Source organism: Streptomyces sp. NPDC030799 (assembly GCF_055572255.1).
Genome location: NZ_JBVIDS010000002.1, coordinates 1 through 41258, shown reverse-complemented (window position 1 = coordinate 41258; position 41258 = coordinate 1). Strand labels below are relative to the sequence as shown.

Below are 41258 nucleotides of genomic sequence, written 5' to 3'. Positions count from 1 at the left end.
ACAAACCCACCCCCCGAAAAAAAAAAACCACCCCCTCTTCCCCTTTTTTTTTTTTCCCCCCCCCCCCCCCCCCCCCCCCCCCCCCCCCCCCCCCCCCCCCCCCCCCCCCCCCCCCACCCCCTAGGGCCGCCGCCCACGCGGCCGTTGGAGGCAGCCGAGCACCTCGTCGGTGGTCGAGATCGTGGCGATCAGCGCGAGGGTGTGCCGGATCATCGCGGGCGTGTAGTCGGCGGGCACCCCCGCGATGGCGTCGGCCGGGACGACGGCGGTGTAGCCGAGGTTGACCGCGTCGAACACCGCGTTGGGTATCGCCACGTTGGCGGAGACGCCGGTGACGATCAGCGTGCGGCAGCCGAGATTGCGCAGCAGGGCGTCGACGTCGGTGCCGTGGATCGGGGACAGGCCGTGCAGCCGGCGTACGACGAGGTCCTCCTCACCGACCTCGATCGGGGGTGCGACGCGCACCGCGGTGGTGCCGGACAGCTGTTGGACGGGGAGCCGTTCCGCGGCCCGGAAGAGCCGGGCGTTGCGGCTCGCCCCCCGGCCGTCCGGGCGGCGCTCGGCGATCGCGTGGATCACCTGGACCCCCGTCTCGTGGGCGGCGGCGACGAGCCGGGCGACCTGGCGCAGCGCACCGGAGGAGCGGGCCTCGCGGGCCAGGTCGGGCAGGGCGCTGTCCGGTCCGACGACGCCCTGCTGGCACTCCACGGTGAGCAGGACGGTGTGCCCGGGGTCGAGGAGTTGACGGAGCTGTTCGTACGACGGCATGACGCGCCCCCTGGCCACGAACGGTTTTCTTTTCTGACGTGATGTCAGAGGATCTCCAGGACACGATAGTTCTCTGGCACGACGTGGGAGAAGAGGGGGCCGCATGACCATCACTCAGCAGCGCCGGGGCCGGAAGATCATGATGACGCCCGGCGAGCTGGACACGTTCCTCACCAGTCAGCGCACCTGCCGGGTCGCGACCGTCTCGGCGGACGGCACTCCGCATGTCAGCGCGCTCTGGTTCGCCTGGGACGGCACCTCGCTGTGGCTGTACTCGGTGGTGCGCAGCCGGCGCTGGGCCCAGCTGCGGCGCGATCCGCGGGTGGCTGTCGTGATCGACTCCGGCGAGGAGTACGACCAGTTGCGCGGGGTCGAGCTGTCCGGGCGGGTGGAGTTCGTGGGCGAGGTGCCGCGCACCGGGGAGCTGTGCGCCGAACTCGACACAGCGGAGACGCTGTTCGCGCGGAAGAACTTCGGTCTGGACGAGATGCCGCACGACGGACGGCACGCCTGGGCACGGCTGACCCCGGAGAAGATCGTGTCCTGGGACTTCCGGAAACTGGGCGGGGCGTAGAGCTCAGCCGAGTTGCTGCGCGGCGGTGCGCAGGGCGTCGACCGCGGCCCGGATCGAGGGGCGGCGGTCGGCGTCGGCCCGCCAGACCACATACACGTGCCGGCGCACCCGCTGCCTGAGCGGCACCATGACCACGCCGTCCGGGACCGGGTGGCGGCCCAGCAGCGGTGCGATGCAGACACCCAACCCGGAGGCGACCAGGCCGAGTTGGGTGTGGGTCTCGCCGGCGCGGTGGCCGACGATCGGTTCGACGCCCTTGGACCGCAGCGTGAACATCAGCCACTCGTGGCAGAACTGACCCTCGCCCCAGGTGATCCACTCGTCCTCGGCGAACTCGGTGAGGTCCACCTCGTCCCGGTCGGCGAGGCGGTGCCCGAGCGGCATGGCGACATCGGCCGGGTCGTCCATCAGGGGCGCCTTGACCAGGCCGTCGGGCACCGGCATCGGCTTGTTGTACCAGTCCAGGACCACCGCGAGATCCAGGTCGCCACGGACGACACCGGCGATGCCCGGCTCCGGCTCCAGCTCGCTGGAGCGCACGCGCAGCCCGGGGTGCTCGGCCCGCAGTGCGCCGAGCGCGGCCGGGAAGAGCCCCCGGGCGGCGGTCGGGAACGCCGACAGCCGTAGTTCGCCGACGACCTGCCCGCGGTGCGCCTCCAGGTCGGACTCGGCCAGTTCGACCTGCGAGAGGATGCGCGCCGCGTGCTCCGACAGCAGTCGGCCGGCGTCCGTGAGCCGCACGCCCCTGCCGTTCTTGGCGAGGAGCTGCTGCCCGATCTCACGCTCCAGCTTGCCCAGCTGCTGGGAGACGGCGGACGTGGTGACGTGCAGCGCGTCCGCCGCGGCGCTGACCGAGCCGTGCCGGGCGAGGGCGTCGAGGGTGCGCAGGCGCTCCAGGTTCAACATGTAAGTGATTCTAAGAGGTTTCTCGTGGAAAATCTCGATTGTGCTACGAGGTTGCCTGGAGCATCGTGGAGGCCATGAGCACGGTCACCGCAACCCGCACCCAGTCCCCCGCCCCCGCCCGTCCCCGCGCCCGCCTGGACTGGCGGCTGCGCTTCGGCGCGCTGTCCCTGATCTGGGGCTTCAGCTTCCTGTTGATCAAGGTGGGCACGGCGGGATACGCGCCCTTCCAGGTCACTCTCGGGCGTCTCGTGTTCGGTACGGCGGTACTGGCGGCGGCGATGGCGGCCAAGCGGGAGCGGCTGCCGCGCGGGGCCCGGCTGTGGGGCCATATGGCGGTCGCCGCGTTCTTCCTGAACGCCCTGCCGTTCTCCCTCTTCGCCTACTCGGAGCTGACGATTCCGTCCACGCTGGCCGGTATCTGCAACGCGACGTCGCCCCTGTGGGGGATGGCCCTGTCGCTGGTCGCCCTCTCCGAGGACCGGCCGACCCGGGTCCGCGTGGCCGGACTCGGACTGGGGTTCCTGGGCGTCCTGACGGTGCTGGGTGCCTGGCAGGGCTTCCACGGGCTGGACGCCACGGGTACGACCTTGGCCCTGCTGGCGTCGCTGAGCTACCCGGTGGGCTGGATCTACGTCCGGCGGACGCTGGCGGGGACGGGCAACTCCCATCTGTCGATGACGGGGGCGCAGCTGATGCTCGCAGCGCTTCAACTGGCCGTTGTCACACCGCTGTTCACCAGCTTCCCCGCACACTTCTCGCTGGTTCCGCTGCTCGCGATCGCCGCGCTGGGGGTGTTGGGCACGGGGCTGGCCATGCTGATCCAGTACGGGTTGGTCACTGAGGTCGGGCCCACCACCGCGCAGATGGTCACGTACTTCATTCCGGTCATCGCGACAGGTGCGGGCGTTGCCATTCTCGGGGAGTCGTTGCGGTGGACCACGCCCGTCGGAGCGGTGATCGTTCTGGCGGGGGCGGCGCTTACGCAGATGCGGCGGAAGGGTGCCTGAGGGGGCTGCGGGTTCGTGTGCGGGCGCGGGTCCGTTGTGGATACGCAGCGGCGGCGCTGGAAGGTCCACGACAGGTGGCTCTTGCTTCGACTTCCGACGTGGGCTCGCCGCAGGTGGCGCGCTTCTTGGAGGCAAGGGCTCGTCTGGTGGAGCCCACCGTGCAGCCGGCCCCCGCCGATCTGCTGCTGCCCGTCGTGGCCGCCTGGTACGGCATCCCCGCAGGGAGCGCGGCGTACTGGAACTGGCGCTCGAAGGGCTGCCCGCCCAACAGATCGCCCGCCGCCTGAGCCTGTCGCCCCACACGGTCAACGACCACTTCAAGGCCGTCTACCGCAAGACCGGAGTAACGTGCCGCGAAGAACTGATCTCAGGGCTGTGCCGCTGATGCGCGTACGGGCCGATCACCCGGCCACCTCGGGCAGCGCGGGCTTGTTCATCGACGAGTTGGTGCGCTCGCACACCCGTAGCCGTAAGCCCGCATCCAGGCTCGGAGCAGGGTGCTCGGGGTCGTGGTCGAGGTGACCGGCCGGCGTCGTGAACTCGTCGCGCAGGACAGCAGCCGCTCACCCCGCTCGTCGATCACCGGACAGTGGTGATGTCACGGGCTCTCAGACATAGACGCGGGCCGGAGACGGGCGCACCGCTGCTGACACCGCGTCCGCCAAGGGGCTGATGTCCTCCTCGGTGAGTGTCGAGATCGTGATGCGGATGCCCGGCCGGGAGGCCACGCGGAAGCGGGCGCCCGGAGCGACCGCCCAGCCCTGCTGGAGGAGACGGGCCACCGCGCCCGTCTCGTCCGGGACCGGCACCCACACGTTCATGCCGCTGCGCCCATGAGAGACGACTCCGCGCTCCGCCAGCGCCTCGACCAAGGCGTCCCGCCGGGCCGCGTACGCCTGCGCCACCGTCACCCGGTCCACCGCGCCCTCGGTCCACAGCCGGGCCACGGTCCGCTGCAGCAGCAGGCTCACCCAGCCGGGGCCCAGACGCTGGCGGCCCCGGACGCGGTCGACGGTGACCGGGTCGCCGGTGAGGACAGCTACCCGCAGGTCGGGGCCGTAGGCCTTGGAGGCGGAGCGGACGACGGCCCAGTGGCGAGTGACGCCCGCGAGGGGGTGCAGCGGGAGGTCGACGATGCCGTGGCCGTGGTCGTCCTCGATGAGCAGGGTCTGCGGGTGGTCGCGCAGGACCGCACGCAGGGCACGCGCGCGCGTGGCGGTCAGCGAGGCGCCGGTCGGGTTCTGGGCGCGGTCGGTGACGATCAGCGCGCGGGCCCCGGAATCCAGGGCGTGGCGCAGGTCTTCGGGGCTCGGTCCGTCGTCGTCCACGCCCACGGGGACGGTCCGCAGGCCCAGGGCGGGAACCAGGTCGAGGACACTGCCCCAGCCGGGGTCCTCGACGGCGACCGCGTCGCCCGGTTTGAGGTGCGCGGCGAGAACGCGCTCGATGGCGTCGAGGGAACCGGACGTCACGGTCAGCGGACCGTCGGGGACGCCGTCGGCGTCGAGTTCGGCGCGGGCGATGCGGACGAGGCCCGGGTCGACCGGGTCGTCGCCGTAGAGGACGGGCCGCCGGTCGCCCTCCTCCGCCGCCGCGACCAGGGCGGCGGTGAGGTGGGGCAGCAGAGCCGGGTCGGGGTTGCCGGTGGCCAGGTCGCGGCCTCCGGCGGGGACCTCCACCCGCAGTTCCTCACGGCCGGTGGTGGCCGGCTTGGGCCGGATACGGCTGCCCCGGCGGCCGGCCGTCTCGATCACGCCTCGTTCGCGCAGGGTGCGGTAGGCGGCCGCGACGGTGTTGGGGTTGACGCCGAGCCGGGCCGCCAACTCCCGCATGGGCGGCAGGGTCTGGCCCGGCCGCAGGTCACCGGCGCCGACCGCGCGCTCGACGCTGGCCGCGATCTCTGCTGCGCCGCGCCCTTCGATGGGATACTCTCCTAGCACAAAGAGCATTATGCACTAGTGCAATACTGATCGCCAGCTCACCATTGCTCGCCTTGGAGGGACCGTCATGCAGGGGACGACCGAGGAAAACCAGGCCGCCGCCTACACCCCGACCGACCGCACCGTGCCCACCCGCTCCGCGGACCGGGCGTCGTACGACAAGGAGCTGGTGCACTCGATACTCGACGAGGGGTACGTGTGCCACCTGGGATTCGTCCGCGACGGGGCACCGGTGGTGCTGCCGACGCTGTACGGGCGGGTCGGTGAGCGGCTCTATGTGCACGGGTCCACCGGTTCCCGCCCGCTGCGGATGACCGGCGAGACCGACCCGGGCCTGCCGGTGTGCCTGACGGTCACCCACGTGGACGGGCTGGTGCTGGCCCGCTCCGCCTTCCACCACTCCATCAACTACCGCTCCGTGGTCGTGCACGGCGTCGCGCGCCAGGTCACCGACCCCGAGGAGCGGCGGGTGGCGCTGGACGCGCTGGTGGACCACGTCGTACCGGGCCGCGCCGCCGACTCCCGGCCTGCGAACAAGAAGGAGCTGGCCGCCACCGCGGTGATCCGCCTGGACCTGGACGAGGTCTCGGCCAAGGTCCGCACCGGCGGCGCGAACGACGATCCGGAGGACCTCGCGCTGCCGCACTGGGCCGGCGTCGTCCCGCTCCGCAAGGGCTACGACGCGCCGGTGCCCAACGCCGACCTGGCGGCCGGCGTCGAGCTGCCGGACTATCTGACCGCGCTGTAGACCACGGACAGCACCTACACCCGGACCGACTCCCGGCCGCCGCCCCCGCGGGCCTCGCTCACCGCCAGGCCCGCGACCGCGCCGAGCAGGAGCAGGATGCCGGCCGTGGTGGTCACCGTGAGGCGCTCACCGAGCAGGACGACGGCGAGCGCGGCCGCGGTCACCGGTTCCAGCAGCATGATCACGGAGACGGTGGCGGACCGTACGACGGCCGCCCCGGCGAAGTAGAGCGCGTACGCGAGAGCCGTGGGCACGGCGGCGATGTACACCACCAGCCACAGCAGCCGGGCCGGGTGGGCGGTGTGCGGGAGCAGGCCCTCGTGCAGCGCGAACGGCAGCAGGCACAAGCCGGTCACTGCGAAGGCCCCCACGGTGGTGCCGGAGGCGTCGGCGCCGCCGCCCCTCCCCCACCAGCGGGTCAGCAGGGTCATGGCGCCATAGCCCGCGGCCGAGGCGAGCGCGAGGAGCACGCCTGCGGGCCGCACGGTCGCGGCCGAGCCGCCCAAGGTCAGGACGGCCAGCCCGGCGAGTGCCCCGGCGACGGCCGACGCCCCGCCGGCACCGAGCTGTTCCCCGAGCAGCAGCCGGGCACCGAGCGCGATGAGCACGGGGCCCGCGCCGAGGGTGACGACGGTGGCCACGGCCAGTCCGGTCGACTCCACGGCGGCGAAGTAGGCGGTCTGGAACACGGCCAGACCGAGGCCGGTGGCGAGGACCTTGCCGGCCCTGCGGAGCAGGGGTTCGGTGGTGGCCGGGCGGACACGCGGGCGCAGTCCTCGTCCGGCGAGCAGCAGGACGAGGCCGAGCGCGCAGCGCCAGAAGGACAGCCCGAAGGCGCCCATGTCGCTGGTCCGGTAGACCAGGGAGGCGGCGGCTCCGGCCGTGCCCCAGGCGGCACCGGTGATGATCAGGTAGAGCAGGCCACGCCCGACGGGCAGGCACGAAGCAGTGTCGGACGTCGTCGGGCGACTCGTCGACAAGGGATTCGCCGACAAAGGATTCGTCGTCAAGGGATTCTCTCCGCAGAAACGCACCCAGGGTGCGGAAGTTCGAGAGCGTCCCGCTGCAGCGGGACGCGCGGACTTCATCTGCGGGCAGCACCGTCCGGCCCGGCGCAGCTGCGCGGGGCTGGTGTCCCGGAGGCCCGCCTCAGGCGGCCGGGGGCGGAAGGACGAGCGTGGACGGCATGACCGGCACCCTATGCGGCCGTACCGTGGGGCGACAACTCGCGTTCGGCTCCGCCCGCGGCCACCGGCTCGGCGGACCCCTTGGCCGGGGCGGACGACTGGGCGATGAACGCGCCGACCAGGACGACCACACCGCCGGCCACCTGCGGCGCCGACAGATGCTCGCCGAGCAGCACCCAGGCCAGCACGGTCGCGATGACCGCCTCCAGGCAGGCGACGACACCGGCGACCTGCGGGGACAGCCGCCGTACCGACAGCACACCGGTGACGTACGCGACGACGGTGGCGATCAGCACGATCCAGCCGAGCAGGGCGAGGGCCGGTACGGCGGTGCCGTTCAGGTCGGCAGAGCCGGTGAGCACCGACCAGCGCATGCTCCAGGGGCGGGCGACGGCCGTGAGGACGAGGGCGCCGACGAGCAGGCCGTGGGCGATGACACCGAGCGGGTCCGGTGCCGCGTCGCCCGCGTCGCTGCCCTGGTCGGCCAGGACGAAGTAGCCGACCTGGCAGCAGGCGGCGCCGAGCGCGAGCAGCAGTCCGAGGGCGTCGAAGCTGAGCCCCGACCAGACCTCCACCACACAGGCGAGGCCCCCGGCGGCGAGGACGACGCCGAGCGCGGCGGCGCGGGTCACCGGCCGCCGCTGCACGAACCGCACCCAGCCCAGCACCAGCGCGGGAGCCAGGTACTCGATGAGCAGCGCCACACCCACCGGGATGCGGGAGAGCGCGGCGAAGTAGCAGGCCTGGACCCCGGCGACGGCGAGCAGTCCGAATCCGGCGAGCAGCGCGGGACGGCGGTGCAGCAGGGCGCGGTGCCGTACCGCGAGCGGCAGCATGACGAGGGCGGCGCCGGCCACCCGCAGCCAGACCACGTCGAGCGGGTCGAGCCCCGCCTCGATCAGCGGTTTGGCGGCCACTCCGGACCCGCCGAAGGCGAGCGCGGAGGCAAGTGCGAGACCGAGCCCGGCGCCCTTGCCGCGGCTGCCCTGACTGCTCTCTGACGTATGCACCGGCACATGATGACAGGCGGCGACATGAGCGTCACCCCTGTTGACACCTGTCTCAGGGGCTGGACATGCGGGGGCTCAGCGGGCAACGCCTCCGTCGCCGGCGTACTCCTCCGCCGGGCCGGCTTCGAGCCGGGTGTTCAGGTCGCGGATGCCCGCGCGGGCCAGCACCTCGACGGCCCGGGAGGCGGGATCCGCGGTGAGGGTGGCGAGGAGGTCGATGCCGTGCACGCGGGGCTCACCGCGCAGTCGGGCGCGGTCGCGGGCCCCGTCCAGTGCGGCAGCCGCGGCGGGCGACCAGCCGGCGGTGTCCCCGGGTTCCCGGGCGCCGCGAACGGCCTGTCCGGGGACGGCGGGGAGCGCACCGGAGTCCTCCACGCTGCCCTGCCAGCGCAGTCCGTAGCCGATGCTGCGCTGCACGAGGTAGCCGAGCAGCCGGGCGAGCTGCGGCGGCCCGCCGACGGCGGCACGCACCTCGGGATCGTGTTCCAGCAGGGAGTGCAGCAGATGCGCGGTGTCGATCTGCCGGTCGCCGTCCCGGACGGCCCTCCGCCGGGCACCGGCGACCACCGCTGCCAGCTCGGCGCCGAGCGCGGCATCGTCGTCCATGTGCGCAGCCGCCTCGTCATGGGCGGCCCGACGGGCTGTACGGGGTTGCACATCCTCTACCCCATCAGCATCAACGGGCCGAGTCATCCACGGGCGGAACCATCTTTGCATCCCACACAGAGTGGACATCGCCGCTCCGGATCTCCTCCTCAGGGAGGAGATCCGGCCGATCAGGGGTCGACGGCAGGCAGTACCGCACCGGATTCTGACGGTTCATCAGTATTGAATGTTCGTGCCCTTGCGGCTACGTTCCGCGACACCGTAGCCCGCTACGCCCGATCCGAAGGGGTGGTCGCATGGCCGAAGTCAGCGCGGAGGCACGCATCGAGGCACCGGCCGAGAAGGTGTGGACCCGGCTCACCGACTGGTCGTCGTACGGGGAGTGGAACGCCACCCACACCAGCTTCCCCAAGGGCGGGCCGGACACGCTGGCCGTGGGCGGGACGTTCCAGGAGAACATGAAACTGATGGGCTTCCCGGCCGAGGTCGACTGGACCATCGAGGAGCTGGAACCGGCGCGGGTGTTCGCCATCCGGGGCAAGGGCCCGATGGCGGTGACGGTCGCCACCCGCTACACCCTCACGCCCGACGGGGACGCCACGAGCGTCCGTATCGACGGCGAGTTCACGGGCGCCGCGGTGTCATTGATGGCGGGCAAACTGAAGGACTCGGCGACGGCCGCGCTGAACGAGTCGCTGCGCAAGCTGGCCGGCCTGGTCGCCTGAGCCCCGGCGGGCCGGGCACGCGAAGGCGCCCCGCGCGGACCGCCGCGCGGGGCGCCTTGCCCGACCGCGAGCTCAGTGCTCGTCGGCCAGGATCAGATACAGCTTCTTGCGGGCGTCGTTGATGACGGCCAGCGCCTTCTCGCGCTGCTCCTTGCTGCCGGTCTTCCAGACCTGCCCGAAGGCTTCCATCAGACCGAAGCCCGCCTGGCGGATCTCACCGAGCGCCTCCCAGTCGACCCCGCGCGAGGCCTCCTCCCAGGGGGCGTCCGGGCCCTCGTCGGCCACGACGCGCCCGTCCCCGGTGAGGGCGAACAGCTTCTTGCCGCCCTCGCTCTCGCTTGCGATCAGGCCCTCGTCCTCCAGCAGTTGGAGGGTGGGATAGACCGAGCCGGGGCTGGGCTTCCAGGCGCCGCCGCTGCGTTCGGCGATCTCCTGGATCATCTCGTAGCCGTGCATGGGACGGTCCTTGAGCAGGGCCAGGATCGAGGCCCGCACATCACCGCGCCGCGCCCGCCCCCTCGGGCCACCGCGCCCCCGGGGCCCCCAGGGGCCGGGCCCGAATCCGGGTCCGCCGGGGCCGAACCCCGGACCACCCGGACCGAAGGGCCCGAAGGCGGCCCGCCGCCCGTCGAATCCACCCCTGCCGCGCAGGCCGGGGCCCTCGTGCCGATGTCCACGCTCGAATCCGTGGGTACGCATCGCGATCACTCCATTCCATCGATGATCTGTCACGTCTGTATCGCGTATCGTTCGCGATGCCTCAACGATATATCGGTACCGATCGCATGACAAGACCCGTGTCAGGACGCCGGGTGTCCTGCCTCCGACGACCCGGCTCCTGTCTCAGGCGATCTGGTCCGGTTCGCCGGTTGTCTCGAGCGATCTGGTTCGGACGGTGTACGGAACGGGTGGTCGTGGTGGGGGTTCGCCGGCGCCGACGGGGTGGGACAACTGGGATCGCCGGCCCGATTTTGGGACGAGCCCTTCGAACGTGCCGCTCCGGTCCGGAAGTTCATCGCGTTCAAGGGGCAGAAGAACGTGAGCTGACGGCCGATCTGCTCTCAGCTCCGCTGAACGGCGGGACGGTCGTCAGCCCTGGCGGCGGGGAGGACATCGTGAGGCCTGCGCGTCCGGGACGGTTGCGGCTGGGTGCCCGTGCCAGGGATGTCCGCCAGGTTCTTGGGCCGGGCCGAACCTCGGGCGGTGGCAGCGATGCGCCGGGCCGTCACGGAGAGCGTCCCGGCGTCCACGTCGTTGGGGGTTCATCGGCCAGGACAAGCGCAGTGGCAGCCTCTGAGACGTCACCGGCTCCCAGCGGTCGAGGCCGCCCGCGCCAGTCGACCATTTCCATAAACTATGAATATAAAGATGTTATGCTTCGAGCATGAGTCGTCAAGACACCGCTCCTGGCGCGTCCGCCGCCATCGGGGCAGCCCTCTACGGCCTGGCCACCAGGGCCGTGAGACGCCTGCCCCGGGACATGAGCCTGACGTCCGCCGCCACCCTGGCCACCCTGGACCGGACCGGCCCGCGGCGCATCACCGATCTGGCCGCGGTCGAGGGCGTCACCCAGCCCGCGATGACCGCGCTGGTCCGGGTGATGGAGGAGTCCGGCCTGGTCGAGCGGCGGGGCGACGCGTCCGACAAGCGGGTCACGCTGGTGTGCCTGACCGAGGCCGGCGCCTCCTATGTCCGGACGCGGCGCCAGGCGGGCGTCCACGCGTTCGAGCGGTTGATCGGCGAGCTCACCGGCGACGAGGTCGAGGCCCTGGTGGCGGCCCTTCCGGCGCTGGAACATCTGGCGGAGCTCGAAAGCCAGGACCGCGAAGGGCCGAAGCAGTGACCGGGCAGCCGGTCGGCGGGGTCGCGGTGAAGGCGTTCCCGGTGGCGCGTTCCGAGGCGCGGCTGCTGGTCCCCGCCCTGATGTTCATCGCTCTGGTCGTGGCGGCGGTCGCCAGCCTCGGGACGCCGCTCATCACCAGCGTGGCGACCTCGTTCCACGTCTCGCTCGGCAGCGCGCAGTGGACGCTGACCGTCGCGCTGCTCAGCGGCGCCGTCGCCACGCCGGTCCTGGGCCGGCTCGGAGCGGGCCCGCACCGGCGGGCCACGATCCTCGCCACGCTGGCGGTCGTCGTCGCCGGCAGCGCGCTCACCGTGCTGCCGCTGCCGTTCGCGTGGCTGCTGGCCGGCAGGGCGGCCCAGGGCGTTGGGCTCGGGCTGACGGCGCTGATGATGGGCGTGGCCCGGGACCACCTCCCCGAGGAGCGCAGCGCGGCCGTGATCGCCCTGATCTCGGTGGTCTCGATCATCGGGGCCGGCGTCGGCTACCCGTTGGCCGCACTGCTCGCCGAGCTCGGCGGGGTACGGGCCGCCTACGGCCTCGGCCTGGTCGTCACCGCCGCCGCCCTCCTGACCGCGTGGCGCTCCATGCCCGAAGCCCCCGAAGGCCGCTCCGCCCACGTGGACGTGGCAGGCGGGGTCGTCCTGGCCGCTGCGCTGCTCCTGGTGCTGTTCCTCGCCGGCGAACGGAATCTGTGGAGCCGGCACCTCGCCGTGGCGGCGGGCCTCGCCGTCGTCGCGGTGGTGCTGATCTGCGTCTGGGCCGTCATCGAGTTGCGCAGCACGACGCCCCTGATAGATGTGCGGGCGGTGCGGCACCCGGCGGTCGCCGGGGCGAACCTCGCCATGTTCGTCGGCGGGATCGGCATGTACCTCCTGCTCACGCTCATCACCCGGTACGCGCAGACGCCGCACGGCGCCGGCTACGGCTTCGGGCTGACGACCTTCGTCGCCGGGCTGGTCCTCATCCCGTTCTCGGTGCTGGGGTTCGTCGCCGGCAAGCTCACGCCGCGGGTCCGGACGCGGATCGCCGACCCCCTGCTCCTGGCCGGCAGCGCCGTCGTGGTCGGCGGCGGGTTCGCCCTGTTCGCGGCGGCCCGGTCGGGCCTGGCCGAACTGTTCGCGGCGATGGGCGTGCTCGGCTTCGGCGTCGGCGGCTTCTCGGCCGCGATGCCCGGCGTCATCCTGGACGTCACCCCCAAGAGCGAGACGTCGAGCGCCATGAGCTTCAACTACGTCGTCCGCAGCGTCGGGTACTCCCTGGGCAGCGCCATCGGCGGTCTGATCCTCGCCGCGGGCACCGGCCCCGGTCACCTCTTCCCCGACGACAGCGCCTACACCACCGCGGCGCTGGTCGGCATCGGCGCCATGGCGATCACGACGCTGACAAGCCTCGCTCTCGCCCGCCGACGCTCGTCCGAGACCAACCCGTAAGTCAGATGCACTCATCCCCACACTGGAGGTTCCATGCCCAAGGGCTACTGGGTCAGCGTCTACCGCACCATTTCAGATCCTGAGAAGCTGGCTGCTTACAACAAGCTGGCCCGCCTGGCCGTCGAGGCCGGGGGCGGTCGGACCATCGTCCGCGGCGGGCGGGTCGCGGCGTACGACGCCGGAATCGCCGAGCGCACCGTCCTGGTCGAGTTCGACAGCTTCGAGCAGGCCGTCGCGGCGCGCGAGAGTGCGGCCTACCAGGAGGCGCTGGTCGCCCTCTCCGACGGCGTCGAGCGCGACTTCCGCATCGTCGAAGGCATCGACTGACCGAGGCCCAGTCGGTCGTGGGCGGCTGTCTTCGGTCTTGATCGTCTGTCAGCGGCCGAGTTCGAGGTTCGTCAGGACGAGCAGGGCGCGGAGAAGGTTGGTGGCGCGGGCGGGGTTCGTGCGGAGTTTGGTGAGGATGCGCCAGGTCTTCAGGCGCGCGAAGCGGGGGGATGCCGCCGGTGTACGGGAAACGTGCCAGGACTCGTGAATTGGCCTTGGGCCGGCGCCCGGCGCAGCCACTAGCGTCGGCGCCATGCGCATTCGAATCGTGGACGCCTTCACCGACCGCCCCTTCGCCGGCAACCCGGCCGGAGTCCTGCTCCTGGACGACGTCTTCCCGGACGACGACTGGCTCCAGAACGTCGCCATGGAGGTCAACCACGCCGAGACGGCGTTCGCCCACCGGCTGCCCGAGGGCGGCGAGGCGGACTGGGCACTGCGCTGGTTCACGCCCGTCGCCGAGGTGGCGATGTGCGGGCACGCCACGCTCGCCACGGCCCACGTCCTGCACACCACCGGCGCCCACGAGGGCCCGGTACGGTTCGCCACCCGCAGCGGCGTGCTCAGCGCCCACCCCGCCGAGGACGGCTCGATCACGCTCGACTTCCCGACGGCGCCGCTCCGTCCGGCCGAGATCCCGGCGGGGGTCGCCGAGGCGCTCGGGGCACAGCCGGTCGCGGTCTTCGACACCGGTCCGAACGTCGGCGACCTGCTGGTGGAGCTGGCCGACGAGAAGACAGTCCTCGGCCTCACGCCGGACCTCAAGTCCCTGTGCGCCTACTCCGCGCGCGGCATCATCGCGACCGCACTCGCCGACGACGCCTCCCGCGGCTACGACTTCGTCTCCCGCTGCTTCTTCCCGAACGTCGGCATCGACGAGGACCCGGTCACCGGCAGCGCCCACACCGCGCTCGCCCCGCACTGGTCCGCGCGCCTCGGCCGGGACGACCTCACCGGGCTGCAGGCCTCCCGCCGTACCGGCCTGGTCCGCACCGGCCTGCGCGGCGACCGCACCCTGCTCACCGGCCGCGCGGTCACGGTCATCGAGGGCGAACTGCGCGCCTGAACAGCCGCCGCGCCGCCGGCCGGTGGATACAGGGAGGCGGCCAGGTGCGCCACCGGCCAGTGGGGACTACGGGGCCACCCGCCTGCGCCACCGCTGCTGGAGATCACGGCAGCCGCCGGCCGCCTGCACCACCAGTCCGTGGACATCACGGCGGCCTGCCTGCGCCACCGGCCGGTGGAGACTCCTGCGCCACCGGCCGGTGGAGACGACAGGGTGGCCGCATACGCCGCGGGCCGTGGCGGATGCGGGCCGTGGTCTGTCTGCGCGACCAGCCCCGTCGGTGCTCAGGCCGTCGGCAGCCAGCCGACCTTGCCCGCGAGAAGGGCGTAGCCGACGAACGCTCCGATGTCGAGCAGGGAGTGCGCAACAACCAGGGGGCCGACCCGCCCCCAGCGGCGGTACAGGTACACGAACACCACGCCCATGACCATGTTGCCGAGGAAGCCGCCGATGCCCTGGTAGAGGTGGTACGAGCCGCGCAGCACCGCACTGGCCACCAGCGCGGTCCCCGGGGTCCAGCCCAACCGGCCCAGCCTGCGCAGCAGATAGCCGACGACGATGACCTCTTCGAGGATCGCGTTCTGCAAGGCGGACAGGATCAGCACGGGGTACTTCCACCACACGTCCGGCAGCGCCTCGGGGACGACCGTGAGGTTGAAGCCGAGGCCGCGGGCAGCCAGGTAGAAGGCGATGCCGGTGCTGCCGATCACGGCCGCGACACCAGCGCCCCGGGCCAGGTCGGGCCAGGGGCGGGTGCGGTCGAAGCCGAGGGTGCGCAGGCTGCCGCCCTCGCGCATGAGCAGGTGGGCGACCAGGGCGACGGGGACCAGTGCGGTGGCGATGCCGAACAGCTGCCAGGCGAGGTCCAGCCAGGGGCGGCCGGGCGCGGCCGAGGCGTTGAGGGTGGCCGCCTGGTCCTTCAGACCGCCCGGCTTGGTGACCGAGCCGATGAAGCTGATCAGTGCGGAGACCCCGCTCGCTCCCAGCGAGAGCCCGAGGACGAGCAGCGTCTCGTCCCGCAGGACCCGCTGCGGGTCGCGCTCCCGCGCCCCCGAATCAGCCACCGAGTCAGCCTCCACCTGCACCCCTGCCTCCAGCCGGCTCATGAGCCCCGCGGCTCACCTCTGCCCGGCAAGGATCGCAGAAGGAGATGTGAGGACAGCGTACGGGCCGCACGCAGGCGGCACCGGCACACGTCACCAGCTTCAGCCCCGCCCCACCCCGCACACCCGGCGGTCCGCACGGCGCGCGGCACTCACGCCAACTCAGGCCCCATGCCACCGGAGCCACTCACCACCCTGCCCTCAGCCCAAGGCCACCGCCTCCGGCAACCCCACCGGCCACATGTGCACCGGCTCCCCCACGTGCATGAGCTCGGCATACCTCCGCGTCGTAGCGGCCAGCGCCGCCTCACGGGTCAGCCCCTGCTCCAGTGCCCGATGGAACGTGGCCGCCTGCCAGGACGCCCCGTTCACCCGGCGCCGGCAGCGCTCCTCGATGACGCCCAGGTACAGATCACGGTCTGCCGCCTCCACACCCCACGCGTCGAGACCGGCCGCCGCCAGCGGCAGCAGTTCGTCGCGGATCAGGGTGACCGCGTCGACCTCGCCCGTGCCGCCGTAGCGCCCGCGCCGGGGCCACACGAACCGCGCGTCGATGCCGTACCGGCACGCCGCGTCGAAGTTGGCCTCGGCCGCCGCGAAGGGCAGCCTGGTCCACACCGGCCGGGACTCCTCGGCCAGGGCGCGCACCAGGCCGTAGTAGAAGGCCGCGTTGGCGATCACGTCGGTGATGGTCGGCCCGGCCGGCAGCACCCGGTTCTCCACCCTGAGGTGGGGGACGCCGTCGGCGATGCCGTACACGGGCCGGTTCCAGCGGTAGATCGTGCCGTTGTGCAGCACGAGTTCGGCGAGTCGCGGTGTGCCGCCCGCCTCGACGACGTCCAGCGGCTCCTCGTCGTCGCAGATCGGCAGCAGGGAGGGGAAGAAGCGCAGATTCTCCTCGAACAGGTCGTACGCCGAGCTGATCCAGCGCTCGCCGAACCAGGTGCGCGGCCGAACGCCCTGCGCCTGGAGTTCGGGCGGGCGGGTGTCGGTGGACTGCAGGAACAGCGGGGGCCGGGACTCGCGCCACAGTTCGTGACCGAACAGGAACGGCGAGTTGGCGCCGACGGCGATCTGAGCGGCACTCGCCGCCTGCGCCGCGTTCCACACGTCCGCGAACCGGCCGGGAGTGACCTGCAGATGCAGTTGCAGAGAGGTGCAGGCGGCCTCGGGGACGATCGACTTGGACGTACAGACGAGGTGTTCCACGCCCTCGATGTCGAGCCGGAAGTCCTCGCCGCGCGCGGCCACGATCTGCTCGTTGAGCATGGTGTAGCGGTCGACCTCGGAGAGGTTGGAGGAGACCAGGTCGTCGCGGTCGAGAGTGGGCAGAATACCGATCATGACGATACCGGCGTCCACTTCGCCGGCCTTGCGGTCGGCATAGGCGAGCGAGGTGCGCAGTTCCTCGGCGAGCCGGTCGAATACCCGACCGCCCAAGCGGTGTGGTGCGATGTTGACTTCCAGGTTGAACATGGCGAGTTCTGTTTGGAAATCGCGGCTCGCGATGCGCTCCAGTACCTGGCCGTTCAACATTTTGGGCATACCGTCGGGCCCGGCGAGATTCAATTCGATCTCGACTCCCATGAGATTCCTGGGACGGTCGAATCGCTTCTCGCACAGCAGTCGCTCCAGTCCCGTCAGGCACTTCTGGAGCTTTTCGCGGTAGCGCTGGCGATCGGACAGGTCGAACTGCCCTGCCGCGACCTTCTCCCCCATCGAAGTGTCCCTCCTCGGATGGGCGGGCCGGCGATCCGGCCGCCGGGCTCCCGGGTCAGGGTGGATGATGCCCACCGGAAGCGATCGATAACGTCCCGCGCGGGCCCGGCGCCCGCTACTCTTTCGGAATGTTCCCCGCGGCACATTCACGGGGCATGTCACAGCCTGCACCTTCGGGTGCCCGCAACGCCTCGTGAAAAACGCCGATGACATTCGGCCGACCGTTACCGGTGCGTATGGCGAGGTCAGCGGCGGAAGGCGGGCGGGAAATCGGGAGGAGTCCCACAAATCTGCGGCGCATTACCGCCTTGTGTGACTTCCGGAAATGGGATAGATGAAACAACGGCCGAACACGCGTCGTATAAACTTCGCCCACAAGGCAGAAGGGTGACGCCCCAGGTCCTGGTTCCTGCCGTGTTCAGGCCGTCCCATGACGGGCGGCAGGCCGAGCCGCACCCTTGTTCACCGACCCGGGCCTCAACCCTTCCGGCCTTGCGTGAGCAGACAGCGCCGTCCGCCCCACCCCTCCTCGCGCCGTCGCGCCTGTCGTACGAGAGAGGCGACCCACATGCCGCTGCACGTGCCCCCTGCCCCCGTGCCTGCCCTGCGTTCCGTCCTCACCGCCCTGGGTTCGCCCACCGCGGTCCGTGAGGCCCGCACTCCCTCCCTGCGCGCCGCGCAGGGCCCTACGACACCCGAACTGCCGCTGCCGGTGCATGTGCTGGACCGGATCACCGCCCAGGGTCTGTCCGCGACCCGGCTGGCCGGCTGGCGCTTCCTGATCCGCTGCGGCGACCGGGCGGTGGCCGCGGCGGAGACGATGCTCACGCCCGACGGCTGGGCCTTCTCGCACTTCTTCGAGGGCCCGTACGTCGCCTCCACCGAGCGCGCCCTGCACCAGGCCGAGGCACTGCAACAGCCTTATCAGGCACGGTTGTTGTCCGTGCCCGGCCTCTACATGCTCACCCTGTGGCTGCACGGCGACCTCACGGCCGACGGAGCCGAGGGGCACCCGGTGGGCACCGACCTGCTCGTCCCGCTGGCGCCGGCCCCGCCGGGCATACCGGCTCACCGGCCGTTCCCGGTCACCGAGTTGCTGCCGGTGCTGACTCATCGCGCGACTCCCCTTCCACTGCTCGGGCCGCCCGTTCTCGACTCGCCCGCCGCCTGACGCACATCCGCGTACCCCGCTGCCCGCAAGGGAAGCGGGGTACGCCCATGTCAGCGGGTCTGGTCTGCATGGACTAGCCCTATCCGGCCACTGCAAACCACCCGAAGTGACAGTGCACTTCGACTGAACCGTCCGGGCGGGTGACGCGTCATGAACCTGTGAGAAGCGGTGCTGCGAAATCCCTGCGGAATGCCGCCCAGAGGGCAACACTGGGTTCCGACCGACTTATCACCACGGGGGACGGCCATGACCACAACAGAGCGAAAGATCCCATCCATGTGCCAGCACCAGCCGCCGTGTCCACCAGCCGAGTCCGCCGACCGGGAGTCCGCCCGTCTCGTGGCGCACCACCCGGAGCAGGGATGGAGTCTGCTGTGCAACGGCGTCCTGCTCTTCGAGGACACCGGTGAGCTGCTGCCCGACGGCAGGATCATCGCTCCGCACCGTCCGCTCGGTGCGGAGCAGGTGATGACCGCTGCCTGAGCGGAGCGAGAACAGAGCAAGAGCAACCTGAGGGGCCGGCCCGCACGCATCCCGTGCGCACCGGCCCTGACGTGTGTAGGGGTGGCTACGGGCCGTGACCGGAGGCTGTCTCAGCGCCTCGCGCAGCGACTGGTACGCCGGTTCGGGCTCCAGTTGCTCGTCCCACGGCAGGGCCGCGCCCTCACCGGGGAAGACGGCCGGGACCCAGGAGTATCTGTCGTGCAGCAGCCGGTACCCGAGGCCGGCTGCAGCCGCCCGGAGAACACCGTCCGCCCGGCTGGTCGAATCGCCGGTACGGGAGTGGGATGGAAGGAAGCAACGGCCTTGCAGGGCGGGCACGTCCGCGCGAGAGACCCCGGCGTCGCCCGCGAGGAACGGTGGAGCGATGTCCGGTTATGACGCCTCGGCGACCGCGCGGGTGGTGGTCGGTGTGAGCGGCTCCCTGGGCAGCGTCACGGCCCTGCGGCGGGCCACCGCGCTGGCCCGCAGGCTTGGAGCCGAACTGTGGCCGGTGCTGGCCTGGGAACCGCCGGGCGGTGATCCCGCCGCGCGCCGCTCCCCCGCCGCCGGTCTGCTGGTCGAGGACTGGCAGCGGCTGGCCGGGCAGCGGCTGGCCTCCGTACTCGAGGAGATCTTCGGCGGGGACGCACCGGGTGTGCCGATGCACGCCGTCATCGTCCGCGGCGCCCCGGGGCCGGCACTGGTGGCGACCGCGAACCGGGAGAACGACGTCCTGGTCGTGGGCGCCGGTCGACGCGGCCTGCAGCGCGCCTTCTCGGGCCGGGTCTCCCGGTACTGCCTGGCGCACGCGGTCTGCCCGGTGCTGGCGGTGCCCCCGTCCCCGCTGGAGTCGCAGTTGCTCTCCGTCCACCGGCGCAACACCTGGCATCTGCGCATGGACATCCGGGGACTTTGACGGGGGCCCTGGGGAAAGCGCCCCGGACGGCGAGTGCAGGCGTCGCGCCAAAAAGGCCCCCACAGCCATCAGGACAGCGTCAAGGTGGGCGACGGGCCTGCTCCATCGGCGCCGGCCCTGTCTACCGTCTCAGACATGAGGCACCGCAACGACGCGCTTTCCCGGCTCGCGGGCCGGCACCGGACCGGCACCGCCGGCGTGGTGCACGACCGCGACTGGGCGGCGGACGTGCGCGCGTCGCTCCGCTGCGCCGGTGTCCTGCTCGGCCTGCTGCTCTTCGTCGACTGGGCGGCCGGTTCCCTCACCTGGTGGCGCTGTGCCCTGTGGCCGGCCGTCGCGCTGCTGCTGTTCCTCGTCCTGTTCCCGGTACGGGTCTCGGCGGGTGCGGGCTGGCTGGCCACCCGCGGTCTGCTGCGCACCCGCCGGGTCCGCACGGATCTGCTGATCGCGGTGCGTCCGCTGGACGGCGTGGCCCAGCGGCTGGTCCTGCGCGACACCCTCGGCAACCGGGTCGAGATCGACCCCGGGACACTGATCCGCAATCCCGGTGTGTGGTACCTCCTCGACGAGGGCGCCCGGGTGTCCGAGGCGGCGGGCACCCTGCTGTGCGGCACAACCGCCCTGCACCGCCTCGCCCGCCGTATCGACCGCGAGACGGCCCTGGGCGTGTTCCGGGCCTCCGGCTTGGAGTGAGGTGGTGCCGGCCCAGGACATGACACTCGGTGGCCGTCCCGGCGTGGCGGTGGGGGCCGTTGCCCCGGACGGCCGTGCTCCCGGCCACCGGCTCCGGCCTCGCCTTCTTGATGCGACTGTGCTGCTCTCGCGCCATTCTTAACGCAAGATTGACGCCTCCCGAGCCCTGATCCATGGGCCCAGGCGTCACTCTCTGCTTACGCTGGTGCCGCCGTCCGCGTGATGGCCGGAAAAGAGCTGAGCCGCACACAGGAGCACGCCGATGGCCACGACCGAGCACCCCCCTCCCAGTCGCTTGCGCAACTGGATGCTGGAGGGGCTGTCCGACATGGGCAAGCACGGCGGCCACACCGGGCCCCACGCCGAACCGGAGCCCCCGCACAAGGGCCAGCGCTGGTGGCGCGTGATGTGCCTGACGGGTGTCGACTACTTCTCGACCCTCGGTTACCAGCCCGGCATCGCGGCTCTGGCGGCCGGCCTGCTGTCCCCGATCGCGACGATCGTGCTCGTCGTCGTCACCCTGGCCGGCGCCCTGCCGGTCTACCGCCGCGTCGCCGAGGAGAGCCCGCACGGCGAGGGCTCCATCGCGATGCTGGAACGGCTGCTGTCGTTCTGGCAGGGCAAGCTGTTCGTACTCACCCTGCTGGGCTTCGCCGCCACCGACTTCCTCATCACCATCACCCTGTCGGCCGCCGACGCCTCCACCCACCTGGTGGAGAACCCGCATCTGACCAGCGCCCTGCACGGCCACCAGATGGTGATCACGCTGTTCCTGGTGGCACTGCTCGGCGCGGTGTTCCTGAAGGGCTTCCTGGAGGCGATCGGTGTCGCGGTCGCCCTGGTCGGCGTCTACCTCGCGCTCAACCTGGTCGTCGTGATCGTCGGCCTGTGGCACGTCCTCACCGCCGGGCATGTGGTCACCGACTGGTCCAGCGCCCTGACGGCGGAGCACGGCAACGTGTTCGTCATGGTCGGCGTGGCTCTGATCGTGTTCCCGAAACTCGCCCTCGGCCTGTCCGGCTTCGAGACCGGTGTCGCCGTCATGCCGCACGTCCAGGGCGACACCGGGGACACCGAGGACAAGCCGACCGGCCGGATCCGGGACACCAAGAAGCTGCTCACGACCGCAGCGCTCATCATGAGCTGCTTCCTGATCGCCACCAGCTTCATCACCACACTGCTGATCCCGGAGAAGGACTTCAAGACGGGCGGCCCGGCCAACGGCCGTGCCCTCGCCTACCTCGCGCACCAGTACCTCGGCGGCGCCTTCGGCACGGTCTACGACATCTCGACCATCGCCATCCTGTGGTTCGCCGGCGCCTCCGCGATGGCAGGCCTGCTCAACCTCATGCCGCGCTATCTGCCCCGCTACGGCATGGCCCCGCACTGGGCGCGCGCGGTACGCCCGATGGTGATCGTCTTCACCCTGGTCGCGTTCCTGGTGACCTGGATCTTCGACGCCAACGTCGACAAGCAGGGCGGCGCGTACGCCACCGGTGTGCTGGTGCTGATCAGCTCGGCCGCGATCGCGGTGACCATCGCCGCGCACAAGGCCGGGCAGCGCAACTGGACCATCGGGTTCGGCGTGATCGCGGCGGTGTTCCTCTACACGACCGTCGTGAACGTCATCGAGCGCCCGGACGGTGTGAAGATCGGTGCCTGCTTCATCGCCGGCATCATCCTGGTCTCGCTGGCGTCCCGGCTGGCCCGTGCCTTCGAGCTGCGCGTGACCAGCGTGACGCTCGATCCGATGGCGGAACGATTCGTCCGGGACATGGCCAGCCGGAAGATGCGGTTCATCGCGAACGAACCCGGCCACCGGGACAAGGCGGAGTACCGCGACAAGATCGAGCAGATCCGCGCCGACAACGACATGCCCGAGCAGGAGGACTTCGTCTTCGTCGAGGTCACGGTCACCGACCCCTCCGAGTTCGAGGCGAGCATGACCGTGCGCGGCGAGGTCCTGCACGGCCGCTACCGCGTGCTGACCCTGGAGTCCGCGTCCATCCCCAATGCCCTGGCCGCACTGCTGCTCCACGTCCGGGACAGCACGGGCTGCACCCCGCACATCTACTTCGAGTGGACCGAGGGCAACCCGTTCGCCAATTTCCTGCGCTTCTTCCTCTTCGGCCAGGGCGAGGTCGCTCCGGTCACCCGCGAGGTGCTCCGGGAGGCGGAACCGGACCGGGTACGTCGGCCGCGCGTGCACACCGGGTGAGACCGGACGCATACCGACAGGGCCGTATCGCGTTGTACCCAACGGCCGACCCGCGTCCACGGTTCCCAGCCGGTGGCCCTATCGTGACCGGCATGCAGTCCTACACGATCGGCCAGGCGGCACGGTTGCTCGGCGTGAGCCCGGACACCGCCCGCCGCTGGGCCGACGCGGGCCGGGTGGCAACCCACCGTGACGAGGCCGGGCGGCGGCTCATCGACGGCAGGGACCTGGCCGCGTTCTCGGTTGAACTGGCCAAGGCGGGCGGCGGCGAGGAGGACGCCTCCTACACCTCCGTCCGCAACGCCTTCCCCGGCATCGTCACGGCGATCAAGCTCGGTGACGTCGCCGCCCAGGTGGAGATCCAGGCGGGCCCGCATCGGCTGGTGTCGCTGCTGACCCGGGAGGCCGTCGAGGAACTGGGCCTGGAGGTCGGCATGGAGGCCACCGCGCGTGTGAAATCCACCAACGTGCACATCGACCGCGTCTGACACCGTCCCGGTTCACGGAGCTGCCGCCGACGCACGACCGGGTACGGCCGGCACCGGAGCGTCACAGCGGTAACCGCCGTCCACCCGGATCGCCGTGACACCGCTGATGTGCCGGGCCCCGCACCGGTCCTGCGGCAGCACCAGCTGGGGGCCGGCCGTATCCAGCGGGGTGTCGTCGATGCGCACGCCGAGCAGGACGGGCGCGTCCGCGAAGTCCGGGTCGATCTCGGCCCAGGAGAGCACCGCGTGGTGGCCGTCGGTGCCGGTGACGGCGATGAGAAAGCGCAGCCGGTCCTTGCGCCGTGCCGGGTCGAAGCCGGGCCCCGCGTCGGTGAGGACGTCGTACAGGCGTGGGCCGGCGAACCGGTGGTGCTGGAGGCCGCTGGTCGCGCACTCGAAGCTGACATCCACCCGGTGCTGTGGCCAGCGCAGCAGGTCCGGCACCCACAGCCGGGCGGGCCGGGCCAGATCACCGGTCAGGGCGAGTACCGCGAGCGTCACCTGCGACCACCTCCCGCAGCACCGTACCCGCCGCGGCGCACCGTGCAAACGCACATGCAAGCTACAAGTCGTAACTCCGCAGCTCATGCGATGAGACAGGAGACTTACGGCTGGCAGATGCGGCAGTATCATCGCCGCACGGCCGGTCCCCCGGCCGTGTCAGGGCGCGACAGCTGTTCCGCAGAACCAGAGGAGTAGATCCGTGATGACCCGTTCCGTGCGCCGGACCCGGCGAGTGCTGCAGCTGGCCGGTGCGGGAGCCGCCCTGATGGCACTCAGCGCCTGCTCCTCCTCCAGTGACTCCTCCACCGAGCCGGCCAAGCCCGGCTCCGCCTCACCCAAGTTCTCGGGCACGGTCACCGTCTTCGCCGCCGCCTCCCTGAAGGAGAGCTTCACGACGCTCGGCAAGCAGTTCGAGCAGCAGCACCCGGGCACCAAGGTCAGCTTCAACTTCGGCGGCAGCGACATGCTCGCCGCGAGCATCACGGGCGGCGCCCCGGCGGACGTCTTCGCCGCCGCCAGTCCCAAGACGATGAAGATCGTGACGGACAAGAAGGACGCGGTCGGCACCCCGGCCACCTTCGTACGCAACCAGCTGGAGATCGCGACCCTGCCGGGCAACCCGGACAAGGTGTCCTCCCTGAAGGACCTGACCAAGTCCGGTCTGAAGGTCGTGCTCTGCGACAAGACCGTGCCGTGCGGTGCCGCCGCGCAGAAGGCCCTGGACGCCGCCGAGCTCAAGCTCACCCCGGTGTCCTACGAGCAGGACGTCAAGAGCGCCCTGAACAAGGTGGAGCTGAAGGAGGCCGACGCCGCGGTCGTCTACCAGACCGATGTGAAGGCCGCGGGTGGCAAGGTGGAGGGCGTGAAGTTCCCCGAGTCCGCCAAGGCCATCAACGCCTACCCGATCGCCCAGCTGAAGAACGGGCAGAACGCCGAGGCCGCCAAGGCGTTCATCACCCTCGTACAGTCCGCCGAGGGCCAGAAGGTGCTGATCGAGGCCGGGTTCCTCAAGCCGTGACCTCGCTTCACAAGCCCGGCGTCGCGGCCGGCCCCCGCACGGGCCGGCCGCGGCGTCGGCGCGTCGGCGCGGGGGTCCTGCGCGGAGTGCCGTTGCCGCTGCTGCTGCCGGGCGTACTGGCGCTGGCGTTCCTGCTGCTGCCCCTGCTCGCGCTGCTGGTCCGCGCGCCCTGGCGCAGCCTGCCGGACCAGCTGACCAGCACGGAGGTGTGGCAGGCACTCCAGCTGTCCCTGGTCAGCGCCACCGCGGCGACGGCCGTGAGTCTCGTGCTGGGCGTGCCGCTGGCGTGGCTGCTGGCCCGTACGGAATTTCCCGGCCGGGGCCTCGTACGGGCTCTGGTGACTCTGCCCCTGGTCCTGCCTCCGGTGGTCGGCGGTGTCGCCCTGCTGCTGGCCCTGGGCCGCAACGGGGTCATCGGCAAGTGGCTGGACGCCTGGTTCGGGATCACCCTGCCGTTCACCACCACCGGGGTCGTGATCGCGGAGGCGTTCGTGGCGATGCCGTTCCTGGTCATCAGCGTCGAGGGCACCCTGCGCGCGGCCGACCCGCGCTTCGAGGAGGCGGCGACCACGCTCGGCGCGTCCCGGTTCACCGCGTTCCGCCGGGTCACCCTGCCGCTCATCGCTCCCGGCATCGCCGCGGGCGCGGTCCTGGCGTGGGCACGGGCGCTCGGCGAGTTCGGGGCGACGATCACCTTCGCCGGCAACTTCCCCGGCCGCACCCAGACCATGCCTCTCGCGGTCTACCTGGCCCTGCAGAACGACCCCGACGCCGCCATCGCCCTCAGCCTGGTCCTGCTGACGGTGTCGATCGCGGTGCTGGCGGGTTTGCGAGACCGTTGGATGACGACACCATGACCACTCCTCGCCCCGCAGCCGCCGACGGCGCTCAGCCCCCGCAGGGGCCACCCGTACCCGACGACAAAACCTGCACGGGCGGTGCGGGTGGCAACCCACAGCCGGCCGAAGGCCGGCATCCCACCAGGCATGCGCACCCGACGACCGGCCTGGACGCCCACCTCGTCGTGGACCGCCCCCCTTTCCGCCTGGACGTGCCCCTCACCGCCGCCCCCGGAGACGTCGTCGCGCTCCTCGGCCCCAACGGTGCCGGCAAGACCACCGCCCTGCGCGCCCTCGCCGGCCTCACCCCCCTCACCGACGGCCATCTCCGCCTCGACGGCGCGGACCTGGATCGCACTCCCCCGGAGTCCCGCCCGGTCGGCGTGGTCTTCCAGGACTACCTTCTCTTCCCCCACCTGTCCGCCCTCGACAACGTCGCCTTCGGCCCGCGCTGCCAAGGCACGACGAAGGCCGAGGCCCGCGCACAGGCCGCGGCCTGGCTGGAGCGCATGGGCCTCGCCGACCACGCGGGCGCCAAGCCCCGCCGTCTCTCCGGCGGCCAGGCCCAGCGCGTGGCCCTCGCCCGCGCCCTGGCCGTCGGCCCCCGACTGCTGCTCCTGGACGAACCGCTCGCCGCCCTCGACGCCCGTACCCGCCTCGAGGTCCGGGCCCAACTCCGCCGCCATCTGGCCGAGTTCGAAGCGGTCGCCGTCCTCGTCACACACGACCCGCTGGACGCCATGGTGCTCGCGGACCGGCTGGTCGTCATAGAGCACGGCCGGGTCGTCCAGGAGGGCACCCCGGCGGACATCGCCCGCCATCCGCGCACCGACTACATCGCCCAGCTCGTCGGCCTCAACCTCTACCGGGGGCAGGCGGACCGGCACACGGTACGCCTCGATGCGGGACCCTCGATCACCACCATGGAAGACCTGTCCGGCCCGGTCTTCGTGGCCTTCCCGCCCAGTGCCGTCACCCTGTTCCGGGACCGCCCCACGGGTGCCAGTGCCCGTAACCTGTGGCGCTGCGAGGTGGCCGGGCTGGAGACGCACGGCGACCAGATCCGCGCCGACCTCCGCGGTGAACTCCCCCTCGCCGCCGACCTCACCACGATCGCCGCCGCCGACCTGGACCTGCACCCCGGCACATCCGTCTGGGCGACGGTCAAAGCGGCGCAGACACACGCATACCCTGCCTGATCGGGCAGGCACTCTACCGTGAGTGCCCATGACCCTCAGCATCCGCAACCAGCTCACCGGCACGGTCACCGCGATCCAGCCGGGCGAGGCCATGGCCACCGTCAAGCTCCGTCTCGACGGTGGGCAGACCCTCACCGCGGCCATCACCAAGGAGTCCGCCGAGGACCTCGCCCTCGCTCCCGGCTCGTCCGTGCGGGCCCTGGTCAAGTCGACCGAGGTCTCCCTCGCCACCCACCGCGTCGAGGGTCTGTCGATCCGCAACCAGCTCCCCGGCGCGGTCATCGGCCTCACCACCGGCGCCGCGATGGCCTCCGTGAAGATCTCCGTGCCCGGCGGTGAACTGACCGCTGCCATCACCAAGGACGCCGCCACCGACCTGGGTCTCTTCGTGGGCTCCGACGTGGTCGCTCTCATCAAGGCGACCGAGGTGTCCCTGGCGACGGCCTGACACGGCGAGGGCCCCGCCCGGAAACCGGACGGGGCCCTGAGAGCCACGCTCGCTCAGTCCTCGTACGCGTCCAGCGGCGGGCAGGAGCAGACCAGGTTGCGGTCGCCGAAGGCCTGGTCGATACGGCGCACCGGCGGCCAGTACTTGTCCGCGGCCGAGACACCGGCCGGGAAGACGGCCTCGTCGCGGCTGTAGGCGTGCGTCCACTCGCCGCCGAGCGCGGCGGCCGTGTGCGGGGCGCCCGACAGCGGGTTGTCCTCCGCCGGCCACGCGCCGGAACCGACCTTCTCGATCTCCGCGCGGATGGCGATCATCGCCTCGCAGAACCGGTCCAGCTCGGTGATGTCCTCCGACTCGGTCGGCTCGATCATCAGCGTGCCGGCCACCGGGAAGGACATGGTCGGCGCGTGGAAGCCGTAGTCGATCAGGCGCTTGGCCACGTCGTCCACGCTCACGCCGGTCGCCTTGGTCAGCGGGCGCAGGTCGATGATGCACTCGTGCGCGACCAGGTTGCCGGGGCCGGTGTAGAGCACCGGGTAGTGCGGCTCCAGGCGCTTGGCGATGTAGTTCGCCGAGAGCACGGCCACCTGCGTGGCGCGCTTGAGGCCCTCGCCGCCCATGAGGCGGACGTACGCCCAGGAGATGGGCAGGATGCCCGCGGAGCCCCAGGGCGCGGCCGAGATCGGGCCGACGCCCGTGTCCGGGCCCGCCTCCGGCTGCAGCGGGTGGTTCGGCAGGTACGGCGCCAGGTGCGAGCGGACCGCGACCGGGCCGACGCCGGGGCCGCCGCCGCCGTGCGGGATGCAGAAGGTCTTGTGCAGGTTCAGGTGGGAGACGTCACCGCCGAAGTGGCCCGGCTTGGCGAGGCCGACCAGGGCGTTGAGGTTGGCACCGTCGACGTACACCTGGCCGCCGGCCTCGTGGACCTGGGCGCAGATGTCGGCGACGTGCTCCTCGAACACACCGTGCGTCGACGGGTAGGTGATCATCAGCACCGCCAGCTCGTCGCGGTACTGCTCGATCTTGGCGCGCAGGTCCTGGACGTCGATCTCGCCGTCCTCGGCGGTCTTGACGACGACGACCTTCATGCCGGCCATCACGGCGCTGGCGGCGTTGGTGCCGTGCGCGGAGGACGGGATCAGGCACACGGTGCGCTGCTCGTCGCCGTTGGCGCGGTGGTAGCCGCGTACGGCCAGCAGACCGGCCAGCTCGCCCTGGGAACCGGCGTTCGGCTGCAGGGAGACCTTGTCGTAGCCGGTGACCTCGGCGAGACGTTCCTCCAGCTCGCGGATGAGCGTGAGGTAGCCCTCGGCCTGCTCGGCGGGCACGAACGGGTGCAGCTGGCCGAACTCGGGCCAGGTGACCGGCTCCATCTCCGTGGTCGCGTTGAGCTTCATGGTGCAGGAGCCCAGCGGGATCATGCCGCGGTCGAGCGCGTAGTCGCGGTCGGCCAGCTTGCGCAGGTAGCGCAGCATCGCGGTCTCGGAGCGGTACTGGTGGAAGACCGGGTGGGCCAGGTAGGTGTCGGTGCGCAGCAGTGCCTCGGGCAGGGTGTCCTCGGCGGTCGCGTCCAGCGCCTCGATGTCGGCCTCGACGCCGAAGGCGGAGAAGACGGCGGCCAGCTGAGCCCGCTTGGTCGTCTCGTCGCAGGCGAGGGAGACGTGGTCGGCGTCGACGAGCCGCAGGTTGACGCCACCCGCCCGGGCGGCGGCGACGACCTCGGCGGCCCTGCCGGGCACGCGCGCGGTGAGGGTGTCGAAGTAGGCGCCGTGGACGATCTCGACCCCGCCGGCCTTCAGGCCCGCGGCGAGGATCGTGGCGTACCGGTGCGTGCGCCGGGCGATGGTCTTCAGACCCTCCGGCCCGTGGTAGACGGCGTACATGCCGGCCATCACGGCGAGCAGCACCTGCGCGGTGCAGATGTTGCTGGTGGCCTTCTCGCGGCGGATGTGCTGCTCACGGGTCTGCAGCGCGAGCCGGTAGGCCTTGTTGCCGTCGGCGTCGACGGAGACGCCCACGAGGCGGCCGGGCAGGCTGCGCGCGAACTTCTCGTGCACGGCCATGTAGCCCGCGTGCGGACCGCCGAAGCCCATCGGCACACCGAAGCGCTGGGTGGTACCGACGGCGATGTCCGCGCCCAGCTCACCCGGCGAGGTCAGCAGGGTCAGCGCCAGCAGGTCGGCGGCCACGGTGACCAGGGCACCCAGCTCGTGCGCCTGGTCGATGACCGGCTTGATGTCCCGTACGGCGCCGGAGGCTCCCGGGTACTGGATCAGCACGCCGTTGATCTCGCGCTCGGCCACCTCGGCCGGAATGCCCTCGCTGAGGTCGGCGACGACGACCTCGACACCGGTGGGCTCCGCGCGCGTCTCGATGACGGCGATGGTCTGCGGCAGCGCGTCCGCGTCGACCAGGAACAGGCCCTTCTTGTTCTTGCCCATGCGCCGCGACAGGGCCATCGCCTCGGCGGCGGCCGTGCCCTCGTCGAGCAGGGAGGCACCGGAGGTGGGCAGGCCGGTGAGGTCGGCGACCACGGTCTGGAAGTTCAGCAGGGCCTCGAGCCGTCCCTGCGAGATCTCCGGCTGGTACGGGGTGTACGCGGTGTACCAGGCCGGGTTCTCCATGACGTTGCGCAGGATGACCGGCGGGGTGAAGGTGCCGTAGTAGCCCAGGCCGATCATGGAGTCGAGGACCTGGTTGCGGTCGGCGAGCGAGCGCAGCTCGGCGAGCACCTCGGCCTCGGTGCGGGCGCCCGGCAGATCGAGGGCGTCGGCGTTCTTGATCACATCCGGGACCGCGGCGGCGGTCAGCTCGTCGAGGGAGCCGTAGCCGACGTGCGCGAGCATCTTGGCCCGCGCCTCCTGGTCGGGCCCGATGTGGCGCTGCTCGAACGGGATGCCCGCTTCGAGCTCCGAGAGCGGAATGCGGTGGGCGGTCATTGCGGAGGCCTCCTGGTCTGACGCGACCTTCGAGGGGCACCACGGCGCGGGTGCCCCGACGGCCTCCCCCTCTGTCATCTCAACCTGAGAGCTTCACCGGGCCCCGAGAGCCCCGGCTTTCACCGTCGGTGAGAGCGGAAGCCGTCGACACCCGCTCTGCTTTCCAGAGTGACCTCGTCCGTGCGGTACGTGAGCCTGAGAGATTCCGGGGAGGATTTGCTCCTTCGGCGCCTCCGAGGTGGTCGGAGGACTCTCCCGCACGGGGTCAGCAGCCGCTGTCAGCCTACCAGCGAGGTCAACGCCCGAGCCTTCGAGTGGCCGCCTCCCTGATTGTGCTCTTTCGTAGTGGTTACGGATGAGTTGCGACCAAGTGGAGGGAGAGGGACCGTGCAGACCGAGATCGATCCGCGCAACCTGATCGGCCGCAAGGCGTTCGACCGCAATGGGACCAAGATCGGCACCATCGACGAGGTCTACCTCGACGACGCGACCGGCGTGCCCGAGTGGGCGGCCATACGCACCGGCCTGTTCTCCCGGGACGCCTTCGTCCCCCTGGAGCCCAGTGAACTGATCGAAGGCTCCCTCCACGTCCCCTTCGACCGCGCCCTGATCAAGGACGCCCCCGACTTCGGCGTGGGCCGCCATCTCTCCCCCGAACAGGAACTCCAGCTCTACCACCACTACGGCCTCGACGTGACCCCGCCCCCGTCGGTCCCGGACCACGACTTCGGCAAGCTGGCGGGTTCGGAGGAGACCTGAGGCCTCTCGTCCTGGCCTCGCCCCGGCGCCGGCCGCTCCTCGTCCCCGTCCGGCGTCGGACGCTCCTCATGGGCGGAATCCGAAACCAACGGCAATGGATCGGCCGACTCCAGCGCGGGATCGTCGACAAAGAACGTCCGCACCCGTCCCGGAGGGGACTGCGGCGTTTCGAACCGCACGGTCACCCGCCCCAGTCCACTGCCCTGCACCCACCCGTGCCCGTACTCGGCATGCCGCACATCCTGCCCGGCACGCCAGTGCCGTTCGACAGACTCCGGCCGCTCCACCATGACCTCGACCGCGCCCTTCTCCGGCTCTTCTGCCGAAGGCACGGGCATGGCCTGGGCGAACAGGTCCTCCTGGGTGTAGTCGGCGAGCCCGGAGACACCCACGCCGAGCAGCCGTACCCCGCCCGTGGTGTCCACGGAGTCCAGCAACCGCGCGGCTGCCTCCCGCACGACCGCCGGATCGTCCGTCGGTCCCCTGAGCGTCTCCGACCTGGTCAGCGTCGAGAAGTCGTACCGCCGCACCTTCAACACGATGGTCCGCCCCGACAGCCCGGCCTCGCGCAGCCGCCCCACACACCGGTCGGCGAGCCGCTGCACCTCAAGGCCGATCCTCAGCCGGTCATGGATGTCCACGTCGTACGTGTCCTCGACCGACACCGACTTCGCCTCGCGCTCGGCCACCACGGGCCGCTCGTCATGGGCCAGGGCCATGGCGTACAGCGCATGCCCGTGGGCCTTGCCGAGCAGCCGGACCAGTTCGTCCTCGCCCGCTTCCGCCAGTTCCTCGACCGTCGTGATCCCGGCTCTGCGCAGATGGTCGCCGGTGGCCGGGCCGACCCCGGGCAGGGTCCGCACCGGCATGGGCCCCAGCAGGGCCCGCTCGGACCCCGGCTCGATGAGCACCAGGCCGTCCGGCTTGGCCTGCTCGGAGGCGATCTTGGCGAGCATCTTGGAGGCGGCGAGCCCGACCGAACCGGTGAGCCCGGTGACCTCCCGGATGTCCGCGCGGAGCCTGATCCCGGCCAGCCGCGCCGACTCCTCGTCCCAGGCCGTCCCCCCGGCCTCCAGGTCCACGAACGCCTCGTCCAGACTGAGCGGCTCCACCAGCGGTGACAGCTCCCGCAGCAGCGCCATCACCTGTTCGCTGACCGTCCGGTACAGGGTGAAGCGCGGCACCAGATAGGCGGCGTTGGGCGCCAGCCGGCGGGCCTGGGCCATGGGCATCGCCGAGTGGACCCCGAAGGCCCGTGCCTCGTACGACGCGGTGGCCACCACCCCGCGTGGTCCGAGGCCGCCCACGACGACCGCCTTCCCGCGCAGGCTCGGCTTGGATGCCTGCTCCACCGAGGCGTAGAAGGCATCCATGTCGAGATGCAGGATCGTGGGCGTGTTTCTCACATCTCCGATGCTGCACCACGGCACTGACAATGCCCGGCCCCGGAAGGGGCAGCGTCAGACCGCCCGGTTGCGGCGCCGCGCCAGCTCGTCCGCGGGGTTGTGCCCGACGAGGGTCTCGCCCGTGTCGATGCGCTCGCCGTGCAGCTGGGAGAGTGCGCTTTCCACGTCCCGCCACACCACGCCGACGGCGATCCCGAAGATGCCCTGACCGCCCTGGAGCAGGGCGTGGACCTCGTCCGGCGAGGTGCACTCGTAGACCGTTGCGCCATCGCTCATCAGGGTCATCCGCTCCAGGTCGCGGAAACCGCGTTCTCTGAGGTGCTGCACGGCCGCGCGGATGTTCTGCAGCGAGACCCCGGTGTCCAGGAAGCGCTTCACGATCTTCAGGACGACCACGTCCCGGAAGCTGTACAGCCGCTGGGTGCCCGACCCGTAGGCGGGCCGCACGCTCGGCTCGACCAGGCCGGTGCGGGCCCAGTAGTCGAGCTGCCGGTAGGTGATGCCGGCTGCCGCGCAGGCCGTGGGCCCCCGATAGCCGATCTGCTCGGATGTCATGGACGCCGCCCCTCCGCCGTTCGGCACCGCCGTCGGCCGTTGCGGAGCGTGATCCACCGCGCTGCTGTGAACCGGGTACGGACCGCTCTCCCCGAAACCGCGCACGGGAGCACCCCCAGCCGTACCGTCGCCGCTGGTTCTCACGCCGACCTCCGTCCTTGACCTGCCTTCACGACGGTAGGCAGTCACCAGGGGTGCGTCAACGATCGCCACACTCGGCACGCCGAGTGATAATCACCCTAGGAGTGGTTTCCCGTGTCCCGCCGCGGGGAAAGGCTAGCCGAATGCCTTCGGGGGAAGCCGTAGGACGCTCTCAATGGCCGGTGGCACATGCCCGTCCCACCAGGAGGATCGGCACTTACCGGCCGCTCCTGATCACTGGCTGCTGGTGCCGAAGTCCTCGGGCGAGATCTGGTCGAGGAACTCGCGGAACTTCTCCACTTCGTCCTCCTGCTCGTCCGGAATGGCGATACCGGCGTCGTCCAGGACCGTGTCACTGCCGTAGATGGGCGTCCCGGTGCGCAGGGCCAACGCTATGGCATCGGAGGGGCGGGCGCTGACCTCGACGCCGCTGGCGAAGACCAGCTCCGCGTAGAAGACGCCTTCCCGCAGATCGGTGATGCGTACTTCGGTCAGCTCCTGGCCGACGGCCTCCAGCACGTCCTTGAACAGGTCGTGGGTCAGTGGCCTGGCGGGGGCCATGCCCTGCTGGGCGAAGGCGATCGCCGTCGCCTCCCCCGGCCCGATCCAGATGGGGAGGTAACGATCGCCTCCCACTTCGCGCAGGAGCACGATCGGTTGGTTGGAGGGCATTTCGACCCGGACACCTACGACATCGAGCTCGTTCACACAGCAACCCTAGGCCGTGCCCGGGACGTTTGGGTAGTCGGGCCGGGAACAGCTGCCCGATCCGGCCGCCGGGGAGCCGCCGAGCTCAGGGCAGCCGCACGCCGAGAGCGGTCTGCACGAGGGCCGCGTGCAGCTTCACGGTGAGCGCCGCCAGCTCCTTCGTACGGGCCTCGGCATGTGCCCTGGTCTGCGGGTTGCGGTGGCGCTTGAGCGGGGCGACCACCTGGTCGACGAGTCCGGCTTCACGGTCGGCGGCGGCCTTCATCACCCTCAGGTGGCGCGGCTCGATCCCGAAGCGGCCCAGTTCGGCGACGAGCGAGGCCACGGTGACGGCCTCGGCGTCGTACACCCCGTCCTCCAGGGGAGCGATGAGGCCGTACGACTCCCACTCCTTCAGCTCACCCTCGTCGATGTCCGCGGCCGCCAGCAGCTCGGCCCTGCCCACCCGGGCCACCGTGGGCGCCCCGGGCGGTTCCGGAACGTCTTCCGCGGTGCGCTGACGCCCCACGAGGGGGAGCTGGACGGCCTCGCCCCGCTCCATGGCGTCCAGCCGCTCGCGGATCACCTTGAGCGGCAGATAGTGGTCCCGCTGCATCCTCAGCACATGAGCCAGCCGCTCGACATCCCCGGCGCTGAACTTGCGGTACCCCGAAGGGGTCCGCTGCGGCTCGATGAGCCCCTCGGCCTCCAGGAAACGGATCTTGGAGATGGTGACTTCGGGAAACTCGTCACGCAGCACGTTCAGCACCGTGCCGATGCTCATCAGCCCACTGTCCCTGGCGGCGGTACCGCTTCCGGCACCGCCGCTCGGTGTTTGAAGCATGGACCTTCCCTGGGAGTCCCCCCGGACGCCGGTCCGGGGGCGGGTCAGATGCCCTGCCGGCTCGCGTAGAACACCAGCCGGTACTTGCCGATCTGCACCTCGTCACCGTTCGACAGAGCGACCTGGTCGATCCGCTCGCGGTTGACGTACGTGCCGTTCAGACTGCCCACGTCGGCCACGGTGAACGAGCCGTCCGGGGAACGCCGGAACTCCACGTGCCGGCGCGAGACCGTGACGTCGTCCAGGAAGATGTCGCTCTGCGGATGACGGCCCGCCGTGGTCAGGTCGCTGTCCAGCAGGAAGCGGCTGCCCGAGTTCGGTCCCCGGCGCACCACCAGCAGCGCCGAGCCCAGCGGCAGCGCGTCCACCGCGGCCTGCGCCTCCGGCGACAGCATCGGCATCTGCGTCTGACCGGTGACCTCGGAGTCGTAGGCCTCCAGACCGGAGATCGAGATCGTGGACGTCGTCTCGGAGGCACGCTCCGGCGCCACTCCCGGGCGCAGCGGCGCACCACAGTTGGAACAGAAGCGCGCGTTCTCCGCATTGCGGTTACCGCACCTCGTACACACCAGGGCCGACATGGACGGATCCTCCTGCTGCGGCTGCCCCGCCGGGGCATGGGACGCGTACGGACCGGGGGCGAACCCTCCGCCCGCACCTGAGGTTGACGGTTGCCCGAAACCTATGCCGCCGGACTGGGCAGGGTCAACCGACGCCCCGCCCTGACCTCCGGAAATGTCACCGCCCGGACCAGCGACCTGGTCCCGGAACAGCGGGCGCTGGCCCTCCGCGTCAGGCTGTGCGCGATGCCGAGCGGTCGCGTTGCCGCTGCCCTCTCGTGCGCTCTTGCCGAACAACTTCGCAAACAACTTCACGGGCGATTCCCCTTGACCGAAACAGACCCGCCCGTGGGGCAGGACGAACCCTGATTGCCTACACCGGCCGAGCCGGACATTCTCACAACGTCCGTATCCACCAGACAGTTTCCACCACGCACCACCCCTTCGGTGCGCCGACCCCCCGCAACCTCATGCCCCTGCCGGATGTCCCCCATGCACCACCGGTTCACTGGGAGGACGACCGAGCGTAGTCAGGCCGCTTCGCCTGTCGCAAGGCGTCCACGACGATCTTGTCCGACTGCTGAACGGTCACCGTGGCCTGCTCCTTCTCCAGCGTCTGCACCACGCCTCCTGGGATGTTCAACGCCGGCTCCAGGTCCTGCGGCTTGCCGATGACCTTGAAACGATAGGGGGCGTTGATCTTGTTCCCGTCGACGCCGACACTGTCGCCGGCGTCCGTGAAGTAGGTACCCGCGACCACCCGTACCCCGTTGACCTGGATCGCCTCCGCGCCGGCCGCACGCAACTCCTGGATCGCGTCGAGCAGCATGTCCGCCTTGACCGTCCCCTTCGTGTCCTCGATCGTCATCGTGATGCCGGGACCCTGCGCCGCCACGGTGCCCGCGAGAATGCCGAGTTGCTTCTCCTTCTCGGCCGTCTGCTTGCGGGCCTCCGCGGCCCGGTCGGAGCTGCTCTGCAGTTCCTGGCGCTGCTTTTCGAGTCCCTGCTTCTCGTCCTCAAGACGCTGAGTACGCGAATCGAGTTCATCGAGGATGCGAACAAGATCTTCCTGACGGGCGCCGCGCAGCGCGCTGTCGCTGTCGCTGTTGGACGCCACCTGCACCGCCAGCCCGAAGCCGAGGCCGAACAGCAGTACAGCGACGATCAGTTGGGCCCGGGTGACCCGCGGCGGCCACAGCCCCTTGACCAGCCGCTGCCTGCCGGTCAGCGCTTCCTGCGTCCTCGGCTCGGGCCCGGGCTCGGGTTCCGGTGCCCGCGCGGGCACCTCCTCGGGCAGCTCCTTGCGCAGCTTGTGCTCCGACTTGTCCGGAGTATCCCGCTTCTCCGGCTGCTCGTTCCGCTCGTTCTGCTCGCTCATCGGTGTCACGCCCGGAACACGTGCCGCCGGATGGCCGCGGCGTTGGAGAAGATCCGGATACCCAGGACCACCACGACACCCGTGGACAGCTGCGCACCCACGCCCAATTTGTCACCCAGGAACACGATCAGCGCGGCGACGACCACGTTCGACAGGAACGACACCACGAAGACCTTGTCGTCGAAGATGCCGTCGAGCATGGCCCGCAGACCGCCGAACACGGCGTCCAGTGCCGCCACGACGGCGATCGGCAGATAAGGCTCGACAACCGCCGGAACCTCGGGCCGGACCAACAGGCCGGCCACGACTCCCACGACGAGGCCCAGTACGGCGATCACGATGTGCCCTTCTCAGTCTTCTCGGTGCTCGGCTGTGCTGTGCGTACGATCACACTGGGTGCGGCGGGCAACCGTACGTCGCCCTCGGTGGAGATGGTGGCGCGGATGCCGAAGTTCTGCTCCAGGGCATGCAGATACAGGCCGTCGGCGCTGTTCTGGAACCCGTTGCTCAACTTTTTCCCGTCGCCCACCGCCAGCACCGTGTACGGCGGCACCAGCGGCCTGTTGTCGACCAGTATCGCGTCCCCCGCGGCCCTGATCGCGGACAGGGCGGTCAGCCGCTGACCGTTGATGGAGATGGCCTCGGCGCCCGACTCCCACAGCCCGTTGACCACGCGCTGCATGTCCCGGTCGCGGACCCGGCCGGTGTCGGAGAACCCCGAAGTCTCCCGCGGATTGGTGCCGTCACCGCCGGAGCTGGCCTCCTTGGCGTCGTTCACCACGAGCTTGACGCCCGGCCCATGGACCGCGGTGGCGCCCGACAGAACGTCCACCAGGTCCGCCTGCGTGCTGCCGCCGGTCGACTTCAGCGCCGCCCGCTGGCGCGCGCCGACCTCGTCACGCAGCGTGTCGACGGTCCCCTCCAGCTTGTCCGCGGCCGCGGTCTCACTGTCGATGCGGTCGATCAGCTCCTGACGCTCCTTCGCCACCACGGGCGCCGCCGCCCGCGTCTGGGCCGCCCCGACGGTCACGACCAGCGCCGCAAGGACGAGCCCGGCCGCGAGGCCCAGCTTCGCCCTGAGGGTCCTGGGCAGCCCGCTCTCACCCTGGGACTTCCTCCGGGCGGCGGCCTCGGCGTACCCGTCGTCGAGGCTGTGGTCCATGACGTTGGTGATCAACGACATGGAGGCGTCCGGGCGCTGCGGCCGCGTGGGGCTGCTCCGAACGGGGGGTTGCTGCGGCATGCCGCACATCGTCGCATGTCGCGACCAGTACCTCCGAACGGCCCCACCGGCGTGCCGGACAGGCCCCCTTGGGGACACTTGTCCGGCACGCGCGCGTGCGTGGGTTTTGCCGTCCGGTGGCGCGGCCTCCCTTACGCCTGGCCCTACCTCCCGGCACTGTCCACGACGGCCGACCACTCGTCGAGCAGGGCCTGTGCCGAGGCGTCGTCGGGCCCCTCGGCCCACAGATGGGTGACGGCCTCGGCCGGGTCGGGCAGCACCATCACCCAGCGCCCGTCCGTCTCCACCACCCGCACACCGTCGGTCGTGTCGACAAAGCGATCCCCGGCCGCCTCGACCACCCGCCGCATGACCAGACCCTTGACGGCCCACGGTGTGGCCAGGTCCCGCTTGAGGACGTGCGCCCGCGGGATCCGCGCGTCGATCTGGCTCAGCGTGAGCTGCGTGCGCGCCACCAGCCCGATCAGCCGTACGAAGGCCGCCGTACCGTCGTAGACACTGCTGAACTCGGGGACGATGAACCCGCCCTTGCCGTCACCTCCGAAGATGGTGCCCTCCTCGCCGCCGACCCGTGTCAGGTCGTCGGGCGAGGTGGTGGTCCACTCCACCTGGGTGCCGTGGTAGGCGGCCACCTGCTCGGCGATCCGGGTCGTGGTCACCGGCAGCGCCACCCGGCCGCTGCGCCGCTCCGCGGCCACCAGGTCCAGCATCACCAGCAGCGCGCGGTCGTCCTCGATGATCCGGCCCTTTTCGTCCACGAGCGACAGCCGCTCGCCCACGGGGTCGAACCGGACACCGAACGCGGCCCCCGAGGACGCCACTATCTCCCCGAGCCGGACCAGACCGTTGCGCCGCATCTCGCCCGTCTCCGTGGGCCGGGACTCGTCGAGACCGGGGTTGATGGTCAGCGAGTCCACGCCGAGCTTGCCCAGCAGGCTGGGAAGCACCAGCCCGGCACTGCCGTTCGAGGCGTCGACGACGACCTTCAGACCCGACTCGGCGATCCCCGTCGTGTCGACATTCCGCAGCAGCGACCCGGTGTACGAGTCGAAGACACTGGCCGGGAAGTACAGGTCGCCGATCTCACCGGGGAACGCCCGCCGGTACTCCTGTCGCGCGAAGACCCGGTCCAGCTTGCGCTGGCTGCCCTGCGACAGGTCGGCGCCGTTGCCGTCGAAGAACATGATGTCGACCGAGTCCGGCACACCCGGCGAGGTGCGGATCATGATGCCGCCGGCACTGCCCCGCGCGGTCTGCTGCCGGGCCACGGGCAGCGGCACGTTCTCCAGGTCGCGTACGTCGATGGCGCTGGCCTGCAGCGCGGAGATGACCGCCCGCTTGAGCGCACGGGCGCCTCGGGAGTGGTCGCGGGCCGTGGTGACCGTGGAGCCCTTCTTGAGGGTGGTCGCGTAGGCGCCGGCCAGCCGCACGGCCAGCTCCGGTGTGATCTCCACGTTCAGGATGCCGGACACGCCGCGGGCGCCGAACAGATGGGCCTGTCCTCTGGACTCCCAGATGACGGAGGTGTTGACGAAGGCGCCGGCCTCGATGGTCTTGAAGGGGTAGACCCGGACGTTGCCCTGAACGATCGATTCCTCACCGATCAGACACTCGTCGCCGATGACCGCGCCGTCCTCGATCCGCGCGGCACGCATGATGTCGGTGTTCTTTCCGACGACACAGCCGCGCAGATTGCTGTGCTGCCCGACGTACACGTTGTCGTGCACCACGGCCTTGTGCAGGAAGGCGCCGCTCTTGACGACGACATTCGAGCCGACGACGGTGTGCTCGCGGATCTCGGCGCCGGCCTCGACCTTCGCATAGTCGCCGATGTACAGCGGTCCGCGCAGTTCCGCATCGGGATGCACCTCGGCGCCCTCCGCCACCCACACGCCCGGCGAGATCTCGAAGCCGCCGATGTCGACGTTGACCTTGCCCTCGAGCACGTCGGCCTGGGCCTTCACATAGCTCTCGTGGGTGCCGACGTCCTCCCAGTAGCCCTCGGCGACATAGCCGTAGATCGGCTTGCCTTCCTTCATCAATTGCGGGAAGACATCGCCGGACCAGTCGACCGGAACATCCGGTTCGACGTAGTTGAACACCTCGGGCTCCATGACATAGATGCCCGTGTTGACCGTGTCGGAGAAGACCTGCCCCCAGGTCGGCTTCTCCAGGAAGCGCTCGACCTTGCCTTCCTCGTCGACGATGGTGATGCCGAACTCCAGCGGATTGGGCACCCGGGTCAGACAGACCGTGACCAGCGCGCCCTTCTCCTTGTGGAAATTGATCAGCTCCGTGAGGTCGAAGTCGGTCAGCGCATCGCCGGAGATGACGAGGAAGGCATCGTCCTTCAACGCCTCTTCGGCGTTCTTGACGCTTCCGGCGGTACCGAGTGGCTTCTCCTCATTGGCATAGGTGAGCTCCATTCCGAGCTCTTCGCCGTCGCCGAAGTAGTTCTTGACGAGCGATGCCAGGAACTGGACGGTGACTACGGTCTCGGTGAGCCCGTGCCTTTTGAGCAGCCGTAGCACATGCTCCATGATCGGGCGGTTGGCCACGGGCAGGAGCGGCTTGGGCATGCTAGAGGTCATGGGGCGCAGGCGGGTGCCTTCGCCCCCGGCCATCACGACGGCCTTCATGTCGGAAGCGTCCTCCTCCAAGAGACGACGGTCTAGCCGACTTCACCCGTCCAGATTGTCCCGCACTTTTGCACCACGGGCCATCGAGGCGTACGTCCGGACAATCGCCGAGCTCAATCGGCCATGGCGTCCGCACGAACCAATCGGCGGACCTGTACCACGTAGAGCACTCCTGCCCACCAGTAGAGGGTTGTACCCCATCCGGCGAACGCCCATCCGAAAATAGCAGCGACTGACGCGATCCACGTGCTTCCGTCGCTGAGGAGCAGCAACGGGAAGGCGTACATCAAGTTGAAGGTGGCGGCCTTCCCGAGGAAGTTCACCTGCGGCGGCGGATACCCGTGCCGGCGAAGGATGCCCACCATCACCAGGAGCATCAGCTCTCGCGCCAGCAGGAGGGCGGTCAACCAGATCGGGAGGATCTCCCGCCACGTGAGACCTACCAGCGTCGAAAGCACGTACAGCCGGTCGGCGGCGGGGTCGAGGAGCCGGCCGAGGCTGCTGATCTGATTCCAGCGCCGGGCGAGCTTGCCGTCCAGATAGTCACTGACCCCGCTGAAAGCCAGCACGAGAAGAGCCCAGCCGTCGCTGTGGGGGCCCCCGAACTCGGGCCTGAGGATCAACCACAGGAAGACGGGTACGCCGACGAGCCGTGCCATGCTGAGGATGTTGGGGATGGTGAGGACCCGGTCTGTCTGGACACGGGTCTCCTGGACCTCCACCCGGGGGCCTCCTGTGCGAAACGAGCCAACGATGCCCCCTGACCCTACCTCAACGCAAAAAAGCTCCGGCCCCTGGGCAGTACCCAAGAGCCGGAGCTGTAAAAGGAGTTCGGCGGCGTCCTACTCTCCCACAGGGTCCCCCCTGCAGTACCATCGGCGCTGTGAGGCTTAGCTTCCGGGTTCGGAATGTAACCGGGCGTTTCCCTCACGCTATGACCACCGAAACACTATGAAACTGACAACCGCACCATGTGTGGCACATGGGGCTGTTCGTGGTTTCAGAACCAACACAGTGGACGCGAGCAACTGAGGACAAGCCCTCGGCCTATTAGTACCGGTCACCTCCACCAGTTGCCTGGCTTCCAGATCCGGCCTATCAACCCAGTCGTCTACTGGGAGCCTTACCCCATCAAGTGGGTGGGAGTCCTCATCTCGAAGCAGGCTTCCCG

Annotated in this window: 42 protein-coding genes, 2 rRNA genes, 1 pseudogene and 1 riboswitch; of the genes and pseudogenes, 21 read left to right on the top strand and 24 right to left on the bottom strand. The window is 70.6% G+C overall.

The window, feature by feature from the left end; genetic code table 11:
• Positions 1 to 120: 120 nt before the first annotated feature.
• Positions 121 to 768, bottom strand: a complete 648-nt coding sequence (locus ACZ41I_RS04055) for a cysteine hydrolase family protein (RefSeq protein ID WP_468513422.1) — start codon at positions 766 to 768, stop codon at positions 121 to 123.
• A 103-nt stretch (positions 769 to 871) separates the two neighbouring features.
• On the opposite strand from ACZ41I_RS04055, the gene ACZ41I_RS04050 reads away from it, so the two are divergent.
• Entirely contained in the window at positions 872 to 1342 is a 471-nt protein-coding gene (locus tag ACZ41I_RS04050; RefSeq protein ID WP_363217213.1) for a pyridoxamine 5'-phosphate oxidase family protein, read from the top strand.
• Positions 1343 to 1345: 3 nt separating this feature from the next.
• Here the strand turns inward: ACZ41I_RS04050 and ACZ41I_RS04045 are convergent, their stop codons facing one another.
• On the bottom strand, positions 1346 to 2248 hold the full coding sequence (locus ACZ41I_RS04045) for a LysR family transcriptional regulator (protein ID WP_399763403.1): 903 nt from the start codon (positions 2246 to 2248) through the stop codon (positions 1346 to 1348).
• 74 nt (positions 2249 to 2322) lie between these two features.
• On the opposite strand from ACZ41I_RS04045, the gene ACZ41I_RS04040 reads away from it, so the two are divergent.
• The 3 genes from ACZ41I_RS04040 to ACZ41I_RS04030 all read left to right on the top strand — a co-directional run bounded on the left by ACZ41I_RS04040 (position 2323) and on the right by ACZ41I_RS04030 (position 3640).
• Positions 2323 to 3255: a DMT family transporter gene (locus ACZ41I_RS04040; protein ID WP_468513097.1), complete on the top strand. Its 933-nt coding sequence runs from the start codon at positions 2323 to 2325 to the stop codon at positions 3253 to 3255.
• 158 nt (positions 3256 to 3413) lie between these two features.
• The gene (locus ACZ41I_RS04035) at positions 3414 to 3542 is read left to right on the top strand and encodes a hypothetical protein (RefSeq protein ID WP_468513443.1); all 129 of its coding nucleotides are present in this window, start codon (positions 3414 to 3416) and stop codon (positions 3540 to 3542) included.
• Positions 3491 to 3640: a LuxR C-terminal-related transcriptional regulator gene (locus ACZ41I_RS04030; protein WP_468513421.1), complete on the top strand. Its 150-nt coding sequence runs from the start codon at positions 3491 to 3493 to the stop codon at positions 3638 to 3640. The genes ACZ41I_RS04035 and ACZ41I_RS04030 overlap by 52 nt, the downstream gene beginning before the upstream one ends.
• A 223-nt stretch (positions 3641 to 3863) precedes the next feature.
• On the opposite strand, the gene ACZ41I_RS04025 is transcribed toward ACZ41I_RS04030, so the two are convergent.
• The gene (locus ACZ41I_RS04025; protein ID WP_399763413.1) at positions 3864 to 5195 is read right to left on the bottom strand and encodes an aminotransferase class I/II-fold pyridoxal phosphate-dependent enzyme; all 1332 of its coding nucleotides are present in this window, start codon (positions 5193 to 5195) and stop codon (positions 3864 to 3866) included.
• Positions 5196 to 5262: 67 nt separating this feature from the next.
• Here ACZ41I_RS04025 and ACZ41I_RS04020 point away from each other — a divergent pair, with 67 nt between their 5' ends.
• A complete protein-coding gene (locus ACZ41I_RS04020) occupies positions 5263 to 5943 on the top strand; it encodes a pyridoxamine 5'-phosphate oxidase family protein (protein ID WP_363217208.1) in 681 nt (226 codons plus the stop codon).
• A gap of 14 nt (positions 5944 to 5957) precedes the next feature.
• Here the strand turns inward: ACZ41I_RS04020 and ACZ41I_RS04015 are convergent, their stop codons facing one another.
• From ACZ41I_RS04015 to ACZ41I_RS04005, 3 genes are all read right to left on the bottom strand, one after another.
• Positions 5958 to 6953, bottom strand: a complete 996-nt coding sequence (locus ACZ41I_RS04015; RefSeq protein ID WP_468513096.1) for a DMT family transporter — start codon at positions 6951 to 6953, stop codon at positions 5958 to 5960.
• 188 nt (positions 6954 to 7141) lie between these two features.
• Positions 7142 to 8146, bottom strand: coding sequence for an EamA family transporter (locus tag ACZ41I_RS04010; RefSeq protein WP_468513095.1), 1005 nt, complete (start codon positions 8144 to 8146; stop codon positions 7142 to 7144).
• A gap of 69 nt (positions 8147 to 8215) precedes the next feature.
• Positions 8216 to 8746 (bottom strand): hypothetical protein, encoded by a 531-nt coding sequence (locus ACZ41I_RS04005; RefSeq protein WP_468513094.1) that lies wholly within the window; start codon positions 8744 to 8746, stop codon positions 8216 to 8218.
• Positions 8747 to 9042: 296 nt separating this feature from the next.
• Between ACZ41I_RS04005 and ACZ41I_RS04000 the strand changes: the two genes are divergently transcribed.
• On the top strand, positions 9043 to 9471 hold the full coding sequence (locus ACZ41I_RS04000; RefSeq protein ID WP_399763426.1) for a type II toxin-antitoxin system Rv0910 family toxin: 429 nt from the start codon (positions 9043 to 9045) through the stop codon (positions 9469 to 9471).
• 72 nt (positions 9472 to 9543) lie between these two features.
• Here the strand turns inward: ACZ41I_RS04000 and ACZ41I_RS03995 are convergent, their stop codons facing one another.
• On the bottom strand, positions 9544 to 10170 hold the full coding sequence (locus ACZ41I_RS03995) for a PadR family transcriptional regulator (protein ID WP_468513093.1): 627 nt from the start codon (positions 10168 to 10170) through the stop codon (positions 9544 to 9546).
• 781 nt (positions 10171 to 10951) lie between these two features.
• On the opposite strand from ACZ41I_RS03995, the gene ACZ41I_RS03990 reads away from it, so the two are divergent.
• The 4 genes from ACZ41I_RS03990 to ACZ41I_RS03975 all read left to right on the top strand — a co-directional run bounded on the left by ACZ41I_RS03990 (position 10952) and on the right by ACZ41I_RS03975 (position 14137).
• A complete protein-coding gene (locus ACZ41I_RS03990; RefSeq protein WP_363220128.1) occupies positions 10952 to 11314 on the top strand; it encodes a MarR family winged helix-turn-helix transcriptional regulator in 363 nt (120 codons plus the stop codon).
• Entirely contained in the window at positions 11311 to 12744 is a 1434-nt protein-coding gene (locus ACZ41I_RS03985; protein WP_468513092.1) for an MFS transporter, read from the top strand. Before ACZ41I_RS03990 ends, ACZ41I_RS03985 begins: the two co-directional genes overlap by 4 nt.
• Before the next feature lie 33 nt (positions 12745 to 12777).
• Positions 12778 to 13071, top strand: coding sequence for a DUF1330 domain-containing protein (locus ACZ41I_RS03980; protein ID WP_363220123.1), 294 nt, complete (start codon positions 12778 to 12780; stop codon positions 13069 to 13071).
• A 253-nt stretch (positions 13072 to 13324) separates the two neighbouring features.
• Positions 13325 to 14137: a PhzF family phenazine biosynthesis protein gene (locus ACZ41I_RS03975; protein WP_399763437.1), complete on the top strand. Its 813-nt coding sequence runs from the start codon at positions 13325 to 13327 to the stop codon at positions 14135 to 14137.
• Positions 14138 to 14421: 284 nt separating this feature from the next.
• Here the strand turns inward: ACZ41I_RS03975 and ACZ41I_RS03970 are convergent, their stop codons facing one another.
• A complete protein-coding gene (locus ACZ41I_RS03970; RefSeq protein ID WP_399763578.1) occupies positions 14422 to 15222 on the bottom strand; it encodes a CPBP family intramembrane glutamic endopeptidase in 801 nt (266 codons plus the stop codon).
• A gap of 219 nt (positions 15223 to 15441) precedes the next feature.
• A complete protein-coding gene (locus ACZ41I_RS03965) occupies positions 15442 to 16959 on the bottom strand; it encodes a glutamate-cysteine ligase family protein (RefSeq protein WP_363220126.1) in 1518 nt (505 codons plus the stop codon).
• A gap of 568 nt (positions 16960 to 17527) precedes the next feature.
• Here ACZ41I_RS03965 and ACZ41I_RS03960 point away from each other — a divergent pair.
• The gene (locus tag ACZ41I_RS03960; RefSeq protein WP_468317297.1) at positions 17528 to 18130 is read left to right on the top strand and encodes a hypothetical protein; all 603 of its coding nucleotides are present in this window, start codon (positions 17528 to 17530) and stop codon (positions 18128 to 18130) included.
• 276 nt (positions 18131 to 18406) lie between these two features.
• Positions 18407 to 18613 (top strand): DUF5999 family protein, encoded by a 207-nt coding sequence (locus tag ACZ41I_RS03955; RefSeq protein WP_030603474.1) that lies wholly within the window; start codon positions 18407 to 18409, stop codon positions 18611 to 18613.
• A 111-nt stretch (positions 18614 to 18724) separates the two neighbouring features.
• On the opposite strand, the pseudogene ACZ41I_RS03950 reads toward ACZ41I_RS03955, so the two are convergent.
• A pseudogene (locus tag ACZ41I_RS03950) lies at positions 18725 to 18832 on the bottom strand (endo-1,4-beta-xylanase); the annotation flags it as partial.
• A 166-nt stretch (positions 18833 to 18998) separates the two neighbouring features.
• On the opposite strand from ACZ41I_RS03950, the gene ACZ41I_RS03945 reads away from it, so the two are divergent.
• The 4 genes from ACZ41I_RS03945 to ACZ41I_RS03930 all read left to right on the top strand — a co-directional run bounded on the left by ACZ41I_RS03945 (position 18999) and on the right by ACZ41I_RS03930 (position 22928).
• Complete coding sequence (locus ACZ41I_RS03945; protein WP_363220465.1) at positions 18999 to 19529, top strand: universal stress protein; 531 nt, start codon at positions 18999 to 19001, stop codon at positions 19527 to 19529.
• Positions 19530 to 19664: 135 nt separating this feature from the next.
• Complete coding sequence (locus ACZ41I_RS03940; RefSeq protein ID WP_468513091.1) at positions 19665 to 20222, top strand: hypothetical protein; 558 nt, start codon at positions 19665 to 19667, stop codon at positions 20220 to 20222.
• A gap of 262 nt (positions 20223 to 20484) precedes the next feature.
• On the top strand, positions 20485 to 22440 hold the full coding sequence (locus tag ACZ41I_RS03935) for an APC family permease (RefSeq protein WP_363220467.1): 1956 nt from the start codon (positions 20485 to 20487) through the stop codon (positions 22438 to 22440).
• Positions 22441 to 22532: 92 nt separating this feature from the next.
• The gene (locus ACZ41I_RS03930) at positions 22533 to 22928 is read left to right on the top strand and encodes a TOBE domain-containing protein (RefSeq protein WP_069783985.1); all 396 of its coding nucleotides are present in this window, start codon (positions 22533 to 22535) and stop codon (positions 22926 to 22928) included.
• A 12-nt stretch (positions 22929 to 22940) separates the two neighbouring features.
• Here the strand turns inward: ACZ41I_RS03930 and ACZ41I_RS03925 are convergent, their stop codons facing one another.
• Positions 22941 to 23429 carry a molybdopterin-binding protein gene (locus tag ACZ41I_RS03925; protein ID WP_468513090.1) on the bottom strand — a complete coding sequence of 163 codons (489 nt, stop codon included), beginning with the start codon at positions 23427 to 23429 and terminating at the stop codon, positions 22941 to 22943.
• A 205-nt stretch (positions 23430 to 23634) separates the two neighbouring features.
• Here ACZ41I_RS03925 and modA point away from each other — a divergent pair, with 205 nt between their 5' ends.
• From modA to ACZ41I_RS03905, 4 genes are read left to right on the top strand one after another with little or no spacing between them, the layout of a single operon-like run.
• Positions 23635 to 24450, top strand: a complete 816-nt coding sequence (gene modA / locus ACZ41I_RS03920; RefSeq protein WP_468513089.1) for a molybdate ABC transporter substrate-binding protein — start codon at positions 23635 to 23637, stop codon at positions 24448 to 24450.
• Positions 24447 to 25307: a molybdate ABC transporter permease subunit gene (modB, locus tag ACZ41I_RS03915; RefSeq protein WP_468513088.1), complete on the top strand. Its 861-nt coding sequence runs from the start codon at positions 24447 to 24449 to the stop codon at positions 25305 to 25307. The genes modA and modB overlap by 4 nt, the downstream gene beginning before the upstream one ends.
• The gene (locus ACZ41I_RS03910; RefSeq protein WP_399763460.1) at positions 25304 to 26488 is read left to right on the top strand and encodes an ABC transporter ATP-binding protein; all 1185 of its coding nucleotides are present in this window, start codon (positions 25304 to 25306) and stop codon (positions 26486 to 26488) included. Before modB ends, ACZ41I_RS03910 begins: the two co-directional genes overlap by 4 nt.
• A 28-nt stretch (positions 26489 to 26516) precedes the next feature.
• On the top strand, positions 26517 to 26936 hold the full coding sequence (locus tag ACZ41I_RS03905; RefSeq protein WP_363219343.1) for a TOBE domain-containing protein: 420 nt from the start codon (positions 26517 to 26519) through the stop codon (positions 26934 to 26936).
• A 53-nt stretch (positions 26937 to 26989) separates the two neighbouring features.
• Here the strand turns inward: ACZ41I_RS03905 and gcvP are convergent, their stop codons facing one another.
• Positions 26990 to 29875: an aminomethyl-transferring glycine dehydrogenase gene (gene gcvP / locus ACZ41I_RS03900; protein ID WP_363219342.1), complete on the bottom strand. Its 2886-nt coding sequence runs from the start codon at positions 29873 to 29875 to the stop codon at positions 26990 to 26992.
• 173 nt (positions 29876 to 30048) lie between these two features.
• Positions 30049 to 30143: riboswitch (glycine riboswitch) on the bottom strand.
• A gap of 119 nt (positions 30144 to 30262) precedes the next feature.
• On the opposite strand from gcvP, the gene ACZ41I_RS03895 reads away from it, so the two are divergent.
• A complete protein-coding gene (locus tag ACZ41I_RS03895; protein ID WP_363219341.1) occupies positions 30263 to 30634 on the top strand; it encodes a PRC-barrel domain-containing protein in 372 nt (123 codons plus the stop codon).
• On the opposite strand, the gene ACZ41I_RS03890 is transcribed toward ACZ41I_RS03895, so the two are convergent.
• The 12 genes from ACZ41I_RS03890 to ACZ41I_RS03835 all read right to left on the bottom strand — a co-directional run.
• Entirely contained in the window at positions 30556 to 32040 is a 1485-nt protein-coding gene (locus ACZ41I_RS03890) for a DNA polymerase IV (RefSeq protein WP_468317282.1), read from the bottom strand. The two genes, ACZ41I_RS03895 and ACZ41I_RS03890, sit on opposite strands and share 79 nt — an antisense overlap.
• 54 nt (positions 32041 to 32094) lie before the next feature.
• Positions 32095 to 32739, bottom strand: a complete 645-nt coding sequence (locus ACZ41I_RS03885; RefSeq protein WP_363219339.1) for a MerR family transcriptional regulator — start codon at positions 32737 to 32739, stop codon at positions 32095 to 32097.
• Positions 32740 to 32970: 231 nt separating this feature from the next.
• The gene (locus ACZ41I_RS03880) at positions 32971 to 33444 is read right to left on the bottom strand and encodes a bifunctional nuclease family protein (protein WP_026253112.1); all 474 of its coding nucleotides are present in this window, start codon (positions 33442 to 33444) and stop codon (positions 32971 to 32973) included.
• A gap of 85 nt (positions 33445 to 33529) precedes the next feature.
• Complete coding sequence (gene ftsR, locus ACZ41I_RS03875) at positions 33530 to 34267, bottom strand: transcriptional regulator FtsR (RefSeq protein ID WP_363219338.1); 738 nt, start codon at positions 34265 to 34267, stop codon at positions 33530 to 33532.
• 44 nt (positions 34268 to 34311) lie between these two features.
• Positions 34312 to 35142: an FHA domain-containing protein gene (locus tag ACZ41I_RS03870; protein WP_363219337.1), complete on the bottom strand. Its 831-nt coding sequence runs from the start codon at positions 35140 to 35142 to the stop codon at positions 34312 to 34314.
• A gap of 190 nt (positions 35143 to 35332) precedes the next feature.
• The gene (locus tag ACZ41I_RS03865) at positions 35333 to 36205 is read right to left on the bottom strand and encodes a DUF881 domain-containing protein (RefSeq protein WP_399763472.1); all 873 of its coding nucleotides are present in this window, start codon (positions 36203 to 36205) and stop codon (positions 35333 to 35335) included.
• A 5-nt stretch (positions 36206 to 36210) separates the two neighbouring features.
• Positions 36211 to 36543: a small basic family protein gene (locus ACZ41I_RS03860; RefSeq protein WP_003988855.1), complete on the bottom strand. Its 333-nt coding sequence runs from the start codon at positions 36541 to 36543 to the stop codon at positions 36211 to 36213.
• Positions 36540 to 37457: a DUF881 domain-containing protein gene (locus ACZ41I_RS03855; protein WP_363219335.1), complete on the bottom strand. Its 918-nt coding sequence runs from the start codon at positions 37455 to 37457 to the stop codon at positions 36540 to 36542. The genes ACZ41I_RS03860 and ACZ41I_RS03855 overlap by 4 nt, the downstream gene beginning before the upstream one ends.
• A gap of 134 nt (positions 37458 to 37591) precedes the next feature.
• Positions 37592 to 40087, bottom strand: coding sequence for a sugar phosphate nucleotidyltransferase (locus ACZ41I_RS03850; protein WP_468513087.1), 2496 nt, complete (start codon positions 40085 to 40087; stop codon positions 37592 to 37594).
• 113 nt (positions 40088 to 40200) lie between these two features.
• On the bottom strand, positions 40201 to 40809 hold the full coding sequence (locus ACZ41I_RS03845; protein ID WP_468513086.1) for a CDP-alcohol phosphatidyltransferase family protein: 609 nt from the start codon (positions 40807 to 40809) through the stop codon (positions 40201 to 40203).
• A 107-nt stretch (positions 40810 to 40916) separates the two neighbouring features.
• Positions 40917 to 41033: ribosomal RNA gene (gene rrf / locus ACZ41I_RS03840) — 5S ribosomal RNA — on the bottom strand.
• Between the two features lie 84 nt (positions 41034 to 41117).
• Positions 41118 to 41258, bottom strand: a 23S ribosomal RNA gene (locus ACZ41I_RS03835); the annotation flags it as partial.

What these genes read in the sequence shown, in the direction of transcription:
- ACZ41I_RS03995 (WP_468513093.1), bottom strand. Translation starts at nt 10,170, where the DNA reads ATGCGTACCCACGGATTCGAGCGTGGACATCGGCACGAGGGCCCCGGC.
- ACZ41I_RS03930 (WP_069783985.1), top strand. Translation starts at nt 22,533, where the DNA reads ATGCAGTCCTACACGATCGGCCAGGCGGCACGGTTGCTCGGCGTGAGC.
- ACZ41I_RS03965 (WP_363220126.1), bottom strand. Translation starts at nt 16,959, where the DNA reads ATGGGGGAGAAGGTCGCGGCAGGGCAGTTCGACCTGTCCGATCGCCAG.
- ACZ41I_RS04005 (WP_468513094.1), bottom strand. Translation starts at nt 8,746, where the DNA reads ATGGACGACGATGCCGCGCTCGGCGCCGAGCTGGCAGCGGTGGTCGCC.
- ACZ41I_RS03990 (WP_363220128.1), top strand. Translation starts at nt 10,952, where the DNA reads ATGAGCCTGACGTCCGCCGCCACCCTGGCCACCCTGGACCGGACCGGC.
- ACZ41I_RS03955 (WP_030603474.1), top strand. Translation starts at nt 18,407, where the DNA reads ATGTGCCAGCACCAGCCGCCGTGTCCACCAGCCGAGTCCGCCGACCGG.
- ACZ41I_RS04055 (WP_468513422.1), bottom strand. Translation starts at nt 768, where the DNA reads ATGCCGTCGTACGAACAGCTCCGTCAACTCCTCGACCCCGGGCACACC.
- modA (WP_468513089.1), top strand. Translation starts at nt 23,635, where the DNA reads ATGACCCGTTCCGTGCGCCGGACCCGGCGAGTGCTGCAGCTGGCCGGT.
- ACZ41I_RS04050 (WP_363217213.1), top strand. Translation starts at nt 872, where the DNA reads ATGACCATCACTCAGCAGCGCCGGGGCCGGAAGATCATGATGACGCCC.
- ACZ41I_RS04045 (WP_399763403.1), bottom strand. Translation starts at nt 2,248, where the DNA reads ATGTTGAACCTGGAGCGCCTGCGCACCCTCGACGCCCTCGCCCGGCAC.
- ACZ41I_RS03905 (WP_363219343.1), top strand. Translation starts at nt 26,517, where the DNA reads ATGACCCTCAGCATCCGCAACCAGCTCACCGGCACGGTCACCGCGATC.
- ACZ41I_RS04020 (WP_363217208.1), top strand. Translation starts at nt 5,263, where the DNA reads ATGCAGGGGACGACCGAGGAAAACCAGGCCGCCGCCTACACCCCGACC.
- ACZ41I_RS04000 (WP_399763426.1), top strand. Translation starts at nt 9,043, where the DNA reads ATGGCCGAAGTCAGCGCGGAGGCACGCATCGAGGCACCGGCCGAGAAG.
- ACZ41I_RS03980 (WP_363220123.1), top strand. Translation starts at nt 12,778, where the DNA reads ATGCCCAAGGGCTACTGGGTCAGCGTCTACCGCACCATTTCAGATCCT.
- ACZ41I_RS03850 (WP_468513087.1), bottom strand. Translation starts at nt 40,087, where the DNA reads ATGAAGGCCGTCGTGATGGCCGGGGGCGAAGGCACCCGCCTGCGCCCC.
- ftsR (WP_363219338.1), bottom strand. Translation starts at nt 34,267, where the DNA reads ATGCTTCAAACACCGAGCGGCGGTGCCGGAAGCGGTACCGCCGCCAGG.
- ACZ41I_RS03910 (WP_399763460.1), top strand. Translation starts at nt 25,304, where the DNA reads ATGACCACTCCTCGCCCCGCAGCCGCCGACGGCGCTCAGCCCCCGCAG.
- ACZ41I_RS03945 (WP_363220465.1), top strand. Translation starts at nt 18,999, where the DNA reads ATGTCCGGTTATGACGCCTCGGCGACCGCGCGGGTGGTGGTCGGTGTG.
- ACZ41I_RS03940 (WP_468513091.1), top strand. Translation starts at nt 19,665, where the DNA reads ATGAGGCACCGCAACGACGCGCTTTCCCGGCTCGCGGGCCGGCACCGG.
- gcvP (WP_363219342.1), bottom strand. Translation starts at nt 29,875, where the DNA reads ATGACCGCCCACCGCATTCCGCTCTCGGAGCTCGAAGCGGGCATCCCG.
- ACZ41I_RS03935 (WP_363220467.1), top strand. Translation starts at nt 20,485, where the DNA reads ATGGCCACGACCGAGCACCCCCCTCCCAGTCGCTTGCGCAACTGGATG.
- ACZ41I_RS03960 (WP_468317297.1), top strand. Translation starts at nt 17,528, where the DNA reads ATGCCGCTGCACGTGCCCCCTGCCCCCGTGCCTGCCCTGCGTTCCGTC.
- ACZ41I_RS03975 (WP_399763437.1), top strand. Translation starts at nt 13,325, where the DNA reads ATGCGCATTCGAATCGTGGACGCCTTCACCGACCGCCCCTTCGCCGGC.
- ACZ41I_RS03865 (WP_399763472.1), bottom strand. Translation starts at nt 36,205, where the DNA reads ATGAGCGAGCAGAACGAGCGGAACGAGCAGCCGGAGAAGCGGGATACT.
- ACZ41I_RS03855 (WP_363219335.1), bottom strand. Translation starts at nt 37,457, where the DNA reads ATGTGCGGCATGCCGCAGCAACCCCCCGTTCGGAGCAGCCCCACGCGG.
- ACZ41I_RS04040 (WP_468513097.1), top strand. Translation starts at nt 2,323, where the DNA reads ATGAGCACGGTCACCGCAACCCGCACCCAGTCCCCCGCCCCCGCCCGT.